Here is a 54,512-nt window from a genome sequence, read left to right on the forward strand (position 1 = left end):
CGGCCAACAGTTCCCACGATTTCGTGGATGCCCGAGACAACCGCAGCAAATCTCAAGTGCGAGTTATCTTGTCGAGGTTGCGTTCCCTTTTAAGGCAGACAAATTCCGAGAAATTTAGCGTCGATCGAAAAGCCAGAGTGCGTGTCGCTTGAACTTATCTTGGATTGCGCACGATACCAGGACTTGAAATCTCCCGTGAAGAGGAAGCTCTCGACGCTGCGTCTGTCGCGGGCGCCACATTCGATGGTCACAATCACCTGATCCCCTGCGTGCGCGACCGATGGACGGGCGCAGTCTGCAGCCTGAGGTCCGATGATACTGTCTCCTTCAGCGATACAGACGTCGTGAGATTGCATGCCGATCTCGGGAGAAACCGTGATGATCCGCCACAAACCTGGTGCTCTCTTTGGCAGCTCTGACGACAATGTATCCGCCAAGATCGATCCTCGTGGTAACGTTGTGCCGACGAGAGCCATAGTGGCCGCAAGGAGGCGCCTGCAGGAAGGTGCGATAATCATGATCTCGGACTGAACGTGTCAATTCTGCTTGTCGCATAGCGATCTGGTCGAGTGGCTGCAAAGACGATTTCCGATTTTTCCCATGGACAGGTGAAACTCTCCCGTTGCGAGCGTTCGCAGCCGATGGTCATTGTCCTGCTCCAGACATTCGTCAGCGAGAGGGCTCATGTCGCTTCGGCTCGGGCTATCCGTTACATTGGCGTGTGTTCTCTGTCTCGTAGGCAGGGCGTGTTTCGCCTCCGATCTAACGCGGGCACAGATCGAGCGGCGACTGACGCAGGGCAAGGACGCCGCTGCCGACTTTTCCAATCTCGATCTTTCCGGCGCGGATCTTTCCGGTCTCGATCTGCACAGCCCCGACTTCTTTTCATCCAAACTTGCGGGCGCCAAATTGAAGGGCGCTCGCCTTGCGTCCACGAATTTCACGCGCAGCGACGTGCAAAACGCGGACTTTTCCGGCGCCGATATGACGCGCGCGCGGATTATCGGTGGCGGGCGCGGCGTGAAATTCGTCAAGGCGAAACTCATCGACGCCGATCTTGGAGCCGACCCCGCCAATCAGGGAATGGTTCCCGTGCGCGCCGAACTTCCGGAAGCGAGTTTCGACGGCGCCGATCTGACGCGCACCAATCTCACCCATGCGGTGCTGAACGCCACCAACTCTACCGCCGCAATCGTTACGGGCGCGCGCTTCGATTACGCGGTGCTCGACGGCTCCAACTTGACGCTGACGCGATAGCTCCCGGGGAGCTTGCCGGTCTTTCCCGAAATTGTTGGGAAACTATGAAGCAGACGGATCTCCGCCGCTCGATTAGAAACTCGGGCGGCAACGTCGCCATGTGGCAACCAGGTCCTGCCCATGATCAATCGAGCATTTGCCGTTGCGGCGCTTTGTATGGCCGGCGTCTTGACCACGGGCGCTTCCTTGGCGGCGGATCAGCTGCGCGGGAAATATCTCGTGGAGGCGCTGGCGGCCTGCGACAATTGTCACACGCCGCGCGGTCCCAATGGCTACGACCTATCCGCGCGCTTTTCCGGCGGCTCGCAGACTTTCACCGGCAAAGACTATATCGCGCGCGGCTCCAATATCACGCCCGACAAGGAGACAGGGGTTGGCGGATGGTCCGACGATGCGGTCAGTGCAGCCATCGTCGCCGGAGTCGGCCGCGACGGACAGCTAGCGCCCGCCATGCCTTCCAATTCCTACCGTGTGCTGACGGATGCCGATCGCTATGCGATTATCGCCTTCCTGCGAGCGCAATCTCCCGTGACGGCTCAAGCTATCGTGCCGCTGCAACAGCAAGGTAAGTGGTATCCCCATCCGGCGCCCGGCGCAGAAGCGGCGTTTGACGAGGCGGCGCTTTCCGAGAAGGTTAAACGCGGCCTTTATGTTGCGTCGATCGCCCGCTGCCTCGCCTGCCACAGCACGGAGGTCGACGATGCGCCGGACTATGCGAACGGGCTCGGCGCTGGCGGCAAGATCTTCCGAACTCCGGCGGGCGTTGCTGTCGCGTCGAATATTACGCCGCATCCGGAGAAGGGCGTCGGCGCATGGTCGGATGACGACATCAAGCGCGCAATCACGCAGGGCGTCTCTCGCAAAGGCGAAGTGCTCAAGCCGCCCATGTCCACGCTCGCCAAAGCGCATTTCGCCAAAATGTCGCATGAAGACCTCGACGCGCTCATCGCCTATCTGCGGACGCTGCCGCCCAAGGAATAGTCAGCGCGGCTTCTCCACGGCTTCCCGGATCGCCTTTGCGAGATCGCCCTCGAAAAGAATGGCGGAGCCGTAATGTGTTTCGATGTCGAAGGGCCGCGTCCAATTCATGTCGAGCGACGCGCTGTGCAGCGCGATCAGCCGCCCGTCTTCTGAGAAGAGGCCGGACCCCGAACCGCCATAGCCGCCATTGCAATCATGGCGCGCGCGACGGACATGGCCTTCCGTCGGCTCGTCGATCCTGCGAATCGCACAGAATTCCACCGTCGCGGGAAGATGCGTGTTCGAATGCCCGGCGGGCGACACCATGGTCACTTTAATGCCCGCTCCGGTCACGATATCGCTCGCGTCCGGGATCGGCTGCGGTTTGACGTTGTCCGGCGTCGGCTGAAGGAGGCGCAGCAACGCCCAGTCATCCGTAATGTGCAGTCCCTTCGACTCGACGGCGGCGCCGATGCGCAGGCTGTCGGCGTCGAAATAGTAATCGCCGCCGCCGATGCGGAAGAAGCAATCCGTCACAGGATGGGTCGGAATCAGTTTGCGATCGACAAAATTATGCGCGTTCAAAACGACGAGGTCGTGCGAACCGATGAGCCAGGCGGCCGCGCCGCGCTCCAACGTCCCGTAATCGGAATAGCACATCAACACGCCAGCGCCGGCGAAACGCGCCGCGTCGGCTTCGCTCATGAGGCGACGGCCATCCTGCAGATAGAGCGCGACATCGACGATCTGGGCGCGGAGTCCTTGGCAGTTGACGCTCAGGATTACGAGCAAAATGACGCCAGTCAGGCGGCGGATCATACGATCGGTCATGTTCTTCTTCTTTTTGGGACGCCGTTCGCGAGGAGGAGATACTGCACGGGCGCGCGTCAAGACTCCTCGCTCGCGGAGCAGTGTCAGGAAACAACGGGAGGCAGCTTGCCATTTTTTCCCGATGCGCATTACCGATAAATCGTGAAGACACGCCGCGGCGCTTAAATTTATATGCTCGCGGATCGTCTCTCCCATAAAGCGCGGCAAGCGCTCCCAAGGAAGCGACCTTCAACGAACTAGGACAGCTCCAATGACAAAATATGGAGCTTCTTTACGAGGCGACGCCATCCTTTCAAGAAGCCACGAACGGCCTTGCAGGACGTCGCAGGAGGACTCGTCTATGTGGAAATTCCTGAATTCCGTTTCCCTGTTGTCGGTCCTGATCGCAACGCCTTTTGCGACGGCGTCGACGTCCCGCGCCGAAGACCGGCTCGAAGCGCTTGCGAAGAGCGAAAACAACTGGGCGATGCAGGGCAAGAACTACAGCGCCAACCATTACAGCACGCTGACCCAGATCAACGCCGACAACGTCAAGAACCTCAAGGTCTCGTGGTCGTTTTCGACGGGCCTCCTGAGCGGCCACGAAGGCGCGCCGCTCGTCGTCGACGGCAAGATGTATGTTCACACGTCTTTCCCGAACAACACTTTCGCGCTCGATCTCGACAATCCCACCCGCATTCTCTGGCAGCACAAGCCCAAGCAGAACGCGGCTGCGCGCGCCGTGGCGTGCTGCGACATCGTCAATCGCGGCCTCGCTTATTGGCCGGGTGACGGCAAGACGCCCTCGCTTATCATCAAGACGCTGCTCGACGGCCATGTCGTCGCGCTCAACGCGGAGACGGGTCAGGAATATTGGAAAATCGAGAACTCCGACTTCAAGGTCGGATCGACGCTCACCGTTGCTCCGCATGTCTATAAGGACGTGGTTCTCATCGGCAGCTCCGGCGCCGAGCTCGGCGTGCGCGGCTACATGACCGCCTATGACGTTCGCACCGGCGAGCAGAAGTGGCGCGCTTACGCCACGGGTCCGGATTCCGACGTTCTGATCGGCGACGACTTCAACAAGGCCAACCCGCATTACGGCCAGAAGGGCCTCGGCACGGCGACATGGGAAGGCGACGCCTGGAAGATCGGCGGCGGCACGAACTGGGGCTGGTTCGCCTATGATCCGGGCACAAACCTCGTCTACTACGGCTCGGGCAATCCGGCGCCGTGGAACGAGACGATGCGTCCGGGCGACAACAAGTGGACGATGACCATCTGGGGCCGCGACCTCGACACGGGCATGGCCAAATTCGGCTATCAGAAGACTCCCCATGACGAGTGGGATTACGCCGGCATCAATTTCATGATGCTCTCCGAGCAGAAGGACAAGGAAGGCAAGCTGCGCAAGCTGCTGACCCATCCGGATCGCAACGGCATCATCTACACGCTCGACCGCACCGACGGCACGCTGATCTCCGCGGACAAGATCGACGATACGGTCAACGTCTTCAAGAAGGTCGACCTGAAGTCGGGCCTGCCGGTCCGCGATCCCGAATACGGCACGCGAATGGACCATCTCGCCAAGGACGTCTGCCCCTCGGCGATGGGCTATCACAATCAGGGTCTCGACTCCTACGATCCGACCAAGGAATTGTTCTTCCTCGGCGTGAACCATATCTGCATGGACTGGGAGCCCTTCATGCTTCCGTACCGCGCGGGCCAGTTCTTCGTCGGCGCGACGCTGAACATGTATCCGGGCCCGAAGGGCGATCGCCAGAAGGGCGAAGGCCTGGGCCAGATCAAGGCCTACAACGCGATCACCGGCCAGTTCAAATGGGAGAAGATGGAGCGCTTCGCGGTTTGGGGCGGCACCGCCGCGACCGCCGGCAACGTCGTCTTCTACGGAACGCTCGACGGCTTCATCAAGGCCCGCAACAGCGACACCGGCGAACTGCTCTGGAAATTCAAGCTGCCCTCCGGCGTCATCGGGCATCCGATCGTCTATCAGCACAAGGGCGTCGAATATGTCGCGATCATGTATGGCGTCGGCGGCTGGCCGGGCGTAGGTCTCGTCTTCGACCTTCAGGATCCGACGGCCGGTCTCGGCGCGGTCGGCGCCTTCAAGCAGCTTGCCAACTACACTCAGATGGGCGGCGGCGTGATGGTGTTTTCCCTCAATGGCCAGGGTCCATACGACGACGTGAACCTCGGCGAATACAAGGCCAACTGATTTCCGCTCCGCTTCTGCAAAAGCGAAAATGCGCTTGCTCGGGCGCGCGCTCCTCGCGCGTCCGAGCGACGCCCGACAACGAAAATGAAAGAGACGAAGATGCTGCCTGTGCGCAAATTCGTGTGGTTCAGCGTCGTTGCGCTGGCGCTCGTCGGGGCCGCCAACGCGACCGCTGCTTCTCTCGGCGTGTCCAACGACGCCGGCGCCAGCGCGAGTTCGGCCGCGCCTCCGGCGCCCAAGGCCGATCCGAACTCCCTGCGGATCTGCGCGGCGAAAAACCAGCCGCCGCTGTCGATGGAAGATGGCTCCGGCCTCGAGAACAAAATCGGCGTCGCGCTCGCAGACGCCATGAAACGCGAGGCGCAATTCGTCTGGTCCGAGCGGCCGGCGATCTATCTCGTCCGCGACTATCTCGACAAGAACGCGTGCGACGTGATCATCGGCCTCGACACGGGAGATTCGCGCGTCGCGACCTCGAAGCCCTATTATCGCACCGGCTACGTCTTCGTCAGCCGCGCCGATCGTGATCTCGACATCAAATCCTGGAACGATGCGCGGCTGAAGAAGCTCCGTCACATCGTCGTCGCCTTCGGTTCCCCGGGCGAGGCGCTGATGAAGGACATGGGCGTCTATGACGACAACATGGCTTATCTCTACTCGTTGGTGAATTTCAAATCGCCGCGCAATCAATATACGCAGATCGATCCGAGCCGCATGGTCGGCGAGGTCGTGAGTGGCGCGGCGGACATCGCCGTCGGATTCGCGCCCGACGTCGCGCGCTACGTCAAGGCGTCGACTGTTCCCCTGCGGATGACTTTGATCGACGACGACGCGGCGAAGAGCGATGGCGAGAAAGTGCCGCAACGCTTCGATCAGTCGGTCGCCGTGCGCCGCGACGACACGGCCTTGTTGGCCGCAGTCGATGCGGCGCTCGTCGCCGCCAAGCCGAAGATCGACGAAATTCTCCAGGCGGAGGGCGTGCCCCTTCTGCCGGTCAGCCAATAAATATGCGGCGATCACCGAACAGGAAGAAAAGACGTGTTGAACCAGAAGAAGCAGGCGACCTGCAGCATCATCGCCGCGATTGGGGTTTTTGTGGCTGTCTCGGCGCTCGCGCAGTCGGCCATCGCTTTCCGCAACACCATTACGGGAGAGATCCTGAATTTCAGCGACGCGCTGCCGGAAGGCAAAGATACTCCCGCCGTCAAGGAATTCATGACGACGGGCAAGAACCCCTACAACGAGGATATGAGCTGCCTGAAACAGGGCGAGCAGATCTTCCTCTCGGCTTGTTCCGGCTGTCATGGCCATGTCGGGGAAGGCAAGATCGGTCCCGGCCTCAACGACGCTTATTGGACCTACCCGCAGAACGAAACCGACGAAGGTCTGTTCTCGACGATTTATGGCGGCGCGCAGGCGTCGATGGGTCCGCAGTATCAAAATCTCCAGCTCGACGAAATGCTGAAGGTGATGGCTTGGATTCGCCATCTCTTCAAGGAAGCGCCGGAAAAGGCGATTTGGCTGACGGACGCCCAGCGCAAGTCTTTCAAGCCCTATTCGGGGCACGAGACGCTGCCGGATAACCCGCCCGGCAAGTGCCAGGCCAAGAAATAGGCGCGTCAAAGCAAATTCCGCCTCCGTCGCCGGAGGCGCAAACAAAGGGGCGCACGCCTCGCAAAAATGGAGGACAAGGGATGCGTAAGATGCATTTCGCCGCGACGATCGCCGTCGGCGTCATGTTGGGGGCTGGCAGCGCTCTTGCTTATGACGGCACCAAATGCAAAGCCCCCGGCAATTGCTGGGAGCCCAAGCCCGGCTTCCCGGAAAAGGTCGAGGGCTCGAAATACGATCCCAAGCACGATCCGAAGGAGCTCGCCAAGCAACAGGCGTCGATCCAGGCAATGGAAGAACGCAACAAGAAGCGGGTCGAGCATTTCAAGAAGACCGGCAAGTGGGAATATGATGTGAGCAAGATTGCTCAATAACGACATTCATCGCGCTCCCCTCGCGCGATGAGTGAAAGCGGCCACGATCTGGACCTGGTGCTATTCGACAACAGCGCATCAGATCCATTCCCGAGATCGTGGCCGCAAATTTTTCGGTGCTTTAGGGGCGCGCCTTGAACGAAGTCTTACAAGCAAAGCAGAAGCTCGCCGAATGGCGCGAGCGCGCTCTGGCGTTCGAGCAGGAAATCCAAAAAGCCGTCATCGGCCAGGAACGCGTCATCCGGCTCGTCATGATCTGCGTTTTCGCACGCGGTCACGTCCTGATCGAGGGCGATGTCGGCGTCGGCAAGACCACGCTGCTGCGCGCCGTCTCGCGTGCGCTCGGCGGGGATTTCGTCCGTGTGGAGGGCACGGTCGACATGATGCCGAGCGACATTCTCTATCACACCTATCTTGGCGACGATGGTCGCCCACGGATCGAACCGTCCGAACTCCTGCGCCTCGCCGAGACGCTTCCTGTCTTCTTCTTCAACGAGATCAATCGCGCGCGTCCGCAGGTCCATTCGCTGCTGTTGCGTCTGATGGCGGAAAGAAGCGTCACGGCGTTCAACCGCCTGTATCGTTTCCCTTATCTCCAGGTCTTCGCGGACCGAAACATGGTCGAACGCGAGGAGACGTTCGAACTTCCGGCGGCGGCGCGCGACCGGTTTTTCATGGAAATTTCCATGGGAGCGCCGACGGATCCGGCGGCGCGCCGCAAGCTCGTTTTTGATCCCGCCTTCCAGGACGTGGATGCGCTTGTCGAGCGTGTCGGATCAGGCGCGATCGACTATCGCAAGATTGCTGGCGTCTCGCGCATGATCCAGGATACGGTGAAGGCGAGCGCGACTCTCGAAAGCTACGTGCTGGGCCTCTGGCAAGGCCTCGTCGACCCTGGCTCCATAGGGATAGTTCTCCCGGATATCGATGTCTCGACGCTCGTCAAAGGCGGCGCCAGCCCGCGCGGTCTTGCAACCCTGGCGCGCGCGGCGCGCGTGCGCGCCTGGCTGGAGGGGCGAGACTATTTGACGCCGGACGACGTGAAGGATGTCTTCTTCGAGGTCATGTCGCATCGCATCTTCGTCGATCCCGTTCATGCGCTGCGCGGCGACGAGCCGGTCAAACAGCTCTGCCACGCCGTCTTAGACGCGACGCCGGTCCCATGACGATTTCGGCGGAAATCACGTACCGGCCGCGCGGACGCTTCCGGTCCAATCATGTCGGCGCGCATGTGTCGAGCGAGGTCGGCGGCTTTGGCGTGTTTCGTGATCAAGTGCCCTTTCTGCGCTATCCGGACGCCAGACGCATCGACCTGCGTGCGACCTTGCGTAATCCTTTCGGAGACACACATGTCCGGCGCTTCGAGCAAAGAAGCGCGATCGACGTCTACGCTCTTGTCGACCTTTCTGCGTCGATGAGCTTCGTCGGCACCGTCGATCGCTTCGCAGTCGCCTGCGATCTGTGCGCCTCCCTCGCTTTTTCGGCGAATCGCATCGGCGATCGCTTCGGACTCGTCGCCGGCGGCGACATTTTGCGCGAGCGCGTTTTTCTTCCCGCGACACGTTTTCGAAGCGCGGCGCTTCGAGCCGTCGACAGGCTTCGCGAAGAACGTCCCGCCGGCGCGAGCGCGGAAAGCCTGAAGAGCGCCGCGATGCGTCTCGGCTCGGGGCGCAAGCTCGTGCTGCTCGTTTCCGACTTTCGCTGGCCGGCGCGGCTTGTTCAAGGCGTCTTCGACGCCCTTGCCCTTCACGACGTTCTACCGGTCGCGCTCGTCGACTCCGTGGAGCTCGACGCACCGCGCTGGGGCCTTTTGGAATTACGAGATCCGGAGGCGGCGCGGCGGCGCCTGATGGTCATGAGGCCGGCTCTGCGGGAGAAGTGGATCGAAGCCGAGGCCAAGCGTAGAGAAGGATTGATCCGGGTTGCGGCCGGGCGCGTCCGGCCGCCGATCTTCGTCGAGGATCAACTCGATCCCCGAGCGCTCAGTTCGCGCCTCATGGCGGCGTGAGGCGTCTCATGCGTGGCGCGCTTCTTACCATCCTCTCGCTCATTTGGACGTTTCCTGCCGGGGGGGGCGATCTACAGGTCACGATCCATTCCGCGCGGCCCTTCGGCTATTTCGTGGGCGATCTCATTCGCGCGCGCGTCGAGATCACGGGGCCGGCGGGCGCGGTGCTGGCCGCCTCCTCCCTGCCGCGTCCCGGGCCGCTCAACGTGTCCCTCGATCTGAAGGATGTCGTGGTCCATACGACGGCGATCGGCGTCGACAGGCGTTGGGACATCGACCTCGTCTATCAGAACTTTTACGTCGCGCTGGACGCGCGCAACATCGAAATCCCAGCCTTCGATCTGCGCTTCGGTAACGAGACCATTACGGTTCCCGCCTGGAGCGTCGGCGTCGCGCCCCTGCGCGAAATCGCCCCGGCGAAGAAAGAGCGCCCCGAAGACGATCTGCGGCCGGACGCCCCGATGGTTTATGCGGAGGAGACGCGGCCGAAGCGCCTCGCCTTCGCTTTTGCGGCGTTCACTTTGCTGGCGCTCGCGGCTGTCGCGCGGGATCGCGCCTGGCCGCCCTTCCAGAAGCGACGCGCCCGCATTTTCAATGCGCTGGCCCGCGAACTCGCCGCGCAGGCCCGCGGCGACGTCAGCGCTCTTCCCAGAGCGATGCAGAGCGTGCATCGGGCCATCGATCTCGCCAACGGGGGATCGCTTCTCGGAGAGGACGTCGCGGCCTTTTTGGCGCGCCGGCCCGAATTTGCGTCATTGAAGCCCTCCTTCGATCGATTCTTCTCCGCGTCGCGCAACGCCTTCTTCTCGGAAGGCGCGGGGGACGGTTACGGTTTCGGCGAACTTCTCGACTTCGCGCGGGCGCTCGCTCGACAGGAGCGCGCGCAATGACGCTCGTCGCGTTCGATCGCCCGGAACTGCTCCTACTGACGCCGATCGCCATCGCGCCGCTGCTGAAATCGGCTTTGCGCTCGTCCACGATCCCATCCATCGATTGCGCCCCGGTAGACAGCGTCTCGGGGCTCGTCGACGCCCTCCTGAAATTCCTCGGCGTCACGGCGCTTCTCGCAAGCCTCGGGGGAGCGGCCGGGCCGTTTTTCCCAGGCGAAGAGATCGAGCGCCTCGCCGAGGGCGCGCAGATCGTGATGGTGATCGACCGTAGCGGCAGCATGAACGAGACCTTCGCGGGCCGAAACCCCTCTGGGGCGGAGGAGTCCAAGGCTGCCGCCGCCAAGCGCATTTTGAAGGCCTTCGTCGACAGCCGCCGGCGTGATCTCGTCGGCGTCGTCGCCTTTTCGACATCGCCCATGCTGGTCACGCCCCTGTCCGATCGTCTCGAGGCGACGAAGGCGGCGATCGACGCCATCGATCTTCCGGGCCTCGATTACACGAATATCGGGCGCGGCCTTGCGATGGCGCTTTCGATGTTCGGGCCGAGCGACGGCAGCCGTTCACGCGCCATTCTGCTCATCTCCGACGGCGCGGGCGTCATCGATCCGAAAATGCAAGACGACCTGCGCGCGAATTTCAAGAAGGCCCAGGTCAATCTGTATTGGCTGTTCCTGCGCACCGAAGGGAGCCCCGGGATTTACGACGCGCCCGAAGGCGACGCCGAGTCGCCGCAGGCCGCGCCGGAAAGACACCTCGATCTCTATTTCAAGTCGCTCGGCGCCCCCTATCGCGTTTTCGAGGCCGAAGGACCGAAGGCGACGGAGGAGGCGCTGCGCCAGATCGACCGGCTCGAACGCCGGCCCATGCGCTACTTCGAGAAGCTTCCACGGCGCGATCTCGGCGGCGCATTCTTCGCCGCGGCGCTCGGCGCGGCGGCCCTGCTTCTCTTCGCCAAGCTGGCGGAGGTCCGCCTTTCTCCGGCGGGGGACGCTCGATGAACGAACGTCCGCGCAGAGCAATCTTCGCGTTTTGGCGCATGCGGCGCTCCTGGCTGCTCGTGGCGCTCCTTTTGGCGTTTGCTTCCGTGACGATCTTCCAACTTGTGGAATGGCGCCGCGCAGCCGCTTTGAATGACATGATCGAATCGCTGCGCGCGGGTCACGATATTCAGGTCGATGCGGAAGCGGCGCCGGAAGCGCTGCTGGCGCGGATCGCCTTCCTCACAAAGCGCGACGAACTCGATCAGGCGCGCGGACTTCTCGAAGCGCTGGACCGAGTTGGAGACGCTCGAACGCGCGCGCGCGCGCATTATCTCCTTGCGAACGCGCTGCTGCGCGCGGCGCTGGAGCATATCGAGAAATCGGAGCTCGACGCCGCCAATCCTTTGGTCAATCTTTCCAAGCGGGAATATCGCCGCGCGCTCCAACTCGACCCCGAGTTCTGGGACGCGAAGTTCAATATCGACGTCGCGTCGCGGCTCGTGCGCGACTTTCCGGATTTCGAAAGAAAGAGCGGCGACGAACTCACCGCTGATCCAAAGAAGCTCTGGACCGACATTCCTGGCAAGCCGAAGGGGCTGCCCTGATGCGGCCCGACCTGCGTGATCCCCGCCTGATCTTGCTGGCGCTGGCGGCGGCGCTGCTCGTCGCGACATTCCTCGCGCCGCAGATGAAAGTGACGCGCCCGGGTTACGACCTTCTCGCCATCGTCGACATCACCGGCAGCATGAACGTTCGCGACTACGCCGCCGGAGGGAGGCCGATCAGCCGTCTCGAGAAGGTCAAGGCGGCCTTGCGGGAGCTGATCGTCGGTTTGCCTTGCCCTTCGCGGGTGGCGCTTGGCGTCTTCGCGGAGCGACGGCCCTTCCTGCTCTTCGAACCGATCGACGCCTGCGCCGATTTTCCCCCCCTGGAAGCTGCGATCGCAGCGCTCGACTGGCGTATGGCCTGGGAGGGCGACAGCCGGATTTCGGCGGGTCTGTTCCGCGCCATCGACATGGCTCGCAAGTTAGAGGTCGATATTCTGTTCTTCACGGATGGGCAGGAGGCCCCGCCGCTGCCCGCCTCCGGCGGCCCTGTCTTCGAGGGGAAGCGTGGCGAGACGCGCGGGCTGATTGTCGGGACCGGAGGCTATGAACTTTCACCCATCCCGAAATTCGACGACAAGGGCCGCGAAATCGGCTTCGTCACGACCGACGAAGTGCTGCACGAAAACCGTTTCGGCCTGCCGCCCAAAGGGGCCGAGCAACGCGAAGGCTTCAATGCGCGCAACGCGCCCTTCGGCGCCACGGCCGCCGTCGGCATGGAGCATCTTTCGTCGGTGAGGGAAGACTATCTCCGCGCGCTCGCGGAGACGACGGGCCTCGGCTACGTCCATCTGGACGACAAGACGAGCCTTCTCGATGCGTATCGCGCCGCCGCGACCGAGCGGGCCCGCGCCGGGACGCTCGATACGCGTCCGTTTCTTGGCGGCTTGTCCGCCGCCTGCCTATTCGGCGGCTTTTCCATCGCGCCGCTTCTGGAGCGCCTTACGCGTAAACGGCAGACGACGCGCTTCGCCCGGAAACAACCATGAGGGAGTGCAGAATGAGAAAATCGGTGTCGCTGATGGCCTTTCTATTCACTGCGCCAGCCTTGGCGCATGGGCCAACGCCGATCAAGGTGGACGAAACGATCGTCATCGCCGCGGATCCAAAGGCGGTTTGGGCGGTTGCAGGAAAAGTCGACGGCCTCGCCGCCTGGCATCCGGACGTCCAGGGCGTGAAGGCCAAAGGCGGAGACGCAGCGGGCGCCGAGCGCGAAGTGACGCTCAAGAAAGGCGGCGCGCTGAAAGAAGGTCTCGACGAATATGACGCCGCGGCGCACAAGCTCTCCTGGCGCATGTCCGATCCCAATCTCGACGCGATGCCCGCAAGCTCCTATTCGCTTTCCTTTTCGGTGGAGCCGGCTCCGGGCGGCGGCAGCCTGGTGAAATGGTATGGGCGGCTCTATCGTGGCGACACGAGCAACGAGCCCCCAGAAAATTTAAACGACGAGGCGGCGCGCACGGCAATGGCGACCTATCTGCACAACGGGCTGGAGGGCCTGAAAAAGAAAGTCGAAGGCAAGTAGCATGGCGCTGTCCGGCGTCTCGAAAGCGGGATTGGCGCTCGCGGCGGGCCTCCTCTGCGCCGCTTGCGGCAAAGAGGAGCGCGCAAGCGAGACGATCGACGTGGTCGAGGCGCAGGGCGGCAAAAGCGATGGGGGCTGGCTTCGGGCGACAGACCGTGTCGATGCGGCGCGATGGCTCGCGAGCCGCGAAGCCGGTCGTGACCTCGCCGTTCAGGACGTGGCGGTTGAACGCATGCGTGAGGCGCTGCAAGCCGCTCGTCCGCATTTCCTCGAGTCTGACCGCATGCTCGCCAACCGCACGGCGCAGATCGGCGAGATGCTTGCGGAGGATGGACGCGCAGAGAACTACGCCGGCTTATTGGAGGCGCTCGCCAATATCGCCGCGGCGGCCGGGCAGAAGCAGACCTATGGAGAACTCTGCCAGCATTATTACAATTTACGGCGCAAGGGCGCGACGCGGGAAGAAGCTTTGCGCCTTCTCTCGGAGCGCTATCGAACTCAAAAGCAGTTCAGATGAAGACGCCGCTTACACGAGCCTCATCGCGACTTTGTTCTCGACGGCGATGCGCAAAAGATCGGCTTTGGACCGCGCGCCAAGCTTGCGCTTGAGCAAAATGCAGTTGTTCGCGACCGTCTTGTAAGAAACCTTCAGAATATGTGCGATCTCCGTCATGTCCTTGCCATTGGCGAGGTTGCGCAGGATTTCGATCTCCCGGCTGTTGAGCGCGTCGAGCGGATTCTTGGTGAGGCTCTGATCGGCGAAAGCGAGCTTCAGCGCCAGATTCCCGGAAAGATAGCGTTCCCCCGCTCCGACGGATCGGATCGCCTTGATGAAAGCCTTCGGGTCCTCGCTTTTCGCGAGATAGCCGCGGGCGCCGCGTTCGATCGCGCGCGCGGCGAAGACCGGATCATCGTTCATGGTGAATACGATGATTTTTGCATTGGGGTTTCGTTTCAGCAGCAGACGCAGCAACTCGAAACCGGAGACGCCGGGAAGGTTGATGTCGAGAACGATCACGTCCGGCGTTGTCGACGTGTATCTTTCGAGCGCTTCGTCGGCGTTGTGGGCTTCGAACACCTCGATGTCCTTTTGCCCCGAGAGCATGCCCCGGCAGCCCTCGATCACCATGGGATGGTCGTCGACGATCAGAACGCGCATGACGATTTTTTCTTCTTGTGGACCTCGATCTTTGTTGTAAAAACCGACCTCGGTGTCAATGATCTTGTGGCCTTTTCGAGCCCTTCTTTCCGAGGCGACGGTCGATGATCTCTCTAAAGGCAGGGTTGAGCTGGCTGATCGGCGTCGTGCTTCTTGCAAACCTCCTGATCAATCTCACCATTCAAGTGACGCACGCCGGACCGCGCGTTCGCGCCGAAGCGGGAAGCAATCTCCGTCTGGTGCGGGAATTTGTCCTGACAACAATTGCAAGTCTTCCCGATAACGAGAACCCGACGCAGGCCCTGCGTCAACTTTATGCAAATCTTGGCAGCTTGCGCCACGTCGACATCAAGATGCTCGAGCGCGGCGAAACGCCGCCGGCGCAATGGCGAGCAGCCGATCATGCCATCGACGCCGGTCCGCCGGCATGGTTCGTCAAGCTGGTCGATGTTCCCCCGCCACGGGTTATCCTTGTGCCCATACGCGTCCACGAGCGCGATTACGGCAATGTGGCGATCATTTCCAATCCGCTCGACGAACTGGAGGAAATCTGGTCCGACATGTCGCGGCTGGCGTCGATCAGCCTTGTCGTGACGCTTGCGATCATCGTGCTTGTGCTCCTACCCGTCCGCTATTCCCTGAGGCCTTTCGCGGCATTGCAAGCGGGCCTCGCTGACCTTGAAGCGGGAAAAAGTGGTATCCGGATCGCGCCTCGTGGCGCCTCGGAGTTTCGAAGCATTTCGAACGCACTCAACTCGTTGGCGACAACGCTCGACCGCGTGCGTCACGAGAACCGTGATCTAGTGAACGAGCTTATCCAAATTCAGGATAGCGAGCGTAAGGAAATAGCTCGGGATTTGCACGACGAGGCCGGGCCGTGCCTCTTTTCAATCCGTGCGGCGGCGGCGTCGCTGCAAGAAGCACTCACAGAAAACTCGCCGGATCATGAGCGACTGCGCGAGCTCGGCTTGATCGTGGACCGCGCCTGTGAGGCGCTTCAGTCCTTGTTTCGGGGCCTGCTTGGGCGCTTGCGACCGAAGGGGCTAACGGAACTCGGACTGGAAGCGGCGCTCAAAAGTCTTTTCCTGTCCTGGTCGCTCGGCCATCCAGAGGTCGATCTACAGTTGGTGGTGCCTCATGATTTGTCGTCGCTCGACGAAGCCACCGCCTTTACCGCCTATCGTGTCATTCAGGAGAGCGTGACCAACATTTTCCGACACGCGAGGGCGACTTCGGCTCGAGTGTCGGCATCATTCGGATGGAATTCACTTCGCGATGCGCGAGAGGACGAAGCCGAAGACGTTCCGACCTTGACTCTCCTTATCGAGGACAATGGGATTGGCATCGCAGAAGAGCATCGTTCTGGGATGGGTCTCCTTGGCATGCGTGAACGAGTACAGGCCCTTGGCGGCGCGATGAAGGTTGAACGTCGCGCCGGAGGCGGCACTCGGGTGACAGTCTCGATCCCGATCCGCGATGACGAGGAGGTGAGTGGAGATTAGAGCGCTTCAGGGAGATTGGAGGGTGGGAGGCTATCAGGAATTTTTGGCATGCGCCGATGGTAGATTTTCTGGCTGTCTGAGCCGCGGTTGATCGCTATGCTGGATGGTGTCCAATCTGGGGCCTGGTTCAGGAGAAAACAATCATGATTTGGTCGAGCCCGGTGATCGTCGAAGTGTGCGTCGGCATGGAAGTCACGAGCTATTCGTCGGCTGAAATCTGAGACGGCACGCAAGCTATCTACCCTCGCGCGGCGCAGCGTAGAGCTGCGCCGCGCGAGGGTAGACTGTGATGATTGGGATTAGTCCGACATGGACCTGGCTCTCAAGCGTAGGCCATCTAGGCTCAGGACTTCATTGATTGAGGAAGAATGTGACGGCTGCTGCGATGCAGGTCGCGGAGAAGAAGGTGTGGGCGCAACGGTCGTAGCGGGTTGCGATGCGCCGCCAGTCCTTGAGTTTGGCGAACAGGTTCTCGACTTTGTGGCGCTGACGATAGAGCGCCTTGTCGTAGTCGAGCGGCGTTTTGCGATTGCGCCGTGGCGGAATGCAGGGTTCGGTTCCGCGCGCTTTGAGCGCGTCGCGGAAGGCGTCGCTGTCATAGCCCTTGTCGGCGATCAGCGTTTTGGCCTTCGGTAGGGCGTCGCACATCAGCCGGGCGCCTTTGTGATCGCTCATCTGGCCTTCAGTCAGCATCATGACGAGTGGTTTGCCGGCGCCGTCGCAGACGACATGGAGTTTGGAGTTCAGCCCGCCCTTCGTGCGCCCGATACAGCGGGAAAGAACCCCTTTTTTAACAGGCTTGCCGCCGTGCGATGCGCTTTCAGATGCGTCGAGTCGATCATGATGCGTTCGGGGCTTGGGCCTTCGCCGGCAAGCGCGGCGAAGATGCGGTCGAAGACGCCGAGCCGGCTCCAGCGGATGAAGCGGTTATAAAGCGTCTTGTGCGGCCCGTAGCCTTTGGGCGCGTCCTTCCACTGCAGGCCGTGCTTGATCACGTAGACAATGCCGCTGACGACGCGCCGGTCGTCAACGCGCGGAACCCCATGCGCCAGAGGAAAGAATGGCGAAATCCGCGCCATCTGGCGCTGGCTCAGTAAAAACAGATCGCTCATCATCAAGGCCTCCGAATCGGAACCCCTTGTAAATCACAACTCAATCAAATTTAATAGGTCCTGAGCCTAGAGCGGTTTCCTCTCAAAGCGGCTCATAGCCGGCGGCGGCAAAGAAGTTGGCGCATTCGGTTGGCGTGAACGCGTTGAGCAAGGCTCCGATCCTGTTCCACAAGGCGTCGATGTTGCGTTCGGCGGCCGCGCGCAGAAGCGCCTTGAGCTTTGAGAAGGCCTTTTCGATCGGGTTGAAGTCGGGGCTATAGGGCGGCAGGTAAAGCAGCGTCGCTTTGGCGGCTTCGATCGCCTTGCGCACGCCAGCGCCTTTGTGGCTGCCGAGATTATCCATCACGACGATGTCGCCTGGTGAGAGCGTCGGGACGAGCACCTGGTCGACATAGGCCTGAAACCATTGGCCGTTGATCGGGCCGTCGAGAACCATTGGCGCCGTCAGGCCGGTAAGTCGTAGTCCGGCAACGAAGGTCGTGGTTTTCCAGTGTCCGTGCGGAACGCTGGCGCGCAACCTTTCGCCTCTCGGCGCGCGTCCGTTCTTGCGGGCCATGTTCGTGCTCGCCCAGGTCTCGTCGATGAAGACAAGCTTTTCCGGATCGAGATCGAGCTGGTTCTCGAACCACGCCTGGCGACGCTTCAGGATGTCCGGCCGGTCCTGCTCGCTCGCATGGGCGGTCTTTTTTTCCAGGTAATGTTGTGGCGGGCGAAGAAGCGCCACAGCGCGCCGATGCTGAAGCTGTGGCCTCGCTCGGCAAGCTGCGCGGAGAGTTCCTTCAGCGTGATGTCGCACGTTTCCTCGATAAGCGAGAGGATCAGGCTCTTGTGCGCGTCGATGCGCGCCGACCAGCGATCCCCGCCGCGCTTGTAGGAGGCCGGACTGCCGGTCTCGTTCTGCCGTTGACACCATCGGACCGCGCTGGACGCGGAGACGCCGAAACGTTCCGCCGCCTGCCGCCGAGACATGCCGCCAGAAACAGCGGCCACCACGCGTTCCCGAAGATCAAGCGAAAGGGTCTTCTTCGACATGCCTGCCAGCCTCCTTCGCCAGCAGACAGTTTGAATCAGACCAGAGACAATTGGGAATCCCTCTCGATTCATTCAGACAAGAAACCGCTCTAGGGTCTGGGCTCAATTGATCCAATAGCAGAGAGCGGCAACGAGGCACAGGCCGGCGAGGAAGTTTCGAGCGGTTTTGTCGTAACGTGTGGCGATGGCTCGAAAGTCCTTCAACCGGCAGAACGTCCGCTCGATGACGTTGCGCAGGCGGTAAAGTTCCGCGTCGAACGGAAAGAGGCGCTTGCGGTTGACTTTATTGGGAATGACCGGCGTCGTGCCGCGTGCTTGCAGGAAGAGGCGCAAATGATCCGCGTCGTAGCCCTTGTCGCCGATCATTTGTTCGCTCGGCGCGGTCGCGGCGAGCAGTGTCGCCGCGCCCGTGACGTCGGCGACGTGTCCGCCCGTCAGCAGGAAGGCGTGCGGTCGTCCTTCTTCGTCGACGAGGGCGTGGATTTTCGTCGTGCGCCCGCCGCGCGAGCGGCCGATGGCTTGATTTTGCGCCCCCCTTTTCTGGCGCCGCTCGCCGAGCGATGCGCCTTGACCGCCGAACTGTCGATCATGGTGAGCGCTGGCGGGTCGCCGCTTGCGACGAGCGCCGAGAATATGCGTTGCCACAGGCCCCGCTGGCTCCAGCGATTGTATCGGTTGAAGACCGTCGTATACGGCCCATACTCGTCGGGAAGCGCGCGCCATCGGCAGCCCTCGCGCAGCCGATGGACGATGCCGCTGATGATGCGGCGATCGTCCTGGCGCTTGGGCCCGGTGTGGACCATCGGAAGATGCGGCTCGATCGCCGCCCATTGCTCATCGCTGAGCCAAAAATTGTCCGCCACGAATCAAGCCCTCCTGAAGAGCTTGAATCACGGCGCGACGTTCAGTTCAATTGGGTACAGACCCTAGTTGATCTTCCCGGCGTCGAGCGCCTGCGGCATGAGGCAGACGTGAAGCGGATAGGAATATTGCTCGACGTCCGCCCATGAGTCGCGGTCGCGATCCGGCACGATCCACGAATAAGTTTCCTGACCGGGCGTGTTCACGAACTCGAAGCGCTCCGCCGGTGCATGGGCAATCTGAAAGATCGGCGCGCCTACAGGGAAGAACTTCACCTTCTTCGCCGGGATCGCCACCGTCGAATTATCGTCGGTTCCGCGGTAGTTGTGCCAGGTCACGCCCGCGAATTTGAAGCTCTCCCACGCATTGCCGACGTCGTTCTGGAGGGCGAGCGCCATTTGCGCCTGATAGGTGTGGCGGATTTCCGGGCAGGTGATGAAGGCGTCCCAGAAATCGTCGCCGCAAAGCGCGTGGATGGCGACGCCGGCGCCGCCGAGGCCCTTCAGGTTACGCACCATCCGTCGCTTGATGGCGTTCGTGGCCTTGCGGATGTCGCCCTCGGTGGCGCTCGCCGAGAAATCGAACACCCGCTCGGTCGGCTTCGTCTGGCCGAACTCCTCGAACCAGTCGTAGATCACCGTGCCGTCGGCGTCGACGACGACGCCCTGGATGCAGCCGAGGCGCATGTTCTCCTTGGTCAGAGCAAAATCCGCCTTCATCTTCATCTGACGGCGGGCGACCTCCATCTGCATGTCCTTGACGGCGGCCTCATCGCCGAAGGCGCGGACGTTCTGGATCTCGTAGGCCCAGATGCGGGAGGCGTCGGCGATGCGCGTCGTCATGAAGGCGCGCGCCTTGCGCTGTTCGCCGCCGCGCTGCGACGGAGCTGCGCCGCGGGGCGAGGTCTGGATGAGCACAGGGGCGAAGTCGCGCTCCTCGATCCAGACTTCCGCCGTGCGGACCGGCTTCGGCGTGAAGAGGCCCGGCAGGGTTTCGAGGAAGTTGGGAACGTAGCTGTAGCGGTCGACAGCCGCGGTGAGCGAGCGCGCCGAAAAGGCGTCGCCCAGAAAGACGTCCATGATGGCCATGAAGGGGAATCCTGATGGTTAGGGAGCGGCTCAGCGGATCTTGATCAGCGCCGCGTCCATCTGCGCGACGATCTCGGCCTTGTCCGCGTCGGAGATGCCGGCGGGCCAGGTGAGGTCAGCGCCGCGCACGGTGGCGTGCCGGTTGATCCCGACGAATTCCATCGTCTGGCCCGGGGGAACTTTGGCGCGATAGCCGGCGATACCGGCGAATTTCTCGGAGCCGTCGGTTGCGGCCGGGTTGAGTTTCACGGCCTTGCCGTCGACGACGGCGAAAATCTCGCCGACGAGGAAGTCGACGCCGGAGGCGCCGCCGTCCGCGACGAAAGTGTCACGGGAGAGATAGCCGGCGCCATCGGAATCCTCCGAGACGACGAAGGTGAAGGCGTGCTTCGGCTCGTAGAGCGTGATGCCCTTGGCGGTCATGGGTGAGAACTCCGTGGATTAGCGAGCTGCGCCGGCGCGGCGGCCGATTTCGGCGTTGAGCTCATCGGCGATCGATGCCCATGAGGCGGCGCCGGGCTGCATGTTCTCGTTCGGAACATCCCCGACGTGAGAGGCGGCGGCCACCGTCTCGACGGCGCGGGCTGCGATGCTGGTGGATTTGGCGACGCCCGCCAGCACGCCCGCGACGTCCTCGACGCTCATGGAGGTGTTGAGCGCGAGATGGCGCGCCGACGCTTCGCGACCCACCGCTTCCGGATGCGAGAGGATCGCCTTGATACGCGCTCGCTCGTCCTCGGCGCCCATACGACGGCCCTCGGCGGCCCCGGCCTCATAGCCTTCCTTCGCGCCCTCCGCCTTGCCGGCGGCGAACCCCGCCGCCTGGCCGGTCTCGCGCCCCTCGGTAAGCCCTTCGGCTTTGCCCTCGGCGCGGGCGCGCGCGAGGTCTTCATCAGAATGCATGTTCATCCGTGTTCCTTTCATGCCGCGGGATCGGGCTTTCGAGAGCTGGCCAAGGAGATCCGCAAACGAGCCAATGTCGTCGACGAGGCCGGCGCCCTTGGCGGCGGCGCCGATGAAGGTCCGCGCCTCCGTCGCTCGCGCAGCCTTGGCGCTGAGCCGGCGGCCGCGGCCAGCCGCGACCGCGTCGATGAACAGCGCATAGTAGCGGTCGACCTCCGCCTGCAGGTCGGCTTTCACCGCGCCCGACAGCGGCGCATAGGGATTGCCGTCCACCTTGTGGGCGCCGGCGTGGATCAGGGTCGGCGTGATGCCGGCGCGATCCACGGCGCGGGAATAGTCCGCATGCATCAACACCACGCCGATCGAGCCGGAGACGCCGGACTCCGTCGAGATGATCGCCTTGGCGCCCGACGCCAGCGCATAGGCCGCCGAGGCCGCCATGCCATTGACCATGGCGTAGACGGGCTTGGCCTCATTCGCTTTGCGAATGAGCGCCGCCGTCTCCATCGCCCCGACGGCCTCGCCACCGGGCGAGTCGATGTCGAGGATGATGTTCCTGACTTTCGGGTCCCTGACCGCGCTCTCGATCTGATGCGCGATGCCCTCGTAGCTCGTCACGCCGGATTGGGCGCCGATCCAGGCGCCACGATTCACCAGCGAGCCGGTGATGGTGACGATCCCGGTTCCCTCGGCCGTGCGGCGATATGGCAACTTGCCGACCGGCTGGCCGCTCGGGTCCGTCTCGTTGGCGTCACCAACGAAGCGGGACGCGTCAGGCGCGAGAGCAGCGTCGACCCCGATCCGGCCGGCGAGGACCTCCGTGACGACGGCGAGCTTCTCCGGGAGGATCAGCAGCGGGCGGTTGAGTATCCGGTCTGCGATCCGCAGGAGAAGCGTATTCGACACATCAACCTCGCGGATCGGTCGGGTCGTAGCTTGCGGGCATACGCGCCGACCGGTAGGTCAGCGGCATCGCAAAGCGCCGGTTCGGATTCGCCGCGCCAGTAAGGGCGCAGCACGCCGTCTCGGCTGCACGCATCTCATTTCGGAGCGTGTTCAGATCTGCCCGGCTGAACCGCACCATTTCCTCGGCGTCGAGGGTGCGCGTGCGGATCTCGGTTTCCAGCGCGCCGGTGACGAGACTGTAATATGCCTTGCTCAACGCCGCGAAGCGCTCGCAGGGGTTGGTCCAGTCAACAGCGTCAGGCATCCGACTTCTCTTTCGCGCCGGCGTCTTCGGTGACAGGCTCGGGCGTGATGATCGTGGGCTCAGGAAGCCCACGCTCCTGGCGCATCGCCATCTCACGTGCCAGCTGGTCGTAGTTGTCTTCGATGTCCTGACCGAGCTCCGCGGCGATATATTCCGCCGTGATCAGGCCCATGCCGTAGAGTTTCTCATGCGCCGCCGCGAATTTCACTTCATCCGGCACCGGTTTGGCCGGGCCGCGCCAGTCGGCGCGACAAGCCGCCATGCGATTGGCGAGGAAGGCCTCGACGCCGCCCGGGAACGCAATGTCGCCACGCTCGATGCCCTCTTCGAGCCAGCACTCGAAGGCCGACTGGTAGAACGGCGCCGCAATATGCGAGCGCCGCCACATCTGGATCGGCCAGTTCGTCGTGGTGCTCATTTTGATCGAGGAATAGGTCGCGCCTGTGTAGTCGCCGGTCACGTCCTCGAAGGTGAAGCCGCCGCAGGCCGCGGTCTCCCGCAGCAGGAAGCGGACGAAGGGCTCATAGTTCGAATTGGGCGTCTCGCTGCGCTGAAAGTTCAGCTTCTCGCCCGAGAACAGATGGACGATGCGGGCGAGTCCGCCGAGATCGAAACTCGTCTTGTCGTACCAGCCGGCGCGGGCGTCGAGATAGCTGTCGAGACTGCCGCCAACACCTTGCTCCTCCAGGCTCTCGAAAGCTTGCAGCACGTCCTGCGTCGGCGACGGGCTCTCGATCGTCGCCGCAACGATCGCCTGCGCTAAGGCCGTCGAGAGCGTGGCGTTGGAGAGCTGATCATATTGGCGCAGAACCTGAAGCACCGGCGCAAACACCGAAATGCCCCGCATCTGCCCGACATCACCGTCGAAGCAATGCTTGATCACCGGCCGGTTGCCGGCGTCCCGCGCCGCGACCTCCAGGATCTGCCCCGTCTCCATGATCGGGCTGGTCAGGCGCAGCAGATAGGCCTTCGGCAGACCCGTCTTGTTGACCCGCACCCCCTGAAACAAGTCCTGCCCATTGGAGTTTTGAACGAGCCGATGCGCCGGGAACAGATGGATCTTGGTCGCCGTCCGCGATTCCGGCCTCGGCAACCAACGATACCAGGCGATCCATTCGCCATGGGCAAAATAGCTCCTGAGCGCCGCCTTGCAGAGCTGATGGACGTCATGCTTGCCGGCGGCGTCGCATTCGAGCGGCGTATTCGCCCAGAGCTCCCATCGCCGTTCGACTTCTCGCGCCCAGCTATCTGACGCTTTCTGCTCCCACCCGAGCGCTCCGTAATCAGGTTTCGACGCGAGCCGCAGGCCGGTCCCCATGATTGAGGCGCAGCCCTTGTTCACCACCCCGGCGATCCACCCGGAATTGTGCAGCAGATCGATCGTGCGCGCGGCCGCGCGCCAATAGGCCGCGCGCACATCCTCGCGCGGATCGCGCAGGATCGGATACCAGTTCTCGAACAGCGCATGGCGCTCGTTGCGCATGTAGGCCGCGCCGGACTTGCCGCGCATGGGAGCCCGGGCGCTGCCAAACAGCGCGCCGAGACGATCGAGCAGGCCCATGCGGCTCCTATCGGTTCAACCTGTGCGCAAAGCTGGCGAAGCGGGCGCGGATGGCTTTCTGCGCCACTGCCGTCGCGACGATGGGCTCCTGCGCCCTGGCCTGTGGGGCCGCCTCGAGGTCGGGCGGATCGAGGCTTACGGACGTCGACGACCTGGTTTCCGCCTTGATGGCTTTCTGTCGATCGGAGCCGACACGCCACGCCGCAGCGGCCGCCATCGCCTCGCAATCGAGGAAATGGTTTTCCCGGTAGCGCGACACCCAGATCCATCGGCCCGAGGGTCCCTTCACCCGGGCCTCGGCGACGAGCTGCTGGCAGTAATCATCGTCCGCCGCGTCGTTCAGGCGCAGCGCGCCGGCCGCGTCCCGGTCGAAGGAGAGTCGTTCGTGGACAACGGCTTTCCAGTGATCGGTGTCGAGGCGCAGAAGATGCAGGCCGTATTTCTTGGCCTTGCCGTCGATCCCGGTGACTTCGATCGCCGACTCGATCAACGGCCGCGCCATCGGCGTCGACGAGCCCTTGGTCGCGAAGACGAACCGCTTGTGCTTGCGACAGAACTCATAGACTCGATGGATCGGCAGCGACTCCTTCTTGCCGGGTCGAAACCCTGAGTCGACGAAGGCGATCTTGATCGGCCGACCGTCGATCGGCGTCGTCAGCTTCTCCGACAGGCGCCGCCACACCTCCTGATCCTTGGTTGGGCCCCAGATGTAGCCATGCTCGATCAGCCAGGATGTGCCGCCTGCGCCGAACCCCCGGATGACATAAGGAAGCCTGTTGCCTTGCACGTCGACCGCCGCGACCAAGAACAGCACACCGTCCGGGACGCGCTGGAAGTAGGCCTCGCGCATCTTGACGACTTCCGTCCACTCCGGGACTTCGCCGCCCCCGGCGAGATAGAGCTCCCCGAAGCCAGCGTTGACCGCCGTCTGGATCTTGTCCTGCTCGCCTGACGCCAGAGCCCGAAGGTAACGCTCCGCCCGCTCGCCAATGGTCTTGAATGGCGAACAGAAGCCGGAAATCCAGAACGACAGCGTCGTCGTCTCGGCCGGCGCTCCCGAAATCACCCCCTCGGCGTCGATCAATTCCCCCGGCGCGACGAAGGCGCCATTGGCGTTGCAGAAAGCCTTGTGCTCCTCACGGATCTCGAAGCTGCAATGCGGGCATTCGAGCCAGGAATTGGCGAGCGCCTGTGAGGGTGTCGCGTTTTTCGGATAATGCAGCAGTTTCGACCGCGGCACGAAGTATCTGCCGCAGTCGGGGCACGGCCAGCAGAAGTGATGGCGCGTGCCCTCCTGCCACAGCCGCCAGATCGGCGACGAGATGTCGTCTTCCTCACCCGGCTTCCAGAAATCGAGGCCGCTCGCATCGTCGTGCACGATCTCGACCATCCCTTGCGTCGGCGTCGAGGTGATCCCCACCTGAAAATCCGCGTAGGTGTCGCCGCGCGCCTCGACCAGGCCGAGCGGATCGCCCTGGCCACGAATGTTGCGCATCATCTCGTCATATTCGTCGACCAGGGCGAGCGCCGCCGCGTCGGATTTGAGCGCCGCCGAGGAACCGGCATGTGCCAGACGCAGCCTGACGCCCGCGACGCGCTTCAGGGTCTTCTTCTGCTCCTTGCTCTCGATCCCGCCGATGACCTTCGCGCCAAGCGATTCCGCCTGGCGGAACATCTCCTCGATGCGCGGCTCGAGCTGATCGGTCAGAAACTCCTTGTTGGGCCCGACATAAAGGATCGGGGCCGGCCGGTTATCGAGCCGCTCGCCGATGACGTCGAGCACCGTCGCCGTCTTGCCGCTCTGCGCCGCCGTCACCCCGACGATGCGCTTCCAGCGGTGGTCGCCGAAGGCGCGGGAGAAAGCCCGCATGTAGGGCGTCAGCCCCGGGTTGCGCGGTCCGGGCCAGCCGGTCTCCGGGCCATAGACGATATTCTCGAACGCCCATTCGTCAGGCGGCTGGCGTTTCGCCGGCCACGTCGAGATCGCGACCTGCTCGTAGAGTCGCGCTCGATTTCTCAAATCTGCCGCGGGCGCGATCAAGCGCGTCATTCAGCCTCGTCTCGATATCGGCGCGCAGGCTCAAATCGCGGGTGGCCGCCGCCGGAACGCCGGCGAGCTCGGAGCGGAACGCGCCCCACACATCGGCGAAGATCGTCTCGACCGTGCGCATCTCGATCAGATTGCCGGCCTCTCGCTCGCGACGCATGCGGATTTCGAGCGCGCGCTCCTGCTGCACCTGAGAGGCGGCGGCGGTCTTCGATGTGCGCCGCTCCTCATCCTTCAGCCAGCGGATGTAACCCTGCACCGCGGCGACGAGCGGTACCATGCCGCCGACCGGCTTAGGGATGTAGCCCTTCTTGCCGAGGTCGCGGACCCATTGGTCGGAAACCATCAGGAGCGCTGCCGCCTTGGCGACGGTGATCAATCCGGCCGAGTTCTGCGCCTGCGCGTCGCTCATCCGATCATCACCGCCCGCTTGATGAATTGTCGCAGATCATTCTGCGAAACGATGCCAAAATCGCCTTCACTACCCGCCCGATCTACGCCTGTATGTCGCCATCGAAACGGAGGCGAACATGTCGAACAGCAAGAAGAACGAGGCGGCCCTGAGCGCCTTCATCGCCAGAAAGGCCGAAATCGACGCGATGCTCGCTCGATTGAGTGCGCTCAGCGACGACCATTTCGACTGCACGCCCGACGAGATCAACTGGGGACATGTGGGCACGCTGGCGAACTATGCGAGCCTGCTGAAGCAGATCACCGACTCCGCCTTCCACGAGGGCGAATTCGCGGAATAGCGCGCATGTCAGGCTCCCCGGCTCCCGCCCGCGTCGATCGCGGGCTTCAGCCCGTAGAAGGCAGCGATTGTCGCGGCCTCCGGCTGAAGGAGCCCATCATGACCCAACTTTCCGACACCCAGCTCGTCATCCTCTCGAAAGCAGCTGAACATCCCGAACGCATCGCGCTGCCGCTTCCGGCCCGCCTCAAGGGCGGCGCGGTCAAGATCGTCGTCGGCAGCCTCATCAAAAGGGGGCTGCTCGAAGAGGTCGACGCCAAGGTTCGCGGCGGCGAAACCGTCTGGCGCGAGACGGGTGACGGTCATGGCGTGACGCTCGCCATCACCGACGCCGGGCTCGCCGCCATCGGTGTGGAACCCGAGCTCGCGAAGAAGCCAAAAAACGCGCCTAAGGTGGCAGCCAGCAAGACGCCCGCAAAAGCCCCACAGGCGGCCACGGGCGCCAAGAAGGCAAAGGCCGCAACGACCGCCGCGCCGCTCCCCAACGCCGCGCCCAAAGCGCCCGCTGCCGCCATGGAGCGGACGCCGCGCGAGGGAACGAAACAGGCGACCATGATCGCCTTGCTCCAGCGCAAGGACGGCGCGACCATCGCCGAGATCGTCGAGGCGACGGGCTGGCAGCCGCACACCGTCCGCGGCGCCTTCGCCGGGGCGCTCAAGAAGAAGCTCGGGCTCACGATCGTCTCCGAGAAGATCGACGGACGGGGGCGCGTGTATCGGATCCGGACGTAGCCGTTACTGTTGTTGGCGATCCCAACATATCGAGAACCGGGCATGAAGGCGTACGGTCGCCCGAACAACGGGCGACCGTCGTCGCAAGGATCTGTTCGAGCCTCGCAAGATCAGCAAGCTTTGCCCGAACCTCGGCGAGATGCGCACTGGCGATCTCGTTCACCTCCGCGCAGGACGCCCGCTCTGGCTCAGCTAAAGCCAGCAGCGTGCGAATATCATCAATGCTGAACCCAAGTTCGCGAGCGCGGCGTATGAAGGCGAGCTTCCGTATGTGCTTGTCATCATAAGCGCGATGGCCGCTCTCCGTCCGCGCGGGCGCGGGCATCAACCCGATGCGCTCGTAGTAACGTACGGTCTCCAGATTGACCCCTGCGGCCTTGGCAAGCTGTCCAATCGTGACGCCTCGCGCATCTACGGACATTTTTTCCTTGAACCCGTAGCAACTACGGGATGTAGGTTGCCACAAGACAGTCGGGAGCGCCATCCATGACGGGCAAGAATGCAACTCAATCAACCGACCGATCTCGCTCCATGGCCGCCACCGGCCGGATTGCAGGAACAGGGGTCGCGATTGGCCTCGGCGCGGCGGCCGCTATCGGCGCGTCACTGTGCTGCGTCGGGCCGCTGGTGTTGCTCGCGCTCGGTGTTGGTGGAACATGGATCGCCAACTTAACGGCCCTTGAACCCTATCGTCCGGTTTTCGTGGCGCTCACGCTGCTGTTTCTCGGCTTGGCGTTCCGTCGCCTGTACTTCGTCCCGCAAGCATGTATGCCCGGCGCGCCCTGCGCCAATCCGGGCACTGTCAGGCGCCAACGTCTAACCTTTTGGGTAGTCGGCGTGCCGGCGCTCGGGCTTCTGGGCGTGCCGTGGTTTGCGCCGCTGTTCTACTGAAGAGAGCCGTCGACATGCGCCGACTATTATTTGCCGCTGCGCTCTCTCTATCGCCGCTGGCGGCGCTGGCGGGCGCCTCGCAAACAGTGACCCTCGCGGTGCGGAACATGACCTGCTCGGTTTGTCCGATCACGGTCAGAAAGGCGCTCGAAAAGGTTCAGGGCGTAGCGACTGTGAAGGTGGATCCCGACGCAAAGACAGCGACAGTTACTTTTGATCCCGACAAGGCAAGCGCCGACACCCTGATCAAGGCGACGACGGAAGCGGGTTATCCTGCCAACGTCAAATAAGGGGGGCTTATGTCGGTTAGCAATATTGAACCCGCACGGGTTCAACTTCATTCCACCATCACATGCCCGTTTTGCGGCCACCGCTCGACCGAGACGATGCCGACTGACGCCTGCCAATTTTTTTACGAATGCAAGGGATGCGGGGCGCTGCTCAAGCCCAACGCGGGGGATTGTTGCGTTTTCTGTTCGTATGGCGACATGCCATGCCCGCCAATACAAGAAGCGCGCGAACAGAACGGCGCGAACCATTGCTGCGATTGCTCATCAAGCAAGCAATCGACTCCGTGAACCGTTTTGAGGGAATGCATTGAAGAATCTGCGCAATGCATAGCCCCGTATAAGCGACACGACGGTGAAGATCAGCCCCATCTGCAGGTTCTGATCCAGCGTCGTTTCCAGCCCGAACCAGGGAAACACGACCGCCTGCGTCGCCACCGCGACGCCGTAGCCGACGATCACATTCACGACGGCCTCGGCCAAAGACATGGTTCGCGACTGCATCAGGCGGCTTCCTTCGCCGCGCCAAGGCGTTGAACACGAATCTCAGCGTAAGTCTCGCCCTCGCCATCGAGAACCGCTGTCTTCCCCGAGAACGCCTGCCAGCGGTTGATGATCACGTCGCAGAAGGTCTCGGAGAGCTCCATCCCGTAGACACGCCGCCCGGTCTTCTCGCCGGCGATGTGCTGCGAGCCAGAGCCGGAGAAGGGCTCGTAGCAGATATCGCCCGGCAGGGTATGAAGCTCCATCGGGAGCGAAAACACCCGCACCGGCTTGCTGGTCGGGTGCTCCCGCGTCTCGATCTCGCTCGAGGGGATGTTCCACACCGTCGTCGGCCAGCTGTCGAAGCCCTCACGATTGACGCGCGGCTTCTTGCCAGACCGCCAGCCGAAGAGGCAGGGCTCATGCGCCCACAGCATGATCGAGCGGGTCAGGACGGGGCGGGACTTGGCCCAGATGATCTGTTGATGGTGCAGGACGTCGAACTTTTTCCAGCACGCCTCCAGCATCGCCTGTCGGCGCGAGGCGTGCCAGCAATACCAGGCGGCGTCCTCGGCGATGGCGCAGTCGATCGCGACCCGCATGAAGGCTTCGTAGAACTGCGGCCCCTGAGACGAGTCGTCCCAATGTGGCTGCTCGATGTAATCCTCGGACCAGTCCTTGTTGGCGATCTTCTTCGCCCAAGCCGTCGCTCCCTTCCTCGTCGGATGGTTCGTGCCGTCGTAATCCACGAGGTATGGGGGATCGGTTGCGAACAATGCCGCTCGCTTGCCGTCCATCAGCCGGGTCACGTCGTCCGGGTTGGTCGAGTCGCCGCAGAGCAGCCGGTGATTGCCGAGGAGCCACAGATCGCCGCGTCGCGTCGCGGGCTTTTTCGGCGGGTCGGGGATTTCGTCCTCGTCGGTCAGACCGCCCGTGGGCTCCGCCGCGAGCAGGCCCGCGACCAGCTCGGCGTCGAAGCCGACCAAGCCAACATCGAAACTTTCCGCGGAAAGATCGGCGAGCTCCTGTTTCAGGAGATCGTCATCCCACCCGGCGTTGAGCGCCAGCTGATTGTCGGCCAGCACATAGGCACGCAACTGCGCCGGCGTCCAATCTGCGCCGACGGCGATGGTGGGCACCAGCGAAATCTCCGCCGTCTTCGCCGCCTCAACCCGACCATGACCGGCGACAATCATTCCATCAGCCGTCACGAGCACCGGGTTGGTGAAGCCAAACTCACGGATCGACGCCGCCAGCTGATTGATCTGCTCCGGCGAGTGCGTGCGCGCGTTGTGCGCGTAGGGTTTCAGCTCCGAAACCGGGCGCATCACGACTTCTGGCGTCGTCATCTACGGGCTGTTCCTGTGAGGGCTGTGGCAACCAAACCGCAAAAACGAAAATCGGAAATATCCAGATCAATCGGGCCGTCGCGCCGCATCGGGACAGTGTCGGCCAAAAGGAACCATGGGCAACGCGCGCGCGTCGCTGCGGGCGCATGTCGCCTGCTTACGGCAGCATCGCGCCAAGCCTCGACACCACCGTCGTCGCCAGCACGGTGGTCGCGCTCTTGTCGAACGCCGCTGCGGTCTGGCCCTTCGTCATTTCGGTCGGAATGAACAGGCCCGAGCGCGCCAGCGAGATAGGCCCGCCCCAACGCCTGCTGGCGCCGCGATAGACTTGCCTGCCCAGTTTCGGCGACGGCGCACGCCGTCCGCGTGGACCCGAGGTGATGAAGGCGCGGTCGTAGTAGGTGGACCTGTTCCACGGATGCGCCGTCACCCCGCCGCCGCCCTCCTTCGCGCCGAAGTATTTCAGCCTTACGTTGCCGCCTTCCGACCAGATCGTGTAGCTGAGCGAGCCAGCGCTCGCCTCGATTGTTTGCTGCGCACGCTCCAGCGTGCTGCCGGGGAGGCCAGTCTGCGCGGTTTCGGCTGCGACGGTCGCGGAGCGCACGGCCTGTCCACCTTCGTTCAGCGCCTGCGCCAGGACGGTCCGGCCATTGCCGCCAGCGAGCGCCTCGAGCCGCGCGGCGTAGCGCGAGAGCATCTGGTCGCGGAAGGTGACGACGACATGCATGCGCGCGCTGCCCTGAAAAGCAAAACGCCCGAAGCGGAGTGCCTCGGGCGCAGTTCTGAGATTCCAATATCGGAACTTTTAACCGCGGCGCATCACGGCGTCAAGCATTTTCTTAACGTTCTCAATTAGTTGCGCTGCGTGACGCTGCGGGCTTGCGCGTGGTTATGCGCGCTTCTGTCGGGGTTTTAGAGCTTGAATACCCTCATCAGCGCATTGAGCGCGACACGCAGATTGCCAATGTCCTCATCGCGCCAGTTCGTCGTGTCCTCATCGGCGCAGATCACCCGGTAGATCAGCAAGGTCGGCCTCATGCCGGCCGACAACCGATGCTCGCGATCGCATTCGTCGAGCGCGTCGGTCGCTTGCTGAAAGCGCTCCCGCACTTTCTCGATGACGTCGAGCACGGGTTCGCTCGGCGAACTGCCGAAAATGCCTTCGTTGATGAGGATGCCGGCGACGGATCGCGGGCTCGGCACGGGCAGTCCCATCACGATGTGGTGGCGCTGGTAGAGCTCGCCGAAGACGACGCCGGCCTGGTACTGCGTGTCGCTGATCAACTTGCGGAACGCCAAGCGCCCCAGCGATGTTCCGAGCCGTTCGTCGCGCGCCTGTTTGGCCGTCACGCCGTAATGGCGCTGGCGCGCCGCAATTGCAGTTGCCATGGCTTCGCGTTCGGTTTCTTCGCGACGGAGTTTGCCGCAGTCGTAGCGCAGACCGGGCTTGCGTTTGCGTCCGCGGATCATTGCGCGCCTCCCTTCGTCTGCATGGCCCAGAGCAGGATCGCGATGGCGTCGGCCTCGTTGTCGTCAGCCGGGTTGAAGCCGCGCGCTTTCACCGCTTCGATGACTGCACTCTTGTCGGCGTTGCCTTTGCCCGTGATGAAGCGTTTGATCGTCCCGACCGGGACACCCTGGTAGGGGATCGTCTCGTGCTCGCACCACGTGGTCAGCGTCGCGAGGAAGCCGCCATAGAGATGGGCCGCGTCGACGCCGACATGGCGACGCACTTCCTCAAAGTGAATGGCGTCGATGCGCCCGGCATAATTGCGCAGTTGCTCGAGCCAGCTTTTGAAACGGAGGTAGCGCATGCCGCCGCCGTCGTAACGACTGGGTTTGAAGGATGCGGTTCCGCTGGTGACGACGCCGTCGGAGCTGAGCAGCGCCCAGCCGGTGGTCGTGCCGAGGTCGAGGGCCAGGATAGCGTCCGTTTCCGGAGCGGAAGTTTGGATTGCCGCCGGGCTTGCCATTGCGGCGGGCAGAGTCAGAGTCGTCGAAGCCATGGGTGATCGCCTCGTTGCAGGGTTCATCGGTGGTGGAGGGCGACGGCGGCTTGGGTGAGTCGCGTTACTTGGGCCGCCGTCGCTTGAGTGTGCGCAGGGAGTCAGGGCGGCCCGCGCGCGGAACCCACGTATGGGAGGAGGGCCAACTCTTCGGGTTGGCCCCCCATACGTAGTATGGGGGCTTTCACACCTAACTCCTCCGGAGAGGGTAACATGCTGAATTCCTTGCGTTTTGAGGAGTGAGTGAGGAGTTGGTGAGGAGTTAGTGACTAACTCCTCCGATTTTTGTAAGCCGCTGAATGAACTGGAGTTTAAGATTTGGAGGAGTGAGGAGTTAGTACTCACTCCTGAGGAGTTAGTGCGTCGTCACCCCCCTCCGGGTAGACCCACACGGCGGGGTTTTCGACGTCGAGGCAGAGGCCCGTTTGCGCACATTTGTAGTGGCTGGGAAGGACCGGACGGGGCGTCGTTGTCACTTCGCCGGTCGCTTCGTCGACGCTCTCCGCCGGCGGGAACTCCATGCCCTCGACACAGAGATAGCCGTAGCGAGAGCGAACCACCGGGTAATTGAATGGAGCGCCGTCCCGGAGGAATTTGACAAAGCCTTTGGTCGCGAGACCGCTGACCCGGTCGCGGATCGTGTATTTGCTTCCCAGCCCGCCTTTGTTCTCGAAGGCCTCGGCGAATTGCATGGTCGTGTAAAGGCGACCTTCGGCTGCTTCATCGAGAAGGATGCCGAGAATGACATCGTGTTTACGCAGGCGCTCCGCGTCGAGTTTCTCGCCGAAGTCCTTGCGCACGAGGCGCTCGTTCATCGGATTGAGCTCGATCCAGCGGCCGTTCACCTTGTCGATCAGTTTTGCCGGTAGCGCTGGGCCGTTGCGCAATTCGATTTCGAGCCTGCGCGCCGTGTCGTCCTCGTCCGGCTGGTGCATGAGCAGCCCGGTCGTATAAAAGCCGCGCAGCGCGCTGGCGCCGGAGAGCGCCTGGAACGGATCCTCAGCGACGGCCTTGCGCAGCATCTTGCGCGTATGGTGGGCAAGGATGACGCCGCACTCCGGCGCCACGGCTTCGCGCAGCTTCTCGACCCGCTCGGTGAGAAAGAACATCATCGCGGCATTGTCGTTCTCGCCGCCATCCTTGCCGCCGTCGAACAGATTGCGGATCGGGTCGAGACAGATGATGTCGGGCGGACGGTCGGGAAAACGCGCGCGAATGGCGTCGGCAACGCGGGCGAGCCCCTTGTCATCGAGGATCAGCTCGAGTTTCGGCGTCGCGTGCAGATTGTCGCGCGCCGCCGCTATGACGGCCGCATCGAGGCGAATGCTCTGCATGCGCTCGCGCAGGTAATGATACTGGATCTCGGCCTGCAGGTAGAAAATCCGCAAGGGCCGCGGCGGCGCGAAGCCGAGGAAGGGGACGCCCGCGGCCATGTGCACGAGCAGCGAGATCAGGAAGTCGCTCTTGCCGACCTTCGGCGCGCCGCCGAGCACGAGGAGCCCACCCGGCGTGAGGACGCGCGGCGCGATGACGTCTTCCGGCATGGGCGAGACGTCGTCGAGGAGCTCACCGAAGGAGAACACCGGCAGCGCGTGTGAGCGCGGCGCGGCGTCGGCGTCGAGGCGTATCAGCGGTGGCCCGTTCTTCTCGATGTGTTTCGCCCACAGTCGGTCCGCTTCGAGCTTGAGGCGCGTCAGCGGCCACGGCGGGCGTACCATGGCGGCGTTGTATTGGCAGATCGCCTCCCACCCGTCGTTGGGGCTCATCTCGCCCTTGTGGACGAGGCGGATGTAATGGCCGGCGGCGGCGCTGATGCCGGCGAAGCGTGACCAGCCGTCGACGCCGCCCTCGCGTACCGGCGTCGTCAACACCTCGTGGATCGTCGGTTTCTCCCGCTCCACCGGCTCAGGGCCGGCATGGATGAAGCGGATCATGTTGTCGACGCGCTCGGCGAACTCGAGAAGATCGACCTCCAAGTGGGGATTGTGCTGGCGGATGGTCACCGCGCGGCGAAACCCGCCCTTGTGATAGACCGAGCCGGCGACGCGGATCGGCTGATGGGCGGAGCGAAAATGCCAGTCGCCGCCGATCTTGCGGGCGATGTCGGCGCGCAGCCGGCAGACCGTCTGGATGTCCGCGTCGGTCGCGGGCTCTGTCAGCTTCCACCAGACGTGGAGTTTGGGCTGCCCTTCCTTAGTGCGGCCGCCGCTCTCGACGACAAGCGTCGGCAGGCCGAGATGATCGACGAGGTGCTCGTATTTGGCTGCGATGTCGCCGTCGTCGAGGTCGACGACGACGGTCTGCATCTGGATGACCTCTTCGGCCTTGGCCTGTCCTGTCGCGGCGACGGTGCCGGGCACGACATAGACGGCCGAGCCCTCTCGCCACGCCCAGTTGACGAAGGTGACGAGCTTGTCGATCGCGTGCTTGTCGGCCTCGATCCAGATGTTGTTGTTCGGCCGATCGTCGAGGTTCTGGCCCTTGTCGACGAAGCCGCGCACGGGGATCAGGCCCTCGCAGTAGCTGAACACCACGTCGAGAAAGATCTTCAGTTGTTCGACGTCGGGCTCGATGTCGGCCGGATCGATGATCGCCGAGACATCGTTGAAGTCCTGCCATGGGTTGAAATGGATGATGTTGTCGTCGCTCATTGCGGCAGGCTCCAGCAGCGGTACGACCAGGGGCACTGGCGGCATTCCTGAAAATCGGGGGCGCGGGCGATACGGGGTAGCAGCTCGCCGGCGTCGGTCGCCCGCAGGATGCGCACGGCGCGGTCGCTCATGCGCTGCGCCAGTTCGGCATTGAACGGCACGAGCTCGTGGTGAAGTTCGGCGGTGTCCTTGTTGATGGCGGTGAACAGCGCCGGGTTCGCGGCGACGCCGGGAATGGCGGCGTCCATGTAGGCCTGATAAAGCGCGATCTGCGCCGCATAGACCGGCTTCGAAACGGCGACGCCTTTCGCCACTGTTTCGCGCCAGTTCTTCGCGTTCATGGTCTTGTGCTCCCAAAGCGCCGGGGCGTTGAGGGTGAGCGGCGGGGCGACGCCGGCGATGACGCCGTCGACATGCCCGCGGATGCGCCCGCCGGCGACGGTGAAGCCGAACTGCTCGCCGTCAGGGCGATTGCCCTTGCGGGTGTAGAGATCGAAGCCAGCTGCCCGCAGCCAGTGGACTGCAAGGTCCTCCAGCGCATGTCCGATCGCGAAGATGCGCAGGGCGCGGCCCGAGAAGTCGGCCCCCTCGTCCTTGGGCGCGCCGGCGAATTCGAACTGCAGCGCCCGCTCGCAGGCATGCCCGATGCGCGAGCCGCCGAGATAGTCGCGCGGCGGCCGGGCGCCATTTTCCGCAACAAGCGCCGCGTCGATTGCCGCGTTGACCCAATCTGAAAGCTTCTGTGTTCTGTTAAAGTCCAGCATACGAATCCTCGCGGCACGAACGATGTGTCAAGCCGTGGCATGTCGAACAAAGCCATTCGACCTGAAGCGGTTCTGCGTAATTGCTGTGATGCGCTTCAAGATGACTTACGCATCCGCAACGTTGACACCACAACGGCACCACGAGCAGGCATTTCTTTATTGCGCGCCTCACGGCACGGTGCGCGGCATTCTTCTCCGCGTGTCTTTCAACGTATCTTCGTTGACAGGCGCGATGTTTGGCTTGGTCTCGATACAACCTCGCATATTCACGCTGATATTCACGTCGGCAGTCGCGGCACCACACTTGCAGTCCATCTAGACTTCGCCGTCTAACCCCGAATTCCGTTAGGGGCTTGTCTTGACGACATTTGGAGCACTGTTTCATCAGAACGGAACCTCCGCGTCGGTCGTCTTGGCGATTTCGCCCATCGATTCCTGGAAGCCCGAAACCATCTCAGCGATCAGATCGAACGCCTCCTGCTCGGAGAGGTCGGCGAAGCGCTTCTCCCAACCGATGCGGTCGATGACGTCGGGGATCCGCTTCATCGTGGCGCGGATGGCGTCGGATTCGTGTTTGGAGAGAATGGCCATGAGTTGCGGATTCCTTGCCTGCGCGGCGTAAAACCGCTGACAATTCTTCGAGCAGAACCAGGCGGTCGGCTCGGGCCAGTCCTTGGCCCACGGGTCGGCGTAGCCAAACCCGCAGCACCGTTTCCGGCAGACCGCGCAGATGATGGTCTTTGGACGACTGGCGCCGAGACGCTGCAAGGGCGTGATCGACATGGCCGTCTCCTTCACGCCGCGCGCGCCGACTGGTCGGCTCCGAAGACCAGCCGACGGATCGCGCCGCGATTGAAATGGAAGGTCAGCAGCGCCGACGCCTGATAGCGCGTCAGGCCGTAGTTCAGACGATATTCGGGCGGCAGATAGGTCAGCTGCTTGTCGGTCGCCGGCTGCTTCAACCAGCTGCGGGTCTTGTGCGCGCTCTCGTCGGTTTCATTATCGTTCAGCCAGTCATCGGCCGCCGCGAGGCAGATCATCTGCTCGCCGACCGAGAGGAGGCGCGCCGGCATGTTTTGTGCGCCGCCTACCGCGTACCACGCGCCATTGAGGAAGAAGACGCCGGCCCAAGCCTTGAAGCCATTGGCGATGAGCGCCGCCCCGTCGCCATGGAGATCGGCCCACTGGAAGCTGGAGCGCGCCAGGAGGTCGATCTCGGTCATCACGAAGGCGCCCAGCTGGCCGCGCTCGGTGTCGCCTGTTTCGCTCTCCCAGACATGGCCGCACAACGGACATTCCATCACGGCCGCCGGGACGGTCGCATCACACTCCGGGCAGGTCTTGGTAGGCGCCTCTCCAATTGCCTCGCGCCCGTCGAGCTGCACGTCCTGCTCCAACGAGCCGTGGATCAGGCTGGACGTGCCGAAATCGAGGACGATGCAATCGCTCTTGATGACGCCCGGATATTCTTCCGGGTCGACCGTTCGCAGCCCGCGCCCGACCATCTGGATCATGGTGGACTTGAACGAGGATGGGCGCAGCAGCACCACGCAGGACGTCGGCGGATGGTCCCACCCTTCGGTCAGCACCGCGACATTGACGATGACCTGCGTGCGGCCTTCTGCATAGGCGGCAAGCGTCGCGCGCCTCAGGTCGTCACCCATCTCGCCGTGCACGAGCGCGGCCTTGACGCCCGCGGCGCAAAAGGCCTCCGTGACGTTGCGCGCGTGCTCGACCGTGGAGCAGAAGACGACGGACTGACGGTCGCGGGCCTTTTCCTTCCAATGCGCGATCACTGCGGCGGTGACCGGCTCCTTGTCCATAATTTCCGCGACCTGACACATGTCGAAGTCGGCGGCGACGCGGCGCACTTTTTTCAGCGCCTCCTGCACGCCGACGTCGATCACGAAGGTGCGAGGCTTGACCAGGTGACCGGAGGCGATGAGCTCCGCGATGCGGATCTGGTCGGCAACATTGGAGAAGACCTCGCGCAGCCCCTTCTTGTCGCCGCGGTTCGGCGTCGCCGTCACGCCGAAGATACGCGCCATGGGGTTGCGCTGCAGCGTTCGATCGATGATGCGGCGGAAGCTGTCGGCGACGGCGTGATGCGCCTCGTCGATGACGAGAAGATCAACGGCCGGCATGGCGTCGAGATTCGCAGCGCGAGAGAGCGTCGGGACCATCGCGAAGGTGACTTGCCCGGCCCACGATTTTTCCGCAGCGTCGACAATCGAGGTCGTGACGCCAGGATTGACGCGCTGAAACTTTGCGCTGTTCTGGTCGGTGAGCTCGTCGCGATGAGCCAGCACGCAGGCCTTCGCGGCGCTGTCCTTGATCATCTCGCCGGCGACCGCCGAAAGCATGATGGTCTTGCCGGAATTATGGGTGACGGTGAAATCGCCCATCAGGTAGCGATGGTCGCCATCGACCGTGAATCCGAAATACTCTCCTTCCCCCGCCGGATGCACGGTGAAGCCGCAACGCAGAACATTTTTCTTCTGCTTTCGCGGCGGCGCCTGCTTCCGCAATACTCGCGTCGGGATTTTATCGAGGTCGCCGGAGATATGCGTCCGCCAGTAAATTTCTCCGTTGACCTCCTTCTCTCGCATCGTGACCAGATAGCCGAGGCTTCTGGCGATGAAGGCCATGTCGTTGGTTAACTGAAAGGATTTGCTGCAGAATTCGAAGCAACGCCCATTCATCAAGTGGCCATCGGTATCGAGCAAGCCAGCCATCACGGCCTGACGCACCGCGCGCGATCCGAGGCGGTAGTCGTCGGGCACGAATTTTTCGGCCGCGTGCATGCCGAACAGCCCGAGTTCGCGCAATCCGTCGTTGAGCGCGTTACGATGGCCTCGATCGTCGACGAGGTGATAGGTATTGGCGGCGTTGTTCGCGAGCTGCTCGCAACGCACTCGTAGTCCAGACTCTTCAGCGAATTGATAGATGGCGTCGACGATTTCGATGTCCGGAGTTGTGACGGAGATTGCCCTCCCGAGCGAACCGTCGCCGATGAGGACGCCGAGGACATAGGGATCGATCCGAGGCGCCATGCGCTTCGGGAAGTCGACCGGCAGCCTCAAAAGCTTGTGGAGATGGCGGAAGGTATTGGAGGCTGCAAGCCATTCGCTCACGGCGATATCGACCAGTTCGCCTTCACGATCGGGACCGCGGCTCGGCGCTCCCTCGTCCGTCCGCACGAGCGTGAGGATATGGCCGAGATTGACCGCGAAGGGCTGGCCTTTGAGCGGACGGATCTCCACCATCTGGTCGCGCCCGCGGTGCAAGCGTAGCACGCGGCGAGGCGCGCTTCCGGGCCCCATGAGAAGATCGCCAACAGCGATTTCCTCGACGGGGAGCAGGCGGCCATCGTGCATGAGAATGAGAGTGCCGGCGGCATGGCAGCCCGTCGGCGCCACGCCCAGAGTGTTGCCGTGCTCGCCGAGCGCGGCAATGCTGCGCTCGACAAAGGTTTTCTGGCGGGGACGGAGGATCATGACGTCGCCTCCTACTGCGCCCAAGTGGGACGGACGCCGGCCGAAGGCGCGGCGGGGGCCGCAGACGCAGCCGAGGCGTGTTGAGCCGGCGCGGCATAGACCGGGGCCGGCGCGTAGCCAGGCGCAGCCGCCGGCGCGCCACCCATCAGCGCCGGGTAATCCTTGTGGTCGCGCGTGACCGCGCCGCGGACTTCGTTCTTCGGGTCGCCGTTGGCGTCGGTCCCGACATCGATGCGCGCCACGAATTCGATGCCGTCGAGATCAGCGAAGCCGGCGATGCGGCGCGCATTCTGCGCCTCGGGCGACACGTCCTTGTCCGAAAGGCTGCGCGCCGAGTTGAGAATGCCACGAACCAGGGCGCGACCCATGTTCCCCCAGTCCGGCCCCTTCGGGCTGTAGAGGCCGATCATCGAGAACACCTTGCGGCGCGCATAAGGCCCCTCCAGCACGGTGAACTCGGCGTTCAGGTAGACGGCGCCGGTCGCGCCGCGCGTGGCGTAGCCGCCCGTCCAGCCCTGCGCAGGATCGTCGAAGCCGCCCGGGCGGATCGTCATGCGAACCTTGGCGAGCGTGCCCTTCGGGATCAGGTTGGGGTTCGACCTGGCGTCGTTGAAATCCGTCCACGAAGACATTGGAATCTCCTTCTTGTCAGCGATTGGTGGTGGATGAGGCGTCCGCAGCCGGCGCGGGGCGGCTGAACACGAGACGTTCGAGAGGGGAGCGGCCAGGCTGGCCGATCTTCGCGATGAGGCGCCCGAGATGCGCTTCCTCGACGAGATCGAGGCGGCCAGAGCGGTCCTTCGCGGGGTAGCCCCACGGGTTCAGCGTCTGGCACACGAACACGCGATGGAGGTTCTTCTCCGCGTCGGCCATCTCCGTCATCGTGATCACTTCATCGACGATGCCGGGGAGCTCGAGGCCGGTCTTGGCGCCGTCGATCTGCGGCACGAAGATCTTGCGATTGAAGTCGTCGAGCTTCTCATCGAGAATGCCGACGAAGACGACGTCCTTCGCACGCGTGTGCTGGAGGTGCGTGATCCAGCCGACCATCTCGCGACCATGCAGGCCATAAGCGCCGCGCACGTCGGGCTTGCCGGTCTTCTCCGAAAAGGCCTCCGGCTGATCCTTGGCCCACTGGAAGCACAAGCGGCCGGCGACCGTGATCGAGTCGACGAAGACCGAATGGTATTTGTCGAGAGCGCGCGGATCGCCGAACTTGGCGACCGCCTCGTCGTAGTGACGCTGGCTATAGGGGCGGCCGTCGCGGATCGCCGGGTTGGGGCCGCCGATGAACACTGCGAAGTCGCGGCATTCTTCCCAGGTGCGCGGGCGGATGGCGTCGCCGCTCCATCCCTCGATCGCGAGATCGCCGGCTTCGAGGTCGAAGAACAGCGTCGTCTCGGGATTGAGCGTCCAGAGCAGGCTCGTCTTGCCCACGCCGCTCTTGCCAAAAATCGCCGCCTTGATGCCGCGAGGCTCCGCGAGGCGCTGATCGGCGAGAATGATCGGGAGCGCCATCATGCGCCCTCCTTGCCGACGATCAGCTCGAAGGTTTCCTTCCCCGCGCGCACCGTCCGCGCCGGCTCGAAGAGCGAGCGGATGTGAGTGGGCCACGAGGCGTATTTACGCTCCGAGACCTTGAGGCTGATCTCGACATATTCGGCCGGGTCGTCGCCTTCGGCCTTGATGCGATCGACGAGCTCGGACAGCACGCGCTGTTCCCATTCCACGCGCTTGGGCAGATCCGCAACGATCTGCACGGCGCCGTCGAAGAAGCGGGCGACGCCGAAGTCCTTCCCGGCCTCGCCGCGCGCCGCCTTGGCGCGGTCGGCGTATTTCATGGTGAGGGCGCCGTCGAGCCAGGCGACGGTGAGCTTCGCCTTGCGCAGCGCCTCTTCGGCCTCATGCTGGAGGCGACCCAGTTCCTCGGCCGGGAGGGCGACGATCTCGGCGACCGGCAGACGGGGCAGCGTTTCGAGAGTGATGTGGTTGGGGATCGTCACGCGCGCGCCCCGGTGTAGGAGCCGCGACGGACGCCGGGGGTCGCCTGACGGATCTGCTCCGTCTCATACGCCTCGATGTCTTCGAGGCGGTACGCGACGCGCCCGCCGATCTTGATGAATTTCGGGCCTTCGCCCGTAAACCGCCACCGCTCCAAAGTGCGGGGCGATATCGTCCAGCGAGCAGCGAGCTCGGTCTGGTTCAAGTGCCGCGTGGTCATTCGGTTCTCCGTCGGTTCGTTCGAAACCGTGGGGAGAACCTTGCCTGAGGGCGCGGAAGGGGATGGGAAGGGGAAAGGAAGGGGAAATGGAAGGGGAGCCAAAAAGGCAAAAAAGCCGTCCCTGTCAGGACGGCTCTGCTTCAGGTCGGTTCCTGGCTCAATATTCTATCCAGCAGTGGCCGGCTTCTTCCTTGATGAACCTGGACCAGTACTTGTTCCCGCTGAAAGCGCGCGCGAGATTTGTTGTCGTAGGCCCGGCTTGCACCTCCTCAAGCACGTCGGCAGTGAGGCAAACAGGTTGGTTCCGGTTATAGGCGTCTACAAGGATCCTCAGGATTGCTCGGTGCTTGACGCCACGGAACGTGTATGTCTCCTCACCAATGTAGATTTTTCCATAATCGACCGAGTGCCTGATCGGCTTGTGCGCTGATGCTGGCCCGACAAGCAGCCTTTTTGAAACGATGGCCGGATCGATCGCGATATCGTCCGGTTTCGCCAGAACATCCTTGATGCCAACAACGACCTGTCCTGCCGATTGCACATCAAGCCCGGCCGCGGTCGATGTGAGGATGACTCGCACGTCGGCGGGAGGACGCTTGTTCATCATCTCCTCGATGGCTGCGCGGTAGCCAGGGTCGAAGAGTCTTCGGCAGAACCAGACTGAAACGGGCTTTCGACGCCCTTCCATTTTAACGGCGCCCAGATCCCAGAGCCTATCCCTGACCAAAGGCGCACTGATCTGCGGAGAAACGCGCTCGAAATTCACTAACGCATTCGCAAAGAAGGTCTCCATTTTAATGCCATAGAGGGTTATCTCCTCGGCGGCGACGGGCGTCCATCGTCCCTTGCTGGTGAAGTAGCCATGCGACCCGCGCTCTGGCGACCAGACGACGGTGGTTGGCTCGTCTTCATAGTCGTCCATAGACGGGACAACGTCTGTAGAACCAACCTGTGTGAGTAATCCCGCCTTGAGCAGGGCGTCGCTCGCCGTCGTATAGTTGGAGCAGAGCAGAGATCCGGATAACCTTCCGGATCTGGTTTCGAGGATCTTTAGCAACAGATCGACGGCTCCGCTATTTTTAAGGGCCATCGGGCAAGGACCCGTCTTTGCGAATGCCCCATGCGCGAAGGAGTTTCTCGCCGATGAGTCGCTCGCGTTCGGTCATGCCTTTCAGATTGCATCCATGAGGCGTTGTAATGGTCAGGTTGAGATTCTTGGGACGGCGGGATTTGCCTTCCGGTCGAAAACGAATTGTCAGACGCGCGCGAGTGATTGTCCAGTCTGCATGTCGTTCGGCGCTGGGCCCGATATGATGATCGGCCATATCCCAGATCGTGTGCGTGGACGAACCACGATATTCGAGCGTGACGCGCTGATCCGATTCATCGAGCGGTTGAAAACGCAATTCCCTGACGAATACATGTTCGATCGATTGGCCGGGGGACGCATTCGGATCGGACGGGAAGTCGAAAGGATCCATTAGCACGCTGAGGTCGTATTGGCGTGTAGGCAGCTTTTCGCTCTTGAAATCGATGCCAAGCAGATGGCGGCCCATGTAGCCTGCCAACGCCTCGCGAATGTCCTTGTCGCTGGCCACGACCTCGATCACGCCTTCGGCCGGTTCGTAAGTCAAGGAGGCTTCGTAGACCGGCTTGATCAACTTTCGTTTCAGTGCGCCGGCGCCGTCGAACCCAAGGGTGTCGTCGGCGGGCCCTTCGCGGTATACGGCGACTTGCGCCAATTGATGAGTTGTTCCGTCGAAGGCTACGCGATGCCGATCAAAGATATCGACATGCACACGGGAGGTGTTGAATTTATTTCTGATTGCGTCAGTGAAGGCGTCTCTCGACGCTTGATCCTTCACTACGGGCTTTTTCTTTTCCGCGACAAAACCGCTCCACATGCGTCCGTGACGTTTTTCGTCATTAAACCGAACCTCTTCGGCCAAACGAAAATTGTCGTTTTCGTTCATAAAAGCCCAGAGCGCCTTATTGTGAGCTCCGGCGACGGCGTCGAATTTTACTCTGTCGGAGATGACGTCGTATAATGCACTTTGTCCCGGCTCATCGGCTAATGCGATGATGCGATCCACCTCAAGCACGAGATCGTCGCGTTCTTCTTCGGTAAGAGCGGCGAGAGCGTCGACAAGCGCAGATGCGATGTCGCTTTCTTTAGCCGTCCAATCGACGGAAGGAGGCAGGGAGAAAGGCTTCGTCTGAAAATAAGCCTTGAGGCTCGCTGCCGGGGTCTTTCTCAAAAAGGTGGTGATTGACGCCATCTGAGTCCTTTTTCGGGGCGGCGAACGCGAGGGGAAGGGCGGGAACGTAACAAGAACAGCGACGCGGGGGAAGGCTGATGATCAGTTCGTCCACAACTACGAGCGGCTGGCGCATGGCGTGATTCGGTCCGGAGCGTTGGAAACCGCCTCGAGCGTCACTGCTTCCGGCGCTCCGCACAATTTCCTGCGGCTGCTAGTGAACTCGCGCTGTTTCACAAGATATGGAAAATGCTTGCTTATCTCTAATTTGTCCCGCATCCCTCGCTCATCGCCATCAATTTCGAACGGTCTCGATGAGCACGGTTCCTACTCCGCCGAATTGGACGCCGCCCGAGCGGATGACGGCTTCTGAGCGCCTCGATGAACTGGCCCGACTCTTGTACGCCGGGCTCAGAGCCTGTTTGGAAATTCCGGTTTGAGGGGATTCCCGTTTCGCTGCGAATGTGATTCACACTTTGGATGTGGACACGCAAGCAACGGGGCCGGATGGCCAGGATCGCCCGAAAGACCAAGCGCTACCCTTCTGATCTGACAGATGAGGAATGGGCGCGGATCGCGCCGTTGATGCCGAAGCCCGGACGCAGGGGCAGGCCTCGCGAAGTCGAGTTTCGCGAAGTGATCAATGCGGTGCGCTATCTCGTGCGCTCGGGCTGCGGCTGGCGGATGCTGCCGGTGCATTTCGGTCATTGGCGAACGGTCTACGGCTGGTTCCGCGAGTTGGCGCGGCGTTTCCTGTTCCAGACGATCCATGACGTCGAGCTCATGCTCGATCGGGAGCGACAAGGACGAGAAGCGAGCCCCTCGGCGGCGGTCATCGACAGCCAGTCGATCAAGGCGCCGCATGCGCAGACGCGGGGCTATGACGCGGGCAAGAAGATCGTCGGTCGCAAGCGCCATATCGCGGTCGATACGGATGGGCGATTGCTGATGGTCAATCTGACGACCGCCGACATTTCCGACAGCGCCGGGGCGCAGGCGATCCTCGACGCCATCCGCAAGCGCTGGCCGTGGGTGAAGCATCTCTTCGCTGACGCCGCCTACGACCGGCTCAAGCTGATGGACAAGGCCGCCTACCTGGAGTTCGTGCTCGAGATCATTCGTCGCCGCGACGGTCAAAAGGGTTTCGAAGTCCTGCCGCGTCGCTGGGTCGTCGAACGGACCTTTGGCTGGATGATCCGATGGCGCAGGCTCGTTCGAGATTACGAGCGCCGCATCGAGGTCTCGACCGCAATGATCCACGTCGCCATGGGCAGCCTACTCATCCGCCGGAATGCTCACCCGTGAATTTCCAAACAGGCTCTCAGGCGTATTCAGCCAGAACAGTCCAGTTCTTTATCGCCAGCCGACGGAGAAAGTTTGGTCGACTTCTCGCCCCTGAAGAGCGGTGTTCGACGTCGCAAACTTCGCGAGAGGAGGATGTGATTATGAGCAGGAACGCCGCAAAATCCAGGCCGCAAGCCGCGCCGCGGCCGGGGGAGGACAGTGCGACGGACGGGGCCGTGTTGGCGCAGCTCGCGGCGCTGCATTGCAGGTCGGTGAATGAGCTGAAGGCAAAGTGGGAGTCGCTCTTCGGCGCGGCGGCGCCGAACAACAGTCGCGAGTTTTTGGAGAGCCGCATCGCCAGCAGGATTCAGGAACTCACCTACGGGGGCGTCTCGCGCGAGACCCGGCGCGCGCTCGATCTTCTTGCCGACGAGATCGAAGGGAAAATTGATCGAAAGCGAATGGCCGACGACAGCCGCAACCCGAGCCCGGGCACGAAACTCATTCGGGAATGGGGCGGCGCGGAACACACAGTCACCGTTCTTGGCGATGGCTACGCGTGGGAAGGCCGCAAATATCGCTCTTTGTCGGCGGTCGCGAAAGCCATCACCGGCACCAGCTGGAACGGATTTCGGTTCTTTGGTCTTCGTGACAGGCAGAGGAGCGGCGCATGAGCAGAGCTTCAGTCCCCGCAGCCAAACGCCTACGCTGTGCGATCTACACGCGAAAATCGAGCGAGGAAGGACTCGAACAGGAATTCAACTCGCTCGACGCGCAGCGCGACGCGTGCGAAGCCTATGTCGCAAGCCAGAAGCCCGAAGGTTGGGTCGCCATCCGTGACCGCTACGATGATGGCGGCTTTTCCGGCGGCACTCTGGATCGCCCGGGATTGCAACAATTGCTGAGCGATGTCGAGGCCGGCCTAATCGACGTGATCGTGGTCTACAAGATCGACCGCCTGTCACGCTCCCTCATGGATTTCGCAAAGCTCGTCGAGGCGTTCGATCGCAACAATGTGACCTTCGTGTCCGTCACCCAGTCCTTCAACACGACGACGTCAATGGGGCGATTGACGCTGAACATTTTGCTGAGTTTCGCGCAGTTCGAACGCGAGGTCATTGGCGAACGCATCCGCGACAAGTTCGCGGCGTCCCGCAAGCGCGGAATGTGGATGGGTGGGTTCGTTCCCATGGGCTATGACGTCAGGGATCGCAAGCTCGTCATCAACGAAGCTGAGGCGGCGACAGTGCGCATGATCTTCGAGCGCTTCGTTGCGCTCGGATCGGCGTCCACATTGGCGCGCGCGCTGCAAGCGGAAGGCGTCGCCAACAAACGCGGCAGGCTCATCGACAAGGGCTTCATCTACAAGCTGATCAGCAACCGTGTCTATCTCGGCGAAGCGGTTCACAAGGGAACGTCATATCCCGGGGAGCACGAGGCGATCATCGGCAAGGAGCTGTGGGAGAGCGTTCACGCGATCCTGAGAGAGAGCCCGCGCGAACGGCGCGCCAAGAATCGCAGTCGGTCTGAGGCGCTGCTCAAGGGGCTGATATTCACAGCGAGCGGCACGGCCATGACCCCGACCTTCACGCGAAAGGGAGAGCGGCTCTACCACTACTACACGTCAATGGATTTGATCCGGAACCGCGCCATCCCCGAAAAGGCGGCGCCCTTGCGCCTGTCATCAGCGGTTGTGGACGGCGCCGTCATTGCCGAACTGCGGCGACTGATCGGCGCGCCGGAGATTGCGGCGCGCGTGGTGGCGATCTATCGGCAGGATGGCCTCCGCGCGGATGAGAACGCGATCGTCGAGGCGCTGCGGCGCTTCAACGATCTATGGGACGCGCTGTTCCCGGTCGAGCAGGCTCGGATCGTCCGCTTGCTGGTCGGCAGGGTAACGGTGGGCCCCGCTGGCATCACCGTCGATCTGCGCAACAACGGCCTTGCCGGCCTCGTCAGAGACCTTTCCGCCAACGCCCATCAGGAGGCCGCCGAATGACCGACGCAGACGACACCATCCGGGTCTTCATCCCGTTGACGTTCAGGCGTCGCAATGGGCGGCCCAAAATCCTGTCGCCCGAGCCGGAGCCGGACTTTCAGGCCCGCTCGCAGGACCCGCACATTCTTCGCGCCCTCGGGCGCGCGTGGGCGTGGCGGCGGCGGCTCGAAAGCGGCGAAGCAACTACGCTCCAGGACATCGCTCGGGCCGAAAAGGTGACGGACCGGTATGTCAGCCGGATCATGCGGCTGGCGTATCTCTCGCCCGACGTGCTCGAACGCCTGCTGCTCTGGCGAGTGCCGCCGTCCATTTCGGTCAGCGATCTGATCAAGGCTAGCTACCTGCCGTGGGCGGAGCAGATGGAGCGGGTGTTTGATGGAGAGCTCCAAAGCGGAGGAAGAGTCCGCTTGCCCGCGCTGATCATCAACGGGTAAGACCTTGGGTTCACATGTGCTTGAGGCCCCCATGGTGAAAGCGCCAAAGATCTCGCCAGTGGACGAAGAAAAGGCGCTCACCCTGTTGCAAAGATACGGCTGTCCCGTGCCGTATCATGAGGTGCGCACCCGCTTCCTCGGCAACATCGCGACGCCAGAAATGTCCGCCTCGCCAATGTCGGTCGTCAAAGGACTCTGGGGCGGCGAATTCCCCGCGTTTGAGAGCATGGAAGCGGTGAACGAACTCCTCGGCATTCTGGTAAATGGGCTCTGGAACTCCCTGACGCGCCACCAGAAGCGCAGCGAGCCCTTTCGCCTAGTCAGAACACCGGTCGGGACGACCCGAGGGGGACTTGCCGCCTACGCCTTGATGCGTCGCCAGGAGATCGACGGATTTGTCGAAGGCCTTTTCAACGGGCGGGAGGACCTTGATCTTCCCGAGAAGGCCACCGTCTCGATGGGTGTCCTTGGCGAACTGCGCGCCATGCTCGCAGGCGTTCATGCCCTTGCCACAAACGATACCAAGATCGCGTCTGACGGTGAGTTCGCGGCCACTCTGAAGCACGTCCAACAACTGACGCCGATCATCGAGCGAGAAATCAACGCCGTCGTGCTGGCCTGCACGCGGGCGCGACGGCAGGCGCTGAAAGCGCCCGACTTCTCGGGGCCAACGTTCCACTAAAATCCTGCGCGGTTCTGCGCCCCGCAGAAATGCGACCCAGCATGCCCACCGCAGGTTTTAACCGAACCGAGGGCGGAGGGGGCAACTCAAACGAGACGCTTACGCAGATTTTTTAAGGTATTGAAAATAAGCGATATTTTCTGACCGAACCAAATCGGGGGAGGTTCGCTCGGAATGAGACGGACGGGCTTCAGAGACCGAATTTTGCCCGGCGCGGCAGTCTCGGAAGTTCGGTCGGAAACCGCAAACCCTTCGGAAATAGCGGAGTTTTCCGGCGCTGGTCAGCCAGCCTTCGGGGTTTGCTATGGCTTAGCTGGCGGAGAGGGAGGGATTCGAACCCCCGATACGGTTACCCGTATGCCGCATTTCGAGTGCGGTGCTTTCAACCACTCAGCCACCTCTCCGCGGCGCGCTGATTTGGCCCCGTGAGGACCTCGCTTCGTGGCGAGTAGCGCATAGCATGGCCAGTGACGCCGGATCAAGCGGGCTCCGAGGCTCTGGCAGGCTATCGCATTTGGCCAAGGATGGAACGGGCGAAAGCGTCGGACGATCCTGAGCGTTTCCGTTTGCGCCGAATGTAGATATTGGGTTGAAGCGAGAGCCGAGAGCTGGCTCCGGATGGTTGGACAGTTCCCCGCGGATTTTAGGTGGATCTCTGCCGGGGTTTGCTGAACGCGGGGTTCTTCGATTTGTCGCGGCGTCGGGAGGGCCGTAGGCCCGACCAGAGCGGCGGCAAAATCGAAAGCGACGGTCATGCGGCCATCGCCGTTTCCTTTATGCCGAAGTAGGCCTCGTCGGGCGTGCGCCCGTCAAGGCTCGAGTGCGGGCGCCGCTCGTTATAGAAGGCGAGATAACGGGCGATCGACGCGCGCGCCTCGGAGACGCTCTCATAGGCGCGTAGATAGACTTCTTCGTATTTGACGCTGCGCCACAGCCGCTCGACGAAGACGTTGTCGCGCCAGGCGCCCTTGCCGTCCATGCTGATCGAGACCTTCGCGTCCAGCAGCACGCGCGTGAAGTCGAGGCTGGTGAACTGGCTCCCCTGATCCGTGTTGAAAATCTCGGGCTTGCCGTGTATCGCCAACGCCTCTTCCAGCGCCTCGACGCAGAACGCCGCCTCCATCGTGATCGACGCGCGATGCGCCAGCGCGCGCCGGCTCGCCACGTCGACGACCACGACGAGATAGACGAAGCCGCGCCGCATCGGGACGTAGCTGATGTCCATCGCCCAGACGTGATCCGGCCGCTCGACCGTCACGCCGCGCAGGAGATAGGGATAGATCTTGTGGCCCGGCGACGGCTTGCTCGCATTCGGCCGCCGGTAGATCGCCTCGATCCCCATCCGCCTCATCAGCGTCGCCACATGCCGGCGGCCGGCGACGACGCCCTCGCGCCGCAACAGATCGCGCAGCATTCGCGCCCCCGCGAAGGGATAATCGAGATGCAGTTCGTCGAGGCGCCGCATCAGCTTCAGATTCTCGGCCAAGACCGGCCGAGGCATGTAGTAGACCGTGCTGCGGGCGAGGCCGAGCGCCTTCGCCTGCCGCGCGATCGGGAGGTCATGGCCGTGGTCGATCATCTTTTTGCGCTTGGCAGGCCAGCCTTGCCGAGCGCGCCGGACAAAAAATCGTTCTCCAAAGTCAGTTCGCCGATCTTGGCGTGAAGCGCCTTCAAATCCACGACGGCCTCTTTGGGCTCCGCCTTCTCCTGCCCGAACACGCCCGCCGCGCCTTCCAGAAGCTGGCCCTTCCAGGTCGTGATCTGGTTCGGATGGACGTCGAACTGCTGCGCCAGCCCGGCCAGCGTCTTCTCGCCCCTGATCGCGGCCAGGGCCACTTTCGCCTTGAACGCCGGAGAATGCGTCCGGCGGCTTCGCTTCGTCATCGGATGCTCCTGAGTCGCCGCGAGAATCCTCGCCGACGTCAGGCGGAAATTCACCTATCTCACCGTCCGAATTTGCGGGGCCGGCTCTGTTGTGCCCTCGATCATGCGAGAGGAGGTTGCGCAACGCTACCCGCTTTATCGCAATCCGCCGGCGCTTGACGACCAACGTCCCAATGTGACGAGCTGGACCTATTAAAAAGCGGGGCGCGAGGGGCGCGAGTCGCCGCCAAAGCGGAATTGAACCGCAGTCCGACGAGACTCGCCGTAGCGATGAGCCCGCCATTTCGTTAATCATCGTCCATTAAAGGCTTGGAGCTTAGCTGCAATTCGAAACAAATTAACGGGATGGTGATTGGCCCGGCCTCATCGTGACGGGGTCGGCCGCTCGCCCGGCCGACGTCGAGTAAAGGCGTAAGTCGGTGAGCGCGTAATGAACAGATGGGTTGTCGGCGCCGTTTCGCTTGTCCTGTCGAGCGCGCCTGCGCTTTCGGCGGACATGCCATATCGCCCCTATCCGCCGCGCTACGCGCCGCCGCCGGTCATCAGCTGGACCGGCTTCTATCTCGGCGTCAACGCGGGATATTCCTGGGGCGTTTCGCCGTTCATCACGCCCAGCCAGAATGTCGCGATGCTGCGGGTGGGTCCGCCGGTCGAAACCCAGATGGCGCTGACCTCGGCGGCAGCCGCCGCTCAGAAGCTGTCGGCGTCGACGAACGGTTTCTCGGGCGGCCTGCAGGTCGGCTTCAACTGGCAGGCGTCAGAAGGACTCCTTGTCGGCATTGAGGCGGACGCTCAGGGTTTCGCCAACACCAAGGAGCGCGCCACGAGCGTCGCCCTGCTGGACATTCCGGACGGGAACGGGATGCAGATCAGTTCCTTCGCCCAGGGGTCGCGGTCGCTCAATTATCTGGGCACGCTGCGCGCCCGTGTCGGCTATCTCGTGATGCCGACCCTTCTCGTCTATGGCACGGCCGGCCTGGCCTATGGCGGCGTGAGCGGCGATTACGGCGTCACACAGGCGCTGGTCAATCTTCCGGCGGTGGAGCCGCAGGCGCTGCCCGGCGTCGTTCCGGCGCCCTTCGCGGCCAGCGCATGGTCCGGACAGGCCAGATATCAAACCAACCGGCTGGGCTGGGCCGCCGGTCTGGGCGTCGAATGGATGTTCATGCCCGGCGTGACGCTGCGGGGCGAGTATCTCTATTATTCGCTCGGGACGCAGACGACGCCGGTCGTCGCGATGCAGGTTCCCGCCAATCCCGCCACCGGGACCGCTTTTGGCAATGTCACGCGCGCCACGACGCGGTTCGACGGCCATCTGTTCCGGGCGGGCGTCAATATTCTCTTCAACGAGAGTTCGCCCATCGCGGCGCCCATCGTCAACGGTCCCGTCTTCGCGCGCTATTGAGCCGCCGGCCCCGCCGCGCCATTTCGCGCGTTTGACGGGAGGGCCAGGAAACGTCCACTATCGCGCAGGGGGGAGGGAGCGACTCCGCCCGCGAAGGCCGTGCGTCCCGGGCAGGTGAAAACGCGGACGCCTCTTCCTATCTTCTGACGCAACCTCTGACAGATGGACCGTCCCGCGCCCATGACCTCGAGCAATCTCGCGCCCATCGAAACCGCCGTCGCCGAATCGGCCGAACGCGCTCTGGATCACATCGGGCGCGCCCGCGCCGCCATCGGCGCGGTCATCTTCGGCCAGGACGAGGTGGTGGAGCAGGCGCTCGTCACCATTCTCGCCGGCGGCCACGGCCTCCTCGTCGGCGTGCCGGGCCTCGCGAAGACGAAGCTCGTCGAAACGCTCGGCAAGGTTCTCGGGCTCGCCGAACAGCGCGTGCAGTTCACGCCCGATCTGCTGCCCGCCGACATCATCGGCTCGGAAGTGCTGGAGGAGGGCGCCGACCGGTCGCGCTCCTTCCGCTTCATCAAGGGTCCGATCTTCGCCCAGCTTCTGATGGCGGACGAAATAAACCGCGCTTCGCCGCGCACCCAGTCCGCGCTGTTGCAGGCGATGCAGGAGCATCACGTCAGCGTCGCCGGCAAGCGCTACGACCTGCCGCGGCCGTTCCACGTTCTCGCGACCCAGAATCCGCTGGAGCAGGAGGGCACCTATCCGCTGCCCGAGGCGCAGCTCGATCGTTTCCTGCTGCAAATCGATGTTCATTACCCTGACCGCGCCAGCGAACGCCGCGTGCTGCTCGAAACGACGGGCGAGAAATCCGCCGCGCCCGCGCAGGCGCTCGACGCGGAGGAATTGATGGCGACGCAGCGGCTCGTGCGCCGTCTGCCCGTCGGCGACAAGGTGGTGGACGCGATTCTCGACATCGTGCGGGCCGCGCGTCCGGGCGAGGGCGACCCGGCGATCGCGCCGCACGTCTCCTGGGGGCCGGGGCCGCGCGCCGCGCAGGCGCTGATGCTCGCGACCCGCGCGCGCGCGCTCGTCACGGGCCGTCTCGCGCCGTCGCTCGACGACGTGGCGGCTCTGGCGGCGCCGGTGTTGCGTCACCGCATGGCGCTGAATTTCGCTGCGCGTCGAGAGATGAGCGTGTCGGATCTCATTGGCAAGCTCGTGGCGCGGATCGGGTGATGGCGTTCGGCCAGATCGAAACCCGCGCCTACGACCCCGCGACGCGCAAATCGGCGAACGCCGCCGTCGCCGCCGATCTCGCCGCGCGCCTGCCGCGCCTCGTCAATCGCGCGCATGAGATCGCGGCGAGCGTCGCCTATGGCGTTCATGGGCGAAAGCGCGCGGGCGTCGGCGAAACCTTCTGGCAATATCGACCCTTCGCCAGCGGGGAGGCGGCGCATCGCATCGACTGGCGCCGCTCTGCCCGCGGCGACCAGCTTTATGTGCGTGAACGCGAATGGGAGGCGGCGCACGATTATTTCATCTGGATGGACGTCTCGCCCTCGATGGCCTTCGCTTCCTCGCTCGCGCTCGACGACAAACTCGCTCGCGGCGTGACGCTCGGCCTCGCGCTGGCCGACGTTCTCGTGCGCGGCGGCGAGCGCGTCGCCGCGCTGGGCGCGACGGCGCCCCTCTCCGCGCGGGACGTGATCGACCGTCTGGCGCGCGCGCTGATCGAGCGCGCGGCGGAAACCGCGCAGGACGAGCTTCCCCCCGGGACGCCCATGCGGCCGCGGGCGCGGATCGTGCTGATTTCGGATTTTCTCGCACCGCCGGATGCGCTGGCCGCGCGGCTCCGGGAGTATGCGGATGCGGGCGCGTCCGGCGCGCTGCTCATGGTGATCGACCCGAGCGAGGAGAGCTTTCCTTTCTCGGGAGAGACGATGTTTCTCGATACGGACGGCGGTCCCGCCTTTCATGCGGGCGACGCCAGAAGCCTCCGCGAGGCCTACGCCCGGCGCTTCGACTCGCATCGCGAAGCGGTCCGCGCCGCGGCGCGCGGCGCCGGGTTCCTGTTCCTCCAGCATCACACCGACCGACCGGCCGCAGAGGCCGCGCTCGCGCTCGCCATGGGGCTGCACGGCGTCGAGGCGCGGCTGTGATGGGCGGGCTTTCCTTCGCCGCGCCGCTCGCGCTGATCGGCCTGCTCGGCCTGCCGGCGATCTATTGGCTGCTGCGGGTGACGCCGCCGCGTCCGCGCGAGGTCGTTTTTCCGCCAACGAAAATCCTGCGGGAGCTGGCGCGCGACGAGGAGACCCCGTCGAAGACGCCCTGGTGGCTGCTTGCGATGCGTCTCGCGCTCGCCGCCGCGCTGATCCTCGCCATGGCGGGGCCGGTCTGGAGTCCGGCGGGAACGGTCGCGGGATCGTCCGCGCCGACTCTCGTCGCGCTCGACGACGGCTGGGCCGCCGCGCCCGCTTGGGAACGGCGCGTCTCGGCCGGCGCGGGGATCCTCGAGAACGCCGCGCGCAGCGGCGCGCCGGTCGCTTTCATGACGACCTCCGAAGCCGCGGCTCCGACGCTCTCGGACGCCTCCCGTGCGCTCGAAAAGCTGCGCTCTGCGCGGCCGAGGCCGTATCTCGCCGATCGCGCCGCAGCGGCAGGAACGCTCGCCGCCTTCGCAAAGAAAAGCCCGGGCGCGCGTCTCGTCTGGATCAGCGACGGACTTGCGCAAGGCTCCGCCGAGCTTTTCGCCAAGGCGCTCGCGCGCGCCGCGAAAGATGGCGCGCGCGTGGAGGTTCTCGTCGACGACCATGCGCCGCTCGCGCTCGCCGCGCCGGTCAACGCGGCCGCCGCGTTGACGGTGGACGTCTTGCGTCCCGACGCTTCGGGCCCAGCGGCGGCGACCGTCGCGGCTTACGACTCGAAAGGTCAGGGCATCGCCCGAACGACCGTGAATTTCGGGTCCGCGCCGCGCGCTCGGGCGCAGCTCGATCTTCCCGTCGAACTGCGAAACGACGTCAGCCTGCTGCGGATCGACGGGGAGAATTCCGCCGGGGCCGTCGCGCTGCTCGACGCGCGCTCCAAGGTGCGGCGCGTCGCGCTCGTGGGCGGCGCTGGGCTGGACGAAGCGCAGCCGCTGCTCTCGCCGGTCTATTATCTCGACAAGGCGCTTGCGCCCTTCGCGCAGGTGCGGCAGGCGCGGCCGGGCGCCGTCGATCCGATTCTGACGCTTCTCGCGGAGCGGCCCAATGTTGTGGCGC

Annotated in this window: 61 protein-coding genes, 1 tRNA gene and 1 pseudogene (1 of these 63 only partly in view); 31 read left to right on the forward strand and 32 right to left on the reverse strand. The window is 63.3% G+C overall.

Features of this window, described 5'->3' with window-relative positions; genetic code table 11:
• Positions 1-89: 89 nt before the first annotated feature.
• Positions 90-437: a DUF3617 domain-containing protein gene (locus ACV959_RS08655; protein ID WP_475739467.1), complete on the reverse strand. Its 348-nt coding sequence runs from the start codon at positions 435-437 to the stop codon at positions 90-92.
• A gap of 247 nt (positions 438-684) precedes the next feature.
• Here ACV959_RS08655 and ACV959_RS08660 point away from each other — a divergent pair, with 247 nt between their 5' ends.
• Positions 685-1,257 carry a pentapeptide repeat-containing protein gene (locus ACV959_RS08660; RefSeq protein ID WP_475739468.1) on the forward strand — a complete coding sequence of 191 codons (573 nt, stop codon included), beginning with the start codon at positions 685-687 and terminating at the stop codon, positions 1,255-1,257.
• A 156-nt stretch (positions 1,258-1,413) separates the two neighbouring features.
• Entirely contained in the window at positions 1,414-2,238 is an 825-nt protein-coding gene (locus ACV959_RS08665) for a c-type cytochrome (RefSeq protein ID WP_475739469.1), read from the forward strand.
• On the opposite strand, the gene ACV959_RS08670 is transcribed toward ACV959_RS08665, so the two are convergent.
• Positions 2,239-3,048, reverse strand: coding sequence for a trypsin-like peptidase domain-containing protein (locus ACV959_RS08670; RefSeq protein WP_475739470.1), 810 nt, complete (start codon positions 3,046-3,048; stop codon positions 2,239-2,241).
• A gap of 340 nt (positions 3,049-3,388) precedes the next feature.
• Between ACV959_RS08670 and ACV959_RS08675 the strand changes: the two genes are divergently transcribed.
• From ACV959_RS08675 to ACV959_RS08730, 12 genes are all read left to right on the forward strand, one after another.
• Positions 3,389-5,263 carry a methanol/ethanol family PQQ-dependent dehydrogenase gene (locus ACV959_RS08675; protein ID WP_475739471.1) on the forward strand — a complete coding sequence of 625 codons (1,875 nt, stop codon included), beginning with the start codon at positions 3,389-3,391 and terminating at the stop codon, positions 5,261-5,263.
• 99 nt (positions 5,264-5,362) lie between these two features.
• Complete coding sequence (moxJ, locus tag ACV959_RS08680) at positions 5,363-6,268, forward strand: methanol oxidation system protein MoxJ (RefSeq protein ID WP_475739623.1); 906 nt, start codon at positions 5,363-5,365, stop codon at positions 6,266-6,268.
• A 33-nt stretch (positions 6,269-6,301) separates the two neighbouring features.
• Complete coding sequence (gene moxG, locus ACV959_RS08685; RefSeq protein WP_475739472.1) at positions 6,302-6,877, forward strand: cytochrome c(L), periplasmic; 576 nt, start codon at positions 6,302-6,304, stop codon at positions 6,875-6,877.
• A gap of 80 nt (positions 6,878-6,957) precedes the next feature.
• Positions 6,958-7,248: a methanol dehydrogenase [cytochrome c] subunit gene (locus tag ACV959_RS08690; protein WP_475739473.1), complete on the forward strand. Its 291-nt coding sequence runs from the start codon at positions 6,958-6,960 to the stop codon at positions 7,246-7,248.
• 134 nt (positions 7,249-7,382) lie between these two features.
• Positions 7,383-8,414, forward strand: coding sequence for an AAA family ATPase (locus ACV959_RS08695; RefSeq protein WP_475739474.1), 1,032 nt, complete (start codon positions 7,383-7,385; stop codon positions 8,412-8,414).
• On the forward strand, positions 8,411-9,256 hold the full coding sequence (locus ACV959_RS08700; RefSeq protein ID WP_475739475.1) for a DUF58 domain-containing protein: 846 nt from the start codon (positions 8,411-8,413) through the stop codon (positions 9,254-9,256). The genes ACV959_RS08695 and ACV959_RS08700 overlap by 4 nt, the downstream gene beginning before the upstream one ends.
• A gap of 8 nt (positions 9,257-9,264) precedes the next feature.
• Positions 9,265-10,146: a nonribosomal peptide synthetase MxaA gene (locus ACV959_RS08705; protein ID WP_475739476.1), complete on the forward strand. Its 882-nt coding sequence runs from the start codon at positions 9,265-9,267 to the stop codon at positions 10,144-10,146.
• Positions 10,143-11,144: a vWA domain-containing protein gene (locus ACV959_RS08710; protein WP_475739477.1), complete on the forward strand. Its 1,002-nt coding sequence runs from the start codon at positions 10,143-10,145 to the stop codon at positions 11,142-11,144. Before ACV959_RS08705 ends, ACV959_RS08710 begins: the two co-directional genes overlap by 4 nt.
• Entirely contained in the window at positions 11,141-11,731 is a 591-nt protein-coding gene (locus ACV959_RS08715) for an MxaK protein (RefSeq protein ID WP_475739479.1), read from the forward strand. Before ACV959_RS08710 ends, ACV959_RS08715 begins: the two co-directional genes overlap by 4 nt.
• Positions 11,731-12,720 carry a vWA domain-containing protein gene (locus ACV959_RS08720; protein WP_475739480.1) on the forward strand — a complete coding sequence of 330 codons (990 nt, stop codon included), beginning with the start codon at positions 11,731-11,733 and terminating at the stop codon, positions 12,718-12,720. The genes ACV959_RS08715 and ACV959_RS08720 overlap by 1 nt, the downstream gene beginning before the upstream one ends.
• Before the next feature lie 11 nt (positions 12,721-12,731).
• A complete protein-coding gene (locus ACV959_RS08725) occupies positions 12,732-13,256 on the forward strand; it encodes an SRPBCC family protein (RefSeq protein ID WP_475739482.1) in 525 nt (174 codons plus the stop codon).
• Between the two features lies 1 nt (position 13,257).
• The gene (locus tag ACV959_RS08730; protein WP_475739484.1) at positions 13,258-13,773 is read left to right on the forward strand and encodes a hypothetical protein; all 516 of its coding nucleotides are present in this window, start codon (positions 13,258-13,260) and stop codon (positions 13,771-13,773) included.
• A 9-nt stretch (positions 13,774-13,782) separates the two neighbouring features.
• Here ACV959_RS08730 and ACV959_RS08735 read toward each other — a convergent pair whose 3' ends face one another.
• Positions 13,783-14,415 carry a response regulator transcription factor gene (locus ACV959_RS08735; protein ID WP_475739486.1) on the reverse strand — a complete coding sequence of 211 codons (633 nt, stop codon included), beginning with the start codon at positions 14,413-14,415 and terminating at the stop codon, positions 13,783-13,785.
• 104 nt (positions 14,416-14,519) lie between these two features.
• On the opposite strand from ACV959_RS08735, the gene ACV959_RS08740 reads away from it, so the two are divergent.
• Both ACV959_RS08740 and pqqA read left to right on the forward strand, forming a co-directional pair.
• The gene (locus tag ACV959_RS08740) at positions 14,520-15,917 is read left to right on the forward strand and encodes an ATP-binding protein (protein ID WP_475739487.1); all 1,398 of its coding nucleotides are present in this window, start codon (positions 14,520-14,522) and stop codon (positions 15,915-15,917) included.
• 143 nt (positions 15,918-16,060) lie between these two features.
• Positions 16,061-16,138 (forward strand): pyrroloquinoline quinone precursor peptide PqqA, encoded by a 78-nt coding sequence (gene pqqA / locus ACV959_RS08745; protein WP_442756845.1) that lies wholly within the window; start codon positions 16,061-16,063, stop codon positions 16,136-16,138.
• A 130-nt stretch (positions 16,139-16,268) separates the two neighbouring features.
• Here pqqA and ACV959_RS08750 read toward each other — a convergent pair whose 3' ends face one another.
• The 11 genes and pseudogenes from ACV959_RS08750 to ACV959_RS08800 form a co-directional block, all read right to left on the reverse strand.
• Positions 16,269-16,832: an IS5 family transposase gene (locus ACV959_RS08750; RefSeq protein ID WP_475739624.1), complete on the reverse strand. Its 564-nt coding sequence runs from the start codon at positions 16,830-16,832 to the stop codon at positions 16,269-16,271.
• A 26-nt stretch (positions 16,833-16,858) separates the two neighbouring features.
• Positions 16,859-17,032: pseudogene (locus ACV959_RS08755) on the reverse strand (transposase); the annotation flags it as partial.
• A 79-nt stretch (positions 17,033-17,111) separates the two neighbouring features.
• A protein-coding gene (locus ACV959_RS08760; RefSeq protein ID WP_475737613.1) for an IS630 family transposase occupies positions 17,112-18,061 on the reverse strand; the annotation gives its coding sequence in 2 pieces (ribosomal slippage) (positions 17,112-17,717 and positions 17,720-18,061; 948 coding nt in all).
• 102 nt (positions 18,062-18,163) lie between these two features.
• A protein-coding gene (locus ACV959_RS08765; protein ID WP_475739489.1) for an IS5 family transposase occupies positions 18,164-18,924 on the reverse strand; the annotation gives its coding sequence in 2 pieces (ribosomal slippage) (positions 18,164-18,565 and positions 18,568-18,924; 759 coding nt in all).
• 63 nt (positions 18,925-18,987) lie between these two features.
• Complete coding sequence (locus ACV959_RS08770) at positions 18,988-20,010, reverse strand: major capsid protein (protein WP_475739491.1); 1,023 nt, start codon at positions 20,008-20,010, stop codon at positions 18,988-18,990.
• A 30-nt stretch (positions 20,011-20,040) separates the two neighbouring features.
• Positions 20,041-20,433 carry a head decoration protein gene (locus ACV959_RS08775; RefSeq protein WP_475739492.1) on the reverse strand — a complete coding sequence of 131 codons (393 nt, stop codon included), beginning with the start codon at positions 20,431-20,433 and terminating at the stop codon, positions 20,041-20,043.
• 18 nt (positions 20,434-20,451) lie between these two features.
• Positions 20,452-21,819: a S49 family peptidase gene (locus tag ACV959_RS08780; protein WP_475739494.1), complete on the reverse strand. Its 1,368-nt coding sequence runs from the start codon at positions 21,817-21,819 to the stop codon at positions 20,452-20,454.
• 1 nt (position 21,820) lies between these two features.
• Complete coding sequence (locus ACV959_RS08785) at positions 21,821-22,123, reverse strand: hypothetical protein (RefSeq protein WP_475739495.1); 303 nt, start codon at positions 22,121-22,123, stop codon at positions 21,821-21,823.
• Entirely contained in the window at positions 22,116-23,684 is a 1,569-nt protein-coding gene (locus ACV959_RS08790) for a phage portal protein (RefSeq protein WP_475739496.1), read from the reverse strand. Before ACV959_RS08790 ends, ACV959_RS08785 begins: the two co-directional genes overlap by 8 nt.
• A 7-nt stretch (positions 23,685-23,691) precedes the next feature.
• Positions 23,692-25,734, reverse strand: a complete 2,043-nt coding sequence (locus ACV959_RS08795) for a terminase gpA endonuclease subunit (protein WP_475739497.1) — start codon at positions 25,732-25,734, stop codon at positions 23,692-23,694.
• On the reverse strand, positions 25,634-26,143 hold the full coding sequence (locus ACV959_RS08800; protein WP_475739498.1) for a hypothetical protein: 510 nt from the start codon (positions 26,141-26,143) through the stop codon (positions 25,634-25,636). Before ACV959_RS08800 ends, ACV959_RS08795 begins: the two co-directional genes overlap by 101 nt.
• A gap of 118 nt (positions 26,144-26,261) precedes the next feature.
• Here ACV959_RS08800 and ACV959_RS08805 point away from each other — a divergent pair, with 118 nt between their 5' ends.
• Both ACV959_RS08805 and ACV959_RS08810 read left to right on the forward strand, forming a co-directional pair.
• A complete protein-coding gene (locus tag ACV959_RS08805) occupies positions 26,262-26,483 on the forward strand; it encodes a hypothetical protein (protein ID WP_475739499.1) in 222 nt (73 codons plus the stop codon).
• Between the two features lie 98 nt (positions 26,484-26,581).
• A complete protein-coding gene (locus ACV959_RS08810; RefSeq protein WP_475739501.1) occupies positions 26,582-27,214 on the forward strand; it encodes a DUF3489 domain-containing protein in 633 nt (210 codons plus the stop codon).
• Here the strand turns inward: ACV959_RS08810 and ACV959_RS08815 are convergent.
• Positions 27,156-27,635, reverse strand: coding sequence for a MerR family transcriptional regulator (locus tag ACV959_RS08815; RefSeq protein ID WP_475739503.1), 480 nt, complete (start codon positions 27,633-27,635; stop codon positions 27,156-27,158). The two genes, ACV959_RS08810 and ACV959_RS08815, sit on opposite strands and share 59 nt — an antisense overlap.
• A 65-nt stretch (positions 27,636-27,700) precedes the next feature.
• On the opposite strand from ACV959_RS08815, the gene ACV959_RS08820 reads away from it, so the two are divergent.
• Genes ACV959_RS08820 through ACV959_RS08830 form a run of 3 tightly spaced genes read left to right on the forward strand, consistent with a single transcriptional unit; the run spans position 27,701 to position 28,683 of the window.
• On the forward strand, positions 27,701-28,105 hold the full coding sequence (locus tag ACV959_RS08820; RefSeq protein WP_475739505.1) for a mercuric transporter MerT family protein: 405 nt from the start codon (positions 27,701-27,703) through the stop codon (positions 28,103-28,105).
• 14 nt (positions 28,106-28,119) lie between these two features.
• The gene (gene merP / locus ACV959_RS08825) at positions 28,120-28,395 is read left to right on the forward strand and encodes a mercury resistance system periplasmic binding protein MerP (protein ID WP_475739507.1); all 276 of its coding nucleotides are present in this window, start codon (positions 28,120-28,122) and stop codon (positions 28,393-28,395) included.
• Between the two features lie 9 nt (positions 28,396-28,404).
• Positions 28,405-28,683, forward strand: coding sequence for a GDCCVxC domain-containing (seleno)protein (locus tag ACV959_RS08830; protein WP_475739509.1), 279 nt, complete (start codon positions 28,405-28,407; stop codon positions 28,681-28,683).
• On the opposite strand, the gene ACV959_RS08835 is transcribed toward ACV959_RS08830, so the two are convergent.
• From ACV959_RS08835 to ACV959_RS08905, 15 genes are all read right to left on the reverse strand, one after another.
• Positions 28,660-28,896 carry a DUF7220 family protein gene (locus ACV959_RS08835; protein WP_475739510.1) on the reverse strand — a complete coding sequence of 79 codons (237 nt, stop codon included), beginning with the start codon at positions 28,894-28,896 and terminating at the stop codon, positions 28,660-28,662. The genes ACV959_RS08830 and ACV959_RS08835 overlap by 24 nt on opposite strands.
• Positions 28,896-30,224 carry a site-specific DNA-methyltransferase gene (locus ACV959_RS08840; RefSeq protein WP_475739512.1) on the reverse strand — a complete coding sequence of 443 codons (1,329 nt, stop codon included), beginning with the start codon at positions 30,222-30,224 and terminating at the stop codon, positions 28,896-28,898. Before ACV959_RS08840 ends, ACV959_RS08835 begins: the two co-directional genes overlap by 1 nt.
• Positions 30,225-30,381: 157 nt before the next feature.
• Complete coding sequence (locus tag ACV959_RS08845; RefSeq protein WP_475739514.1) at positions 30,382-30,951, reverse strand: hypothetical protein; 570 nt, start codon at positions 30,949-30,951, stop codon at positions 30,382-30,384.
• 185 nt (positions 30,952-31,136) lie between these two features.
• Positions 31,137-31,694, reverse strand: coding sequence for a hypothetical protein (locus tag ACV959_RS08850; RefSeq protein ID WP_475739516.1), 558 nt, complete (start codon positions 31,692-31,694; stop codon positions 31,137-31,139).
• Positions 31,691-32,197, reverse strand: a complete 507-nt coding sequence (locus ACV959_RS08855) for a crossover junction endodeoxyribonuclease RuvC (protein WP_475739625.1) — start codon at positions 32,195-32,197, stop codon at positions 31,691-31,693. The genes ACV959_RS08850 and ACV959_RS08855 overlap by 4 nt, the downstream gene beginning before the upstream one ends.
• A gap of 374 nt (positions 32,198-32,571) precedes the next feature.
• Positions 32,572-34,881 (reverse strand): AAA family ATPase, encoded by a 2,310-nt coding sequence (locus ACV959_RS08860; protein WP_475739518.1) that lies wholly within the window; start codon positions 34,879-34,881, stop codon positions 32,572-32,574.
• Positions 34,878-35,645 (reverse strand): PD-(D/E)XK nuclease family protein, encoded by a 768-nt coding sequence (locus ACV959_RS08865; protein ID WP_475739520.1) that lies wholly within the window; start codon positions 35,643-35,645, stop codon positions 34,878-34,880. The genes ACV959_RS08860 and ACV959_RS08865 overlap by 4 nt, the downstream gene beginning before the upstream one ends.
• Before the next feature lie 384 nt (positions 35,646-36,029).
• Positions 36,030-36,428 carry a DUF6511 domain-containing protein gene (locus ACV959_RS08870; protein ID WP_475739522.1) on the reverse strand — a complete coding sequence of 133 codons (399 nt, stop codon included), beginning with the start codon at positions 36,426-36,428 and terminating at the stop codon, positions 36,030-36,032.
• A gap of 11 nt (positions 36,429-36,439) precedes the next feature.
• A complete protein-coding gene (locus tag ACV959_RS08875; RefSeq protein ID WP_475739524.1) occupies positions 36,440-39,142 on the reverse strand; it encodes a DEAD/DEAH box helicase family protein in 2,703 nt (900 codons plus the stop codon).
• A gap of 11 nt (positions 39,143-39,153) precedes the next feature.
• Entirely contained in the window at positions 39,154-39,774 is a 621-nt protein-coding gene (locus ACV959_RS08880) for a hypothetical protein (protein WP_475739526.1), read from the reverse strand.
• Between the two features lie 16 nt (positions 39,775-39,790).
• Entirely contained in the window at positions 39,791-40,660 is an 870-nt protein-coding gene (locus ACV959_RS08885; RefSeq protein ID WP_475739527.1) for an ATP-binding protein, read from the reverse strand.
• A complete protein-coding gene (locus tag ACV959_RS08890; RefSeq protein ID WP_475739529.1) occupies positions 40,660-41,145 on the reverse strand; it encodes a hypothetical protein in 486 nt (161 codons plus the stop codon). Before ACV959_RS08890 ends, ACV959_RS08885 begins: the two co-directional genes overlap by 1 nt.
• Complete coding sequence (locus tag ACV959_RS08895; protein WP_475739531.1) at positions 41,142-41,363, reverse strand: helix-turn-helix transcriptional regulator; 222 nt, start codon at positions 41,361-41,363, stop codon at positions 41,142-41,144. Before ACV959_RS08895 ends, ACV959_RS08890 begins: the two co-directional genes overlap by 4 nt.
• A gap of 157 nt (positions 41,364-41,520) precedes the next feature.
• Positions 41,521-42,453 carry a hypothetical protein gene (locus tag ACV959_RS08900; RefSeq protein WP_475739532.1) on the reverse strand — a complete coding sequence of 311 codons (933 nt, stop codon included), beginning with the start codon at positions 42,451-42,453 and terminating at the stop codon, positions 41,521-41,523.
• Positions 42,443-43,642: a hypothetical protein gene (locus tag ACV959_RS08905; RefSeq protein ID WP_475739533.1), complete on the reverse strand. Its 1,200-nt coding sequence runs from the start codon at positions 43,640-43,642 to the stop codon at positions 42,443-42,445. The genes ACV959_RS08900 and ACV959_RS08905 overlap by 11 nt, the downstream gene beginning before the upstream one ends.
• A gap of 459 nt (positions 43,643-44,101) precedes the next feature.
• On the opposite strand from ACV959_RS08905, the gene ACV959_RS08910 reads away from it, so the two are divergent.
• From ACV959_RS08910 to ACV959_RS08930, 5 genes are all read left to right on the forward strand, one after another.
• Positions 44,102-44,926, forward strand: coding sequence for an IS5 family transposase (locus ACV959_RS08910; RefSeq protein WP_475739534.1), 825 nt, complete (start codon positions 44,102-44,104; stop codon positions 44,924-44,926).
• Between the two features lie 140 nt (positions 44,927-45,066).
• Positions 45,067-45,579: a DUF2924 domain-containing protein gene (locus ACV959_RS08915; RefSeq protein ID WP_475739536.1), complete on the forward strand. Its 513-nt coding sequence runs from the start codon at positions 45,067-45,069 to the stop codon at positions 45,577-45,579.
• Positions 45,576-46,904 carry a recombinase family protein gene (locus ACV959_RS08920; protein ID WP_475739537.1) on the forward strand — a complete coding sequence of 443 codons (1,329 nt, stop codon included), beginning with the start codon at positions 45,576-45,578 and terminating at the stop codon, positions 46,902-46,904. Before ACV959_RS08915 ends, ACV959_RS08920 begins: the two co-directional genes overlap by 4 nt.
• Positions 46,901-47,338 (forward strand): hypothetical protein, encoded by a 438-nt coding sequence (locus ACV959_RS08925; protein ID WP_475739538.1) that lies wholly within the window; start codon positions 46,901-46,903, stop codon positions 47,336-47,338. The genes ACV959_RS08920 and ACV959_RS08925 overlap by 4 nt, the downstream gene beginning before the upstream one ends.
• A 58-nt stretch (positions 47,339-47,396) precedes the next feature.
• Entirely contained in the window at positions 47,397-48,020 is a 624-nt protein-coding gene (locus ACV959_RS08930) for a hypothetical protein (protein ID WP_475739539.1), read from the forward strand.
• 314 nt (positions 48,021-48,334) lie between these two features.
• On the opposite strand, the gene ACV959_RS08935 is transcribed toward ACV959_RS08930, so the two are convergent.
• A tRNA-Ser gene (locus ACV959_RS08935) sits at positions 48,335-48,424 on the reverse strand.
• 347 nt (positions 48,425-48,771) lie between these two features.
• A protein-coding gene (locus ACV959_RS08940) for an IS3 family transposase (RefSeq protein ID WP_475737020.1) occupies positions 48,772-49,904 on the reverse strand; the annotation gives its coding sequence in 2 pieces (ribosomal slippage) (positions 48,772-49,649 and positions 49,649-49,904; 1,134 coding nt in all).
• Positions 49,905-49,995: 91 nt separating this feature from the next.
• Between ACV959_RS08940 and ACV959_RS08945 the strand changes: the two genes are divergently transcribed.
• The 5 genes from ACV959_RS08945 to ACV959_RS08965 all read left to right on the forward strand — a co-directional run.
• A complete protein-coding gene (locus tag ACV959_RS08945) occupies positions 49,996-50,100 on the forward strand; it encodes a DUF1838 family protein (RefSeq protein WP_475739540.1) in 105 nt (34 codons plus the stop codon).
• Positions 50,101-50,334: 234 nt separating this feature from the next.
• Positions 50,335-51,309 (forward strand): outer membrane protein, encoded by a 975-nt coding sequence (locus ACV959_RS08950; RefSeq protein WP_475739541.1) that lies wholly within the window; start codon positions 50,335-50,337, stop codon positions 51,307-51,309.
• A gap of 180 nt (positions 51,310-51,489) precedes the next feature.
• Positions 51,490-52,488 (forward strand): AAA family ATPase, encoded by a 999-nt coding sequence (locus ACV959_RS08955; RefSeq protein ID WP_475739542.1) that lies wholly within the window; start codon positions 51,490-51,492, stop codon positions 52,486-52,488.
• A complete protein-coding gene (locus tag ACV959_RS08960; RefSeq protein WP_475739544.1) occupies positions 52,488-53,411 on the forward strand; it encodes a DUF58 domain-containing protein in 924 nt (307 codons plus the stop codon). The genes ACV959_RS08955 and ACV959_RS08960 overlap by 1 nt, the downstream gene beginning before the upstream one ends.
• Positions 53,411-54,512, forward strand: partial view of a DUF4159 domain-containing protein gene (locus ACV959_RS08965; RefSeq protein WP_475739546.1) — the beginning only. The gene runs 1,694 nt beyond the window's last position; only the first 1,102 of its 2,796 coding nucleotides appear in the window; it begins with the start codon at positions 53,411-53,413; its stop codon lies beyond the right edge, outside the window. Before ACV959_RS08960 ends, ACV959_RS08965 begins: the two co-directional genes overlap by 1 nt.

This window comes from Methylocystis sp. Se48 (assembly GCF_056269425.1).

Excerpts from the sequence above, each read along its gene's own strand:
- ACV959_RS08710 (WP_475739477.1), top strand. The coding sequence starts at position 10,143 with ATGACGCTCGTCGCGTTCGATCGCCCGGAACTGCTCCTACTGACGCCG.
- ACV959_RS08770 (WP_475739491.1), bottom strand. The coding sequence starts at position 20,010 with ATGGCCATCATGGACGTCTTTCTGGGCGACGCCTTTTCGGCGCGCTCG.
- ACV959_RS08880 (WP_475739526.1), bottom strand. The coding sequence starts at position 39,774 with ATGTCTTCGTGGACGGATTTCAACGACGCCAGGTCGAACCCCAACCTG.
- ACV959_RS08660 (WP_475739468.1), top strand. The coding sequence starts at position 685 with ATGTCGCTTCGGCTCGGGCTATCCGTTACATTGGCGTGTGTTCTCTGT.
- ACV959_RS08725 (WP_475739482.1), top strand. The coding sequence starts at position 12,732 with ATGAGAAAATCGGTGTCGCTGATGGCCTTTCTATTCACTGCGCCAGCC.
- ACV959_RS08860 (WP_475739518.1), bottom strand. The coding sequence starts at position 34,881 with ATGAGCGACGACAACATCATCCATTTCAACCCATGGCAGGACTTCAAC.
- ACV959_RS08815 (WP_475739503.1), bottom strand. The coding sequence starts at position 27,635 with ATGTCCGTAGATGCGCGAGGCGTCACGATTGGACAGCTTGCCAAGGCC.
- ACV959_RS08810 (WP_475739501.1), top strand. The coding sequence starts at position 26,582 with ATGACCCAACTTTCCGACACCCAGCTCGTCATCCTCTCGAAAGCAGCT.
- ACV959_RS08915 (WP_475739536.1), top strand. The coding sequence starts at position 45,067 with ATGAGCAGGAACGCCGCAAAATCCAGGCCGCAAGCCGCGCCGCGGCCG.
- pqqA (WP_442756845.1), top strand. The coding sequence starts at position 16,061 with ATGATTTGGTCGAGCCCGGTGATCGTCGAAGTGTGCGTCGGCATGGAA.
- ACV959_RS08920 (WP_475739537.1), top strand. The coding sequence starts at position 45,576 with ATGAGCAGAGCTTCAGTCCCCGCAGCCAAACGCCTACGCTGTGCGATC.
- ACV959_RS08735 (WP_475739486.1), bottom strand. The coding sequence starts at position 14,415 with ATGCGCGTTCTGATCGTCGACGACCATCCCATGGTGATCGAGGGCTGC.
- ACV959_RS08820 (WP_475739505.1), top strand. The coding sequence starts at position 27,701 with ATGACGGGCAAGAATGCAACTCAATCAACCGACCGATCTCGCTCCATG.
- ACV959_RS08905 (WP_475739533.1), bottom strand. The coding sequence starts at position 43,642 with ATGGCGTCAATCACCACCTTTTTGAGAAAGACCCCGGCAGCGAGCCTC.
- ACV959_RS08690 (WP_475739473.1), top strand. The coding sequence starts at position 6,958 with ATGCGTAAGATGCATTTCGCCGCGACGATCGCCGTCGGCGTCATGTTG.
- ACV959_RS08795 (WP_475739497.1), bottom strand. The coding sequence starts at position 25,734 with ATGACGCGCTTGATCGCGCCCGCGGCAGATTTGAGAAATCGAGCGCGA.
- ACV959_RS08835 (WP_475739510.1), bottom strand. The coding sequence starts at position 28,896 with ATGCAGTCGCGAACCATGTCTTTGGCCGAGGCCGTCGTGAATGTGATC.
- ACV959_RS08720 (WP_475739480.1), top strand. The coding sequence starts at position 11,731 with ATGCGGCCCGACCTGCGTGATCCCCGCCTGATCTTGCTGGCGCTGGCG.
- ACV959_RS08845 (WP_475739514.1), bottom strand. The coding sequence starts at position 30,951 with ATGCATGTCGTCGTCACCTTCCGCGACCAGATGCTCTCGCGCTACGCC.
- ACV959_RS08800 (WP_475739498.1), bottom strand. The coding sequence starts at position 26,143 with ATGAGCGACGCGCAGGCGCAGAACTCGGCCGGATTGATCACCGTCGCC.
- ACV959_RS08950 (WP_475739541.1), top strand. The coding sequence starts at position 50,335 with ATGAACAGATGGGTTGTCGGCGCCGTTTCGCTTGTCCTGTCGAGCGCG.
- merP (WP_475739507.1), top strand. The coding sequence starts at position 28,120 with ATGCGCCGACTATTATTTGCCGCTGCGCTCTCTCTATCGCCGCTGGCG.
- ACV959_RS08670 (WP_475739470.1), bottom strand. The coding sequence starts at position 3,048 with ATGACCGATCGTATGATCCGCCGCCTGACTGGCGTCATTTTGCTCGTA.
- ACV959_RS08705 (WP_475739476.1), top strand. The coding sequence starts at position 9,265 with ATGCGTGGCGCGCTTCTTACCATCCTCTCGCTCATTTGGACGTTTCCT.
- ACV959_RS08910 (WP_475739534.1), top strand. The coding sequence starts at position 44,102 with ATGTGGACACGCAAGCAACGGGGCCGGATGGCCAGGATCGCCCGAAAG.
- ACV959_RS08785 (WP_475739495.1), bottom strand. The coding sequence starts at position 22,123 with ATGCCTGACGCTGTTGACTGGACCAACCCCTGCGAGCGCTTCGCGGCG.
- ACV959_RS08700 (WP_475739475.1), top strand. The coding sequence starts at position 8,411 with ATGACGATTTCGGCGGAAATCACGTACCGGCCGCGCGGACGCTTCCGG.
- ACV959_RS08730 (WP_475739484.1), top strand. The coding sequence starts at position 13,258 with ATGGCGCTGTCCGGCGTCTCGAAAGCGGGATTGGCGCTCGCGGCGGGC.
- ACV959_RS08740 (WP_475739487.1), top strand. The coding sequence starts at position 14,520 with ATGATCTCTCTAAAGGCAGGGTTGAGCTGGCTGATCGGCGTCGTGCTT.
- ACV959_RS08675 (WP_475739471.1), top strand. The coding sequence starts at position 3,389 with ATGTGGAAATTCCTGAATTCCGTTTCCCTGTTGTCGGTCCTGATCGCA.
- ACV959_RS08830 (WP_475739509.1), top strand. The coding sequence starts at position 28,405 with ATGTCGGTTAGCAATATTGAACCCGCACGGGTTCAACTTCATTCCACC.
- ACV959_RS08960 (WP_475739544.1), top strand. The coding sequence starts at position 52,488 with ATGGCGTTCGGCCAGATCGAAACCCGCGCCTACGACCCCGCGACGCGC.
- moxJ (WP_475739623.1), top strand. The coding sequence starts at position 5,363 with ATGCTGCCTGTGCGCAAATTCGTGTGGTTCAGCGTCGTTGCGCTGGCG.
- ACV959_RS08850 (WP_475739516.1), bottom strand. The coding sequence starts at position 31,694 with ATGATCCGCGGACGCAAACGCAAGCCCGGTCTGCGCTACGACTGCGGC.
- ACV959_RS08875 (WP_475739524.1), bottom strand. The coding sequence starts at position 39,142 with ATGATCCTCCGTCCCCGCCAGAAAACCTTTGTCGAGCGCAGCATTGCC.
- ACV959_RS08900 (WP_475739532.1), bottom strand. The coding sequence starts at position 42,453 with ATGGCCCTTAAAAATAGCGGAGCCGTCGATCTGTTGCTAAAGATCCTC.
- ACV959_RS08870 (WP_475739522.1), bottom strand. The coding sequence starts at position 36,428 with ATGTCGATCACGCCCTTGCAGCGTCTCGGCGCCAGTCGTCCAAAGACC.
- ACV959_RS08865 (WP_475739520.1), bottom strand. The coding sequence starts at position 35,645 with ATGCTGGACTTTAACAGAACACAGAAGCTTTCAGATTGGGTCAACGCG.
- ACV959_RS08885 (WP_475739527.1), bottom strand. The coding sequence starts at position 40,660 with ATGGCGCTCCCGATCATTCTCGCCGATCAGCGCCTCGCGGAGCCTCGC.
- ACV959_RS08775 (WP_475739492.1), bottom strand. The coding sequence starts at position 20,433 with ATGACCGCCAAGGGCATCACGCTCTACGAGCCGAAGCACGCCTTCACC.
- ACV959_RS08805 (WP_475739499.1), top strand. The coding sequence starts at position 26,262 with ATGTCGAACAGCAAGAAGAACGAGGCGGCCCTGAGCGCCTTCATCGCC.
- ACV959_RS08715 (WP_475739479.1), top strand. The coding sequence starts at position 11,141 with ATGAACGAACGTCCGCGCAGAGCAATCTTCGCGTTTTGGCGCATGCGG.
- ACV959_RS08925 (WP_475739538.1), top strand. The coding sequence starts at position 46,901 with ATGACCGACGCAGACGACACCATCCGGGTCTTCATCCCGTTGACGTTC.
- ACV959_RS08895 (WP_475739531.1), bottom strand. The coding sequence starts at position 41,363 with ATGACCACGCGGCACTTGAACCAGACCGAGCTCGCTGCTCGCTGGACG.
- ACV959_RS08855 (WP_475739625.1), bottom strand. The coding sequence starts at position 32,197 with ATGGCAAGCCCGGCGGCAATCCAAACTTCCGCTCCGGAAACGGACGCT.
- ACV959_RS08790 (WP_475739496.1), bottom strand. The coding sequence starts at position 23,684 with ATGGGCCTGCTCGATCGTCTCGGCGCGCTGTTTGGCAGCGCCCGGGCT.
- ACV959_RS08665 (WP_475739469.1), top strand. The coding sequence starts at position 1,414 with ATGGCCGGCGTCTTGACCACGGGCGCTTCCTTGGCGGCGGATCAGCTG.
- ACV959_RS08840 (WP_475739512.1), bottom strand. The coding sequence starts at position 30,224 with ATGACGACGCCAGAAGTCGTGATGCGCCCGGTTTCGGAGCTGAAACCC.
- ACV959_RS08955 (WP_475739542.1), top strand. The coding sequence starts at position 51,490 with ATGACCTCGAGCAATCTCGCGCCCATCGAAACCGCCGTCGCCGAATCG.